At 51.9% G+C, this 57,200-nt stretch carries 57 protein-coding genes and 6 tRNA genes (1 of these 63 running past the window's edge); 27 read left to right on the top strand and 36 right to left on the bottom strand.

Annotated features, from left to right (window positions below):
• The 19 genes from TCARDRAFT_RS08970 to TCARDRAFT_RS08875 all read right to left on the bottom strand — a co-directional run.
• Positions 1-351, bottom strand: the start of a protein-coding gene (locus TCARDRAFT_RS08970) for a sensor histidine kinase (protein WP_007289672.1). The gene continues 777 nt to the left of window position 1, outside the view; the window shows 351 of its 1,128 coding nt (coding positions 1-351); its start codon is at positions 349-351; its stop codon lies off the left edge, out of view.
• Positions 344-1,039 (bottom strand): response regulator transcription factor, encoded by a 696-nt coding sequence (locus TCARDRAFT_RS08965; RefSeq protein ID WP_007289671.1) that lies wholly within the window; start codon positions 1,037-1,039, stop codon positions 344-346. The genes TCARDRAFT_RS08970 and TCARDRAFT_RS08965 overlap by 8 nt, the downstream gene beginning before the upstream one ends.
• Before the next feature lie 135 nt (positions 1,040-1,174).
• Positions 1,175-2,527: an HD-GYP domain-containing protein gene (locus TCARDRAFT_RS14650; protein WP_007289670.1), complete on the bottom strand. Its 1,353-nt coding sequence runs from the start codon at positions 2,525-2,527 to the stop codon at positions 1,175-1,177.
• Between the two features lie 278 nt (positions 2,528-2,805).
• A complete protein-coding gene (locus tag TCARDRAFT_RS08955) occupies positions 2,806-3,045 on the bottom strand; it encodes a hypothetical protein (protein ID WP_007289700.1) in 240 nt (79 codons plus the stop codon).
• A 379-nt stretch (positions 3,046-3,424) separates the two neighbouring features.
• Positions 3,425-3,500, bottom strand: a tRNA-Lys gene (locus TCARDRAFT_RS08945).
• Positions 3,501-3,507: 7 nt separating this feature from the next.
• Positions 3,508-3,583, bottom strand: a tRNA-Phe gene (locus TCARDRAFT_RS08940).
• A gap of 4 nt (positions 3,584-3,587) precedes the next feature.
• Positions 3,588-3,663: transfer RNA gene (locus TCARDRAFT_RS08935), tRNA-Asp, on the bottom strand.
• Between the two features lie 41 nt (positions 3,664-3,704).
• A tRNA-Val gene (locus TCARDRAFT_RS08930) sits at positions 3,705-3,780 on the bottom strand.
• A gap of 6 nt (positions 3,781-3,786) precedes the next feature.
• Positions 3,787-3,861 (bottom strand) — tRNA-Glu (locus TCARDRAFT_RS08925).
• 5 nt (positions 3,862-3,866) lie between these two features.
• Positions 3,867-3,942 (bottom strand) — tRNA-Lys (locus TCARDRAFT_RS08920).
• Between the two features lie 60 nt (positions 3,943-4,002).
• Positions 4,003-5,115 (bottom strand): alanine dehydrogenase, encoded by a 1,113-nt coding sequence (ald, locus tag TCARDRAFT_RS08915; protein ID WP_007289669.1) that lies wholly within the window; start codon positions 5,113-5,115, stop codon positions 4,003-4,005.
• A gap of 368 nt (positions 5,116-5,483) precedes the next feature.
• Complete coding sequence (pruA, locus tag TCARDRAFT_RS08910; protein WP_007289668.1) at positions 5,484-7,031, bottom strand: L-glutamate gamma-semialdehyde dehydrogenase; 1,548 nt, start codon at positions 7,029-7,031, stop codon at positions 5,484-5,486.
• 41 nt (positions 7,032-7,072) lie between these two features.
• The gene (locus TCARDRAFT_RS08905; RefSeq protein WP_007289667.1) at positions 7,073-8,224 is read right to left on the bottom strand and encodes an NAD(P)/FAD-dependent oxidoreductase; all 1,152 of its coding nucleotides are present in this window, start codon (positions 8,222-8,224) and stop codon (positions 7,073-7,075) included.
• A complete protein-coding gene (locus tag TCARDRAFT_RS08900; RefSeq protein WP_007289698.1) occupies positions 8,208-8,492 on the bottom strand; it encodes a (2Fe-2S)-binding protein in 285 nt (94 codons plus the stop codon). The genes TCARDRAFT_RS08905 and TCARDRAFT_RS08900 overlap by 17 nt, the downstream gene beginning before the upstream one ends.
• Positions 8,493-8,498: 6 nt before the next feature.
• Complete coding sequence (locus TCARDRAFT_RS08895; RefSeq protein ID WP_007289666.1) at positions 8,499-8,909, bottom strand: hypothetical protein; 411 nt, start codon at positions 8,907-8,909, stop codon at positions 8,499-8,501.
• A gap of 1 nt (position 8,910) precedes the next feature.
• Positions 8,911-9,999 (bottom strand): NAD(P)/FAD-dependent oxidoreductase, encoded by a 1,089-nt coding sequence (locus TCARDRAFT_RS08890; protein ID WP_007289665.1) that lies wholly within the window; start codon positions 9,997-9,999, stop codon positions 8,911-8,913.
• Positions 9,996-10,301 (bottom strand): (2Fe-2S)-binding protein, encoded by a 306-nt coding sequence (locus TCARDRAFT_RS08885; protein ID WP_040683247.1) that lies wholly within the window; start codon positions 10,299-10,301, stop codon positions 9,996-9,998. The genes TCARDRAFT_RS08890 and TCARDRAFT_RS08885 overlap by 4 nt, the downstream gene beginning before the upstream one ends.
• A 149-nt stretch (positions 10,302-10,450) precedes the next feature.
• Entirely contained in the window at positions 10,451-12,178 is a 1,728-nt protein-coding gene (locus TCARDRAFT_RS08880) for a sigma-54 interaction domain-containing protein (protein WP_007289664.1), read from the bottom strand.
• Between the two features lie 78 nt (positions 12,179-12,256).
• Positions 12,257-13,429, bottom strand: a complete 1,173-nt coding sequence (locus tag TCARDRAFT_RS08875; protein WP_007289663.1) for an ABC transporter substrate-binding protein — start codon at positions 13,427-13,429, stop codon at positions 12,257-12,259.
• A gap of 307 nt (positions 13,430-13,736) precedes the next feature.
• Between TCARDRAFT_RS08875 and TCARDRAFT_RS08870 the strand changes: the two genes are divergently transcribed.
• Positions 13,737-14,585, top strand: a complete 849-nt coding sequence (locus TCARDRAFT_RS08870; protein WP_007289662.1) for a DMT family transporter — start codon at positions 13,737-13,739, stop codon at positions 14,583-14,585.
• 33 nt (positions 14,586-14,618) lie between these two features.
• On the opposite strand, the gene TCARDRAFT_RS08865 is transcribed toward TCARDRAFT_RS08870, so the two are convergent.
• From TCARDRAFT_RS08865 to TCARDRAFT_RS08815, 11 genes are all read right to left on the bottom strand, one after another.
• Positions 14,619-15,902 carry an adenylosuccinate synthase gene (locus TCARDRAFT_RS08865; RefSeq protein WP_007289661.1) on the bottom strand — a complete coding sequence of 428 codons (1,284 nt, stop codon included), beginning with the start codon at positions 15,900-15,902 and terminating at the stop codon, positions 14,619-14,621.
• Between the two features lie 29 nt (positions 15,903-15,931).
• The gene (purB, locus tag TCARDRAFT_RS08860) at positions 15,932-17,224 is read right to left on the bottom strand and encodes an adenylosuccinate lyase (protein ID WP_007289660.1); all 1,293 of its coding nucleotides are present in this window, start codon (positions 17,222-17,224) and stop codon (positions 15,932-15,934) included.
• A 33-nt stretch (positions 17,225-17,257) separates the two neighbouring features.
• Positions 17,258-18,649, bottom strand: a complete 1,392-nt coding sequence (locus TCARDRAFT_RS08855; protein ID WP_007289659.1) for an NAD(P)/FAD-dependent oxidoreductase — start codon at positions 18,647-18,649, stop codon at positions 17,258-17,260.
• A 266-nt stretch (positions 18,650-18,915) separates the two neighbouring features.
• The gene (locus TCARDRAFT_RS08850) at positions 18,916-19,494 is read right to left on the bottom strand and encodes a hypothetical protein (protein WP_007289658.1); all 579 of its coding nucleotides are present in this window, start codon (positions 19,492-19,494) and stop codon (positions 18,916-18,918) included.
• A gap of 254 nt (positions 19,495-19,748) precedes the next feature.
• Positions 19,749-21,083 carry a replicative DNA helicase gene (gene dnaB, locus TCARDRAFT_RS08845; protein WP_007289657.1) on the bottom strand — a complete coding sequence of 445 codons (1,335 nt, stop codon included), beginning with the start codon at positions 21,081-21,083 and terminating at the stop codon, positions 19,749-19,751.
• 171 nt (positions 21,084-21,254) lie between these two features.
• Entirely contained in the window at positions 21,255-23,189 is a 1,935-nt protein-coding gene (gene lonC / locus TCARDRAFT_RS08840; RefSeq protein WP_007289656.1) for a Lon family ATP-dependent protease, read from the bottom strand.
• A gap of 35 nt (positions 23,190-23,224) precedes the next feature.
• A complete protein-coding gene (gene rplI, locus TCARDRAFT_RS08835) occupies positions 23,225-23,671 on the bottom strand; it encodes a 50S ribosomal protein L9 (RefSeq protein ID WP_007289655.1) in 447 nt (148 codons plus the stop codon).
• On the bottom strand, positions 23,631-25,658 hold the full coding sequence (locus TCARDRAFT_RS08830; protein ID WP_007289654.1) for a DHH family phosphoesterase: 2,028 nt from the start codon (positions 25,656-25,658) through the stop codon (positions 23,631-23,633). The genes rplI and TCARDRAFT_RS08830 overlap by 41 nt, the downstream gene beginning before the upstream one ends.
• A 15-nt stretch (positions 25,659-25,673) precedes the next feature.
• Positions 25,674-26,633 (bottom strand): YybS family protein, encoded by a 960-nt coding sequence (locus TCARDRAFT_RS08825; protein WP_040683246.1) that lies wholly within the window; start codon positions 26,631-26,633, stop codon positions 25,674-25,676.
• 3 nt (positions 26,634-26,636) lie between these two features.
• Positions 26,637-26,945, bottom strand: a complete 309-nt coding sequence (locus TCARDRAFT_RS08820) for a MazG-like family protein (RefSeq protein WP_007289652.1) — start codon at positions 26,943-26,945, stop codon at positions 26,637-26,639.
• Positions 26,946-27,016: 71 nt separating this feature from the next.
• Positions 27,017-28,375, bottom strand: a complete 1,359-nt coding sequence (locus TCARDRAFT_RS08815) for a DNA recombination protein RmuC (RefSeq protein WP_007289651.1) — start codon at positions 28,373-28,375, stop codon at positions 27,017-27,019.
• A 489-nt stretch (positions 28,376-28,864) separates the two neighbouring features.
• Here TCARDRAFT_RS08815 and TCARDRAFT_RS08810 point away from each other — a divergent pair, with 489 nt between their 5' ends.
• From TCARDRAFT_RS08810 to TCARDRAFT_RS08750, 13 genes are all read left to right on the top strand, one after another.
• Entirely contained in the window at positions 28,865-30,097 is a 1,233-nt protein-coding gene (locus TCARDRAFT_RS08810) for an IS110 family RNA-guided transposase (protein WP_007288521.1), read from the top strand.
• Positions 30,098-30,349: 252 nt separating this feature from the next.
• Positions 30,350-31,318, top strand: a complete 969-nt coding sequence (locus TCARDRAFT_RS08805; RefSeq protein WP_007289650.1) for a KpsF/GutQ family sugar-phosphate isomerase — start codon at positions 30,350-30,352, stop codon at positions 31,316-31,318.
• Positions 31,318-31,863: a KdsC family phosphatase gene (locus tag TCARDRAFT_RS08800; protein WP_007289649.1), complete on the top strand. Its 546-nt coding sequence runs from the start codon at positions 31,318-31,320 to the stop codon at positions 31,861-31,863. The genes TCARDRAFT_RS08805 and TCARDRAFT_RS08800 overlap by 1 nt, the downstream gene beginning before the upstream one ends.
• A 14-nt stretch (positions 31,864-31,877) precedes the next feature.
• Positions 31,878-32,795 carry a lysophospholipid acyltransferase family protein gene (locus TCARDRAFT_RS08795; RefSeq protein ID WP_007289648.1) on the top strand — a complete coding sequence of 306 codons (918 nt, stop codon included), beginning with the start codon at positions 31,878-31,880 and terminating at the stop codon, positions 32,793-32,795.
• The gene (gene lptC, locus TCARDRAFT_RS08790) at positions 32,792-33,349 is read left to right on the top strand and encodes an LPS export ABC transporter periplasmic protein LptC (protein ID WP_007289647.1); all 558 of its coding nucleotides are present in this window, start codon (positions 32,792-32,794) and stop codon (positions 33,347-33,349) included. Before TCARDRAFT_RS08795 ends, lptC begins: the two co-directional genes overlap by 4 nt.
• The gene (locus TCARDRAFT_RS08785; RefSeq protein WP_007289646.1) at positions 33,346-34,083 is read left to right on the top strand and encodes an LptA/OstA family protein; all 738 of its coding nucleotides are present in this window, start codon (positions 33,346-33,348) and stop codon (positions 34,081-34,083) included. The genes lptC and TCARDRAFT_RS08785 overlap by 4 nt, the downstream gene beginning before the upstream one ends.
• A gap of 112 nt (positions 34,084-34,195) precedes the next feature.
• Positions 34,196-34,915: an LPS export ABC transporter ATP-binding protein gene (lptB, locus tag TCARDRAFT_RS08780; RefSeq protein WP_007289645.1), complete on the top strand. Its 720-nt coding sequence runs from the start codon at positions 34,196-34,198 to the stop codon at positions 34,913-34,915.
• 8 nt (positions 34,916-34,923) lie between these two features.
• Positions 34,924-36,009 (top strand): LPS export ABC transporter permease LptG, encoded by a 1,086-nt coding sequence (gene lptG / locus TCARDRAFT_RS08775; protein ID WP_007289644.1) that lies wholly within the window; start codon positions 34,924-34,926, stop codon positions 36,007-36,009.
• Between the two features lie 244 nt (positions 36,010-36,253).
• Positions 36,254-37,507 (top strand): DUF3084 domain-containing protein, encoded by a 1,254-nt coding sequence (locus tag TCARDRAFT_RS08770; RefSeq protein ID WP_007289643.1) that lies wholly within the window; start codon positions 36,254-36,256, stop codon positions 37,505-37,507.
• Between the two features lie 478 nt (positions 37,508-37,985).
• Complete coding sequence (locus tag TCARDRAFT_RS08765; RefSeq protein WP_007289642.1) at positions 37,986-39,125, top strand: S-layer homology domain-containing protein; 1,140 nt, start codon at positions 37,986-37,988, stop codon at positions 39,123-39,125.
• A 233-nt stretch (positions 39,126-39,358) separates the two neighbouring features.
• Complete coding sequence (locus TCARDRAFT_RS08760; protein ID WP_007289641.1) at positions 39,359-39,784, top strand: RuvC family protein; 426 nt, start codon at positions 39,359-39,361, stop codon at positions 39,782-39,784.
• A gap of 318 nt (positions 39,785-40,102) precedes the next feature.
• A complete protein-coding gene (locus tag TCARDRAFT_RS14645) occupies positions 40,103-41,413 on the top strand; it encodes an S-layer homology domain-containing protein (RefSeq protein WP_007289640.1) in 1,311 nt (436 codons plus the stop codon).
• Positions 41,414-41,894: 481 nt separating this feature from the next.
• Positions 41,895-42,878 carry a porin gene (locus TCARDRAFT_RS08750; protein WP_007289639.1) on the top strand — a complete coding sequence of 328 codons (984 nt, stop codon included), beginning with the start codon at positions 41,895-41,897 and terminating at the stop codon, positions 42,876-42,878.
• A gap of 117 nt (positions 42,879-42,995) precedes the next feature.
• Here TCARDRAFT_RS08750 and TCARDRAFT_RS08745 read toward each other — a convergent pair whose 3' ends face one another.
• From TCARDRAFT_RS08745 to TCARDRAFT_RS08730, 4 genes are all read right to left on the bottom strand, one after another.
• Positions 42,996-43,430, bottom strand: a complete 435-nt coding sequence (locus tag TCARDRAFT_RS08745) for a PIN domain-containing protein (protein WP_007289638.1) — start codon at positions 43,428-43,430, stop codon at positions 42,996-42,998.
• Positions 43,387-43,665, bottom strand: coding sequence for an AbrB/MazE/SpoVT family DNA-binding domain-containing protein (locus TCARDRAFT_RS08740; RefSeq protein WP_007289637.1), 279 nt, complete (start codon positions 43,663-43,665; stop codon positions 43,387-43,389). The genes TCARDRAFT_RS08745 and TCARDRAFT_RS08740 overlap by 44 nt, the downstream gene beginning before the upstream one ends.
• A 190-nt stretch (positions 43,666-43,855) precedes the next feature.
• Entirely contained in the window at positions 43,856-44,134 is a 279-nt protein-coding gene (locus TCARDRAFT_RS08735) for a type II toxin-antitoxin system RelE family toxin (protein WP_007289636.1), read from the bottom strand.
• Positions 44,109-44,348, bottom strand: coding sequence for a DUF6290 family protein (locus TCARDRAFT_RS08730; protein WP_007289635.1), 240 nt, complete (start codon positions 44,346-44,348; stop codon positions 44,109-44,111). Before TCARDRAFT_RS08730 ends, TCARDRAFT_RS08735 begins: the two co-directional genes overlap by 26 nt.
• Positions 44,349-44,498: 150 nt before the next feature.
• Between TCARDRAFT_RS08730 and TCARDRAFT_RS14640 the strand changes: the two genes are divergently transcribed.
• Entirely contained in the window at positions 44,499-44,996 is a 498-nt protein-coding gene (locus tag TCARDRAFT_RS14640; RefSeq protein ID WP_156784670.1) for a hypothetical protein, read from the top strand.
• 59 nt (positions 44,997-45,055) lie between these two features.
• A complete protein-coding gene (locus TCARDRAFT_RS08720; protein ID WP_007289633.1) occupies positions 45,056-45,484 on the top strand; it encodes a hypothetical protein in 429 nt (142 codons plus the stop codon).
• Positions 45,485-45,510: 26 nt separating this feature from the next.
• Here the strand turns inward: TCARDRAFT_RS08720 and TCARDRAFT_RS08715 are convergent, their stop codons facing one another.
• Together TCARDRAFT_RS08715 and TCARDRAFT_RS08710 are read right to left on the bottom strand one after the other, a co-directional pair.
• A complete protein-coding gene (locus tag TCARDRAFT_RS08715) occupies positions 45,511-45,900 on the bottom strand; it encodes a HEPN domain-containing protein (RefSeq protein WP_007289632.1) in 390 nt (129 codons plus the stop codon).
• Positions 45,893-46,204 (bottom strand): nucleotidyltransferase domain-containing protein, encoded by a 312-nt coding sequence (locus TCARDRAFT_RS08710; RefSeq protein WP_007289631.1) that lies wholly within the window; start codon positions 46,202-46,204, stop codon positions 45,893-45,895. Before TCARDRAFT_RS08710 ends, TCARDRAFT_RS08715 begins: the two co-directional genes overlap by 8 nt.
• A gap of 156 nt (positions 46,205-46,360) precedes the next feature.
• Here TCARDRAFT_RS08710 and TCARDRAFT_RS08705 point away from each other — a divergent pair, with 156 nt between their 5' ends.
• From TCARDRAFT_RS08705 to TCARDRAFT_RS08655, 11 genes are all read left to right on the top strand, one after another.
• Positions 46,361-47,278, top strand: a complete 918-nt coding sequence (locus tag TCARDRAFT_RS08705; protein ID WP_007289630.1) for a hypothetical protein — start codon at positions 46,361-46,363, stop codon at positions 47,276-47,278.
• Between the two features lie 524 nt (positions 47,279-47,802).
• On the top strand, positions 47,803-49,200 hold the full coding sequence (locus TCARDRAFT_RS08700; RefSeq protein WP_007289629.1) for an LptA/OstA family protein: 1,398 nt from the start codon (positions 47,803-47,805) through the stop codon (positions 49,198-49,200).
• A gap of 29 nt (positions 49,201-49,229) precedes the next feature.
• The gene (locus TCARDRAFT_RS08695) at positions 49,230-50,237 is read left to right on the top strand and encodes a bifunctional heptose 7-phosphate kinase/heptose 1-phosphate adenyltransferase (protein WP_007289628.1); all 1,008 of its coding nucleotides are present in this window, start codon (positions 49,230-49,232) and stop codon (positions 50,235-50,237) included.
• Positions 50,221-50,700: a D-glycero-beta-D-manno-heptose 1-phosphate adenylyltransferase gene (gene rfaE2, locus TCARDRAFT_RS08690; protein WP_040683244.1), complete on the top strand. Its 480-nt coding sequence runs from the start codon at positions 50,221-50,223 to the stop codon at positions 50,698-50,700. Before TCARDRAFT_RS08695 ends, rfaE2 begins: the two co-directional genes overlap by 17 nt.
• A 17-nt stretch (positions 50,701-50,717) precedes the next feature.
• Positions 50,718-51,098, top strand: coding sequence for a four helix bundle protein (locus TCARDRAFT_RS08685; RefSeq protein ID WP_007289627.1), 381 nt, complete (start codon positions 50,718-50,720; stop codon positions 51,096-51,098).
• Between the two features lie 53 nt (positions 51,099-51,151).
• Entirely contained in the window at positions 51,152-52,174 is a 1,023-nt protein-coding gene (gene waaF, locus TCARDRAFT_RS08680) for a lipopolysaccharide heptosyltransferase II (protein WP_007289626.1), read from the top strand.
• Positions 52,175-52,220: 46 nt separating this feature from the next.
• The gene (locus TCARDRAFT_RS08675) at positions 52,221-52,967 is read left to right on the top strand and encodes a glycosyltransferase family 2 protein (protein WP_007289625.1); all 747 of its coding nucleotides are present in this window, start codon (positions 52,221-52,223) and stop codon (positions 52,965-52,967) included.
• Positions 52,897-54,120 carry a glycosyltransferase gene (locus TCARDRAFT_RS08670; RefSeq protein ID WP_156784669.1) on the top strand — a complete coding sequence of 408 codons (1,224 nt, stop codon included), beginning with the start codon at positions 52,897-52,899 and terminating at the stop codon, positions 54,118-54,120. Before TCARDRAFT_RS08675 ends, TCARDRAFT_RS08670 begins: the two co-directional genes overlap by 71 nt.
• Positions 54,107-55,204, top strand: coding sequence for a lipopolysaccharide heptosyltransferase II (waaF, locus tag TCARDRAFT_RS08665; protein ID WP_071934023.1), 1,098 nt, complete (start codon positions 54,107-54,109; stop codon positions 55,202-55,204). Before TCARDRAFT_RS08670 ends, waaF (TCARDRAFT_RS08665) begins: the two co-directional genes overlap by 14 nt.
• Positions 55,205-55,247: 43 nt before the next feature.
• Complete coding sequence (locus tag TCARDRAFT_RS16405; RefSeq protein ID WP_050769614.1) at positions 55,248-55,769, top strand: glycosyltransferase family 2 protein; 522 nt, start codon at positions 55,248-55,250, stop codon at positions 55,767-55,769.
• Between the two features lie 103 nt (positions 55,770-55,872).
• The gene (locus tag TCARDRAFT_RS08655; protein WP_007289294.1) at positions 55,873-57,099 is read left to right on the top strand and encodes an IS256 family transposase; all 1,227 of its coding nucleotides are present in this window, start codon (positions 55,873-55,875) and stop codon (positions 57,097-57,099) included.
• Positions 57,100-57,200: the final 101 nt, after the last annotated feature.

Genomic DNA, 57,200 nt, shown 5'->3' with positions numbered 1-57,200 from the left:
TGCTACATCCAGATTGCCAGCTGCTACGTCATTGACGGCCCGATTCAGGTCAATCACCGGAGCAGCGATACTGCGAGCCAGGTAATAACTCACTACCGCCCCGATTAACAGCATCACTCCGGCCGCCACTGCCAGCGAATACCGGAGCGATATCAGAAACTGTCTTTCCGGCGCCCCCATCATTGCCGCCATATTGCCGTGATTCATCATCATGCCATGCATGCCGCTCATGTATAAATAGGAACTAAAATTCTCCGACACCTGATAGTTGACAACCAGCATCAGCCCTAAAACAACAACCACCGTTGTCGCGAAGACAGTTACGGTCACGCGGAGTTGCAGACTATGCATGTTGCTCACCTACCAGTTTATACCCTACACCATAGATGGTCTTGATATAGTGCGGTTCATCCGGAGAAGCGCCTAATTTTTTACGCAGATTTTTTATATGCGAATCCACCGTACGCTCGTAACCTTCAAAAGCATAGTCCTGTACTTTTTCAATTAACTGGAGCCGGGAAAACACCTGGCCTGGATGGGCGAGAAACAGTTCCAGCAGCTTATATTCAGTAGGCGTTAATTCGACCGGCGTTCCGGCGATGGTTAAACTACGGCTGTTCTGGTCCAAAACAGCGTCTCCGACTTTGAGGATGCGTTCCCCGCCATCCCGGCGACTAGCCGGCTGTAACCGGCGAAAAATCGCCCGCATACGTGCAAGCACTTCTTTCGGGCTAAACGGTTTGATAACATAATCATCGGCACCCAATTCAAGCCCGATAATACGGTCTGCTTCGTCGTCGCGAGCTGTAAGCATAATGATCGGCACATCACTAGTCCGCCGGATTTCCTTACATACCCCCCAGCCATCGAGGCTGGGCAGCATCACGTCTAAAAGAACAATATCCGGCCCAAGTTGCCGCGCTTTGTCTACCGCTTCCCAACCGTCCCTGGCTGTTATTACCGAATAGCCCTCCTTTTCCAAATAGGCCGTCAGCACTTTCAATATTTTTTCATCGTCATCGACTACTAACACTTTCATCCATCTCACCTCAGTTTTATAATAACACACAACCGAGCAAAATAACTGCATCCCCTCTTCACTACTCATGACATTTTTCGCTAGCGTGTAATATAAGGTAACAATTTGAATATTTGGTGAAGAAATTGTGGAGATTTAGTGAAATTTTGGGCACTCCGACCATACCTCGGCAAACGCGGCCACTAGCTTCGGGTCAAACTGACTGCCGGCATAGCGGCGTAGTTCGGCCATGGCAACGTCCGCCGCCATGCCGCTACGGTATGGCCTGTCAGACGTCATCGCCTGATAAGCATCCGCTACAGCAATAATCCGCGCGCCAAGCGGTATTTCTTCACCGGCTAGCGCCTCTGGATACCCTTTACCGTCCCAACGGGCATGATGGTGTTTTACCATATCTGTCACTCTGGCTAGCGCCGGAATACCGGCCAGTATCTTAGCCCCAATAACCGGGTGCTGCTCAATAGTCTGGCGTTCTGTCTCATCTAATCGCCCCGGCTTATTTAGTATTTGGTCGGGAACGCCAATTTTGCCGATATCGTGGAGCAGTGCGGCAATTCGCACATTAAACAGTTCTTGCTCACTTAGTCCGATTTGCCTGCCGATTGCAGACGCTATGGCGCTTACTTGCGACGAGTGGCCGTATGTATATGCATCCTTTGCCTCCAATGCGGCCACCAGCGATTCAATGGCCGAAAGCAGCATTTCCTCTCGCTCGCTCGACAACGTAACCGCCAGCTGATTAAGCCGACTAGCTAAGACCGCTACCTCATCCTGGCCGTTATCCGGTAAAGCAACGTCGATATTGCCGGCCGCTATTTCATCAATAGCCGCATGAAGCCGCGACAAGCGACGAGAAAAGCCTCTGGCTAACCACCAGCTGATTACGCCGACAACCATTATCGCCATAACGGCGACATTGGCAACCTGAATGACAAAATGCCGCACATCCCCCGCTACCGCTGAACCGTTGACGGTTATGCCCACTAAGGCCATTGTCTTGCCGGCAGCATCTTTCAGGGGCGCATAAACTATAATCTCAAAATTGCTATTGGGAACTTCAACCACCATTGGCCGGTTCATGTCGTCCGGCGGCAAGGCTGGAGAGGGGATTGCCGCACTTTGAGCTACTGAGCCCTGCTGTGCAAGTTCGCTATCCGCCAAATACACATACTCCACTGAATTTGAGACTTGCCAAACAGATACCTTATCTATCGCTAAAGTTTCTAACGTTAGTCGCTGCCGCAACTTTTCGGCCGCCTGGCCAATGGCGGCATGATCACCGGCAACTACCATTTCGCTGAGGCGTCTTCCTTCTTCTTGCGTAAGGGCTAAACTGGCAATTACCGCTAGATCACGCTTTAGCGTATTCAAATGGTCAGTCCGCATGTGTACAAACAGTTCAAAAGATATGGCCAATGTTATAAGGGCAGAAAGTAAAAAAAATGCCAAAAACAGTTTGGTTTTAAGGGTAAAAAAGCTTCTTGTCATTCCTATACTCAGTCCCCCTAAGGTACTAACCGGAAAGCCCAAGCGTCAATATTAGTTGGCCACAAGCCAGCGCTGACCTGCTGATGGCGCTAGCTGACAAGACCCGCTACCAAGCTAAAAGCAGCAAAAACCAAGTTATCCAGCTGACGTTTGCCAACTCAGCCTCAACCTGTTCCCATCTGAAATAGCTAACTTCACCTACAGAAAAGCCAGCCCTGTTCAACCGGGCTGGCTTTCTTTTTACCTATTCACGATACCAAAAGCTTACGGTTATAGCGCTATCGTCCGCCCTTAGCTTCCACTATGCTAAAGCGCTTAAAAATGTCCTGCTTTTGCTCTGTTTTATTTTCAGATTTCGTTGATTTCTCTTTTTTATTCTCTTTCTCATATTGGACGATACGTTTTTCAGCTTCCTTACGCATTTTTTCCTGAATGTAGTATCCCTCTCCCGCCAACGCTGTTGAGGCAAATACAGTTGATACAAACACCATAGTAACTACAGCAACTATCTTTTTCATAATCGGCCCCCTCCTTTATTTTCCTGTACAACCGTATTATACAAAGACATTTTGAAAAACTTATGAACGCATTGTGAAGAACTTATGATTTTTAGTCAATTCTGACCTTTGTAGCAAATAAAAGAAAGCTACCAGCCAGCTCTTCTTATGCAGCCATCCTGGGAATTGCCACTTATCACTTTTACTATGCCGATAATACGCAAATAGCGGCAAATACAACACCGGCGGCGTCAGTACAACAACCCATGCCAAAACTGCCAGGAAACCCTCAGGTACGGCTGGTATGCCGCTCTTGCAGGGCCCTCCTTTTGCATTATTGTACGGTTGTTGTAAAATAAAAAAGCCTCCCAGAGCAAACGCCTGGAAGACTTTGAATTTTTGGTGACCCACGATGGACTCGAACCATCGACACCCTGATTAAAAGTCAGGTGCTCTACCAACTGAGCTAGTGGGTCAGAAAGGTGGTGCCTCAGGGCGGAATCGAACCGCCGACACGAGGATTTTCAGTCCTCTGCTCTACCAACTGAGCTACCGAGGCATGATGGCGACCCCGATGGGACTTGAACCCACGATCTCCGCCGTGACAGGGCGGCATGTTAACCACTACACCACGGGGCCATAAATAGATGACTGTCGTCAGGCGACAGTCATGATGAATTTGGTGGGCGATGACAGGATCGAACTGCCGACATCCTGCTTGTAAGGCAGGCGCTCTCCCAGCTGAGCTAATCGCCCACATAATGGTGACCCGTAGGGGATTCGAACCCCTGTTACCGCCGTGAAAGGGCGGTGTCTTAACCGCTTGACCAACGGGCCGCAAATGGTGACCCACGATGGACTCGAACCATCGACACCCTGATTAAAAGTCAGGTGCTCTACCAACTGAGCTAGTGGGTCAGCCTCACAACAAGTGATTATAGAGGATTATGAGCTTATTGTCAACTTATATTTTTCATTTCAACACTTCTTCAGCGGTGTATAGGGCAGGTTAAGAGCATCAGCAACAGCCCGGTAAGTTACTTTCCCAGCAATCACGTTAATACCTTTCGCCAGGCCGGAGTTGTCAAGCGCCGCCTGGCGATAGCCCTTGTCGGCAATCTGCAAGGCGTAGTCTACTGTGACATTGGTAAGCGCCATGGTAGACGTACGGGCCACTGCTCCGGGCATGTTGGCTACGGCGTAATGAACGACGCCGTACTTAATATAGGTAGGATCGCTGTGAGTAGTTACCCGGTCGATGGTTGCAACCGAGCCTCCTTGGTCGATAGCAACGTCAACAATGACCGAGCCCGGTTCCATCGCTCGGACCATTTCCTCTGTCACCAATTTGGGTGCTTTGGCCCCCGGAAGCAGCACGGCGCCGATAAGCAAGTCAGCCTGTTTGACCCAGCGAGCAATATTGTAACTGTTCGACATGACGGTCACAACCCGGCCGCCGAAAAGGTCGTCAAGATAAGCCAGCCGCGCGGGCGATTTATCAAGCACCGTCACCCGCGCCCCCATGCCGACTGCCATCTTGGCTGCATTGGTACCGACCGTGCCGCCGCCGATGATAACGACCTGAGCCGGCTCGACGCCAGGGACGCCGCCTAACAAAATGCCTTTGCCGCCGCCAGGTTTTTCCAAGTATTGGGCACCTACTTGTACCGCCATCCGTCCCGCCACCTCGCTCATGGGCGCGAGCAGGGGCAGGGTGCGGTTGGGGCCTTCAATGGTTTCATAAGCAATGCCAATCACTTTTTTGGTTAACAGTGCCTGCGTCAGCGCTGGCTCGGCCGCTAGGTGCAGATAGGTAAACAGAATTTGTCCTTCATGAAAAAGATCATATTCTGGCGGCAGTGGCTCTTTAACCTTCATAATCATGTCGGCACGATCAAACAGCGCCTGCTTGTCCCCGACAATCTCCGCGCCGGCCTGGCGGTATTCCGCATCGGCAAAACCGCTGCCTACGCCAGCACTGGCTTCAATCAGCACAGTATGGCCATGCGCTTTGAGCGTCTGTACACCGGCCGGCGTAAGCGCTACCCGGTTTTCGTTGTTTTTAATTTCTTTTGCTACGCCGATAATCATTGTACATCCTCCCATTGTTTAACTTGTTTGATTTAAGATTGATCCCCGTAAATATCATTGGCAAAAGCTATCCACTTTAATTAAACTACCTTGTTTACATTCTTCACCGTATTGCACCCTGTATCACCTCCTGGCAAAACAGTAATGGGGCTTATAACTCGATTGTTATAAGCCCCATTGCTTCTCAAAAAAAAAAAAATAAAGCCATGAGCGAATTTCGCTAATGGCAACTTTGCCAAACCCTATATTTGTTACTAAAGTAACATATCTAAATAATTTTCGTCAATACCAAAGTAAGTATTCGGAAAATAGAATTTTTTTCTTGAAAGTTTTCGCGTCGCTGAAAACGGCAATTTTTAAGTCACAGCTTATAACTTTTCCGCTACCGTCTTGGCCTGCATAAACAGCAGCAAATAATCAGCGCCGCCCGCCTTGGAGTCGGTACCCGACATATTGAACCCGCCAAATGGGTGGACACCGACCAACGCACCGGTACATTTCCGGTTAAAATATAAGTTGCCGACATTAAAATCCCGCCGTGCTTGTTCAAGATGAGCCCGGTTATGAGAATAAACTGCCCCGGTCAGACCGTATTCGGTATCGTTAGCAATAGCCAGCGCTTCGGTAAAAGTTTCAGCTTTAATTACCGCCAGCACCGGCCCGAAGATTTCTTCTTGCGCAATCCGGGCATACGGCGAAACCTCGGCAAACACGGTCGGCTTAATGAAATACCCCGCATCATCGCCTTTTTCGCCGCCGACAACCAGCCGCCCTTCCTGTTTGCCCAATTCGATATACCCCAATATTTTTTGGTACGCACTGCTGTCGATCACCGGCCCGACATCGGTTGTTGGATCATTGGCTGGACCAAGACACAGTTTTTGCGTTTTGGCAATAATTTTTTCCAGCACCACGTCATAGACATCTTTTACAATGATCGCCCGCGAACAGGCCGAACACTTTTGCCCCTGGAAACCAAAAGCGGAAGCGACAATGCCCGCGGCCGCCTGGTCAAGGTCGGCTTCGCTATCAACAATAATGGCATCTTTTCCTCCCATTTCCGCAATCACCCGCTTGAGCCATTTTTGTCCTGGCGCAATTTTGGCCGCGAGCTCGTTTATCCGCAGTCCGACCTCTTTCGAGCCAGTAAAATTAATGAACCGGACAGTTGGGTGGGCTACCAGGTAATCACCGATACTTGTGCCGCTACCGGGTAAATAGTTCACTACGCCGGGGGGCAGGCCTGCTTCCTGCAGCAGTCTGATAAAGTGAGCAGCAATTACCGGCGTATTACTGGCAGGCTTAACCACCACGGTATTGCCAGCGACAATGGCGGCAGTCGTCATGCCAGCCAGAATGGCTAAGGGGAAGTTCCAAGGCGAGATTATTACCCCTACCCCAAGCGGTATATAGAAGCATTCGTTCTGCTCACCCGGATAAGCGACTACCGGCATGCCTAGGGCATATTTGAGCGCCTGCCGGCCGTAATATTCCATAAAATCGATGGCCTCGGCGGTATCCGCATCAGCTTCAGCCCAGGTTTTGCCCGCCTCAGCCACCAGCCAGGCGGAAAATTCGAATTTGCGCCGCCGCAATAGTGCCGCGGCTTTAAATAAGTACCGGGCACGAACTTCAGGACTAATATGCCGCCAGGCCGCAAATGCCTGCATGGCCACCTGCACGGCTTTATCGGCGAGCACAACATCAGCTTTGGCGGTTGTTCCGATGACTTCCTCGCATAACGACGGATTTAGCGACACAATTCTTTCTTTAGTATCGATGAGTTCTCCGCCGATAAGCAGCGGATAATGCCCGCCCTTTTGGCTGTGAACCTGTTTTAGGGCTGCTTCCATCGCCGCCCGGTTGGCAGGCAAGGAAAAATCGGTTAACGGCTCGTTTTTGAATTCTGGCAACATGTTCTAACGCCTCCTTGATTTAAATTTTTAAACTTTATTCGCTATACTACTGCCGGCTCGACGAAGAAATTCCCTTCCGCAAACCGCCGGCCCCGAAACATGGCGATCGGCAGCGAAAGGGAACTGCCGGTAATCAGTTCGGCCATCAGCCGGCCGACCATAGGGGCAATCATGAAGCCATGCCCGCTGAAACCAGCAGCAACAAACAGCCCGGCCACTCTTTCATCTTCGTCTAGTATTGGCTGCCGGTCAGGCGTCATATCATATACCCCAGCCCATTGGCGAACAACCGTCAGCTTAGCCAACACCGGCATGAGGGCACTCACTTTCTGCGCGGCTTCCCTCAAAAACTGCCAGCTGGAACGGTGGTTAATCCCCTTCGGCTCATCAGGGTTGCCAATACCGATGAGAAAGCTGCCATGGGGCACTTGCTGGCAGTACAGGTTATGATAAAAGCTCATTACCATCGGCGTCTGCATTGCTTCTACCGGTTCTGTCACCAGTATTTCATGCCGCTCAGGATAAATGGGCAGCTCCGCCCCCCCTGCCAGCTTATTAATTTCGGCAGCGTAACCGCCAGCAGCATTGACGACGATTGGAGTATAGACAAGGCCCGCTTCCGTCTCGACGGCTTTCACGCGGTAATTTTCTACAACAATGCCGGTGACGCTGGTATGAGTATAAATGCTTACGCCAAGCTTCCGCGCGGCAGCAGCATACATATATGTTGCCGCGAAAGGATTGCAGTGGCCGTCTTGGGGGCAGAAAGTGGCGCCAAGCAGACCTTCGGTATTGAGATGGGGCACAATTGCTTTGGCTTCAGCCGGTGTCACCCAGCGGGCAGGTATCCCCAAGGAGTTCTGCAGCGCCAGATTTTTTTGAAACTGCTCGACCATTTTGGTTGTATACGCCAGCAGCAAATAACCTCCCTGTTTAAACTCGATATCGCCTGATATCTCCAACAACTCTGGCAGCTGCTTATACATGCGGATACTTTCCCGCGCGAGAAGGCAGTTAGCCCTTGTCCCCCACTGCATGCGGACCCCAGCACCACAGCGGCCGGTAGCGCCACTGGCCAAATAGTTCTTTTCAAACAAACAGATTTTCTTTAGCCCCAGCCGCGCCAAGTTGTAGGCGATAGAACACCCAACAATCCCACCGCCGATTATGACGGCTTCAGCCCATTTGGTCATGTTCCTCACCTCTGGTTAGTAGTTCTAGTTTGAGCGGAACGGTTGGCGGCCGGAAAGTAGGCAAAGCAATATCGGCCAGCGGTTTTCCGGTCAGCCGGGATATTTCCTGGGCAATAAGCGGCAGGCACGTCCGCCCTTGACACGGCCCCATGCCGCAGCGGCAGGCGCGCTTTATTTCTTCCAACGATGTCAACCCTGCGGCGACCAATTGGCGGATTTGCGCTAAAGTTATATCTTCACAGCGGCAAACAATTATATCGTCAGCCATTACCAGTTACCTCCTCAGCCTTATATTGCGGACTGCGTCGGCAAGCGGCGGCGGTACAGCCAGCCATACGATCATGGTCTTATTCTGATACTCCTGGACTTTTATGACTTCAGCTTCCCCTACCGGCCGCCCCGCACGGTCAAGCGCCGCCACTATTTCGCCCGGCCGCGGCAAAGGCCAGAACTCATAAGGAATTTTCACTAAAGCCTTGTTCGGCGCGAAACTGGTGTCGACGACAAAAATGGCCAACCCCGGGCAATGAGCAATACAATGGCCGCAGCCATTGCAGCAGTCGACGTCAAGTTCAGGGCAATTGTTAATATTGCCGTCGATACGAATAGCGCCGCGCGGACAAGCATCGACACACGGATTGCAAGGAATAGGCTGGTTGCATTCAATTACTGCTCTAGCGGCCAAATCAGCTCACCTCCGCTAATTGCCTTTTCTTTATTCCTGCTCTGATTTTGGCACTGACGGGTCCCGCCCGCAGCATCGCCAGCCTGGCTTTGGCCTCAGCCAGTTCGTCAACCAGCCATTGCGGCTGATAGCCAAGCGCGCAAGCCGCAGCCATCCCGGCAATTTTGCCGGCCACCATCGCGGTAGATGCTTCTTCGACCCCAGCGGCATCACCGGCTACATAAATATCCGGCTCTGATGTACGGAAGTTCTCATCGCAAAGCGGCACATTCCCCCCCAGCTCCGGGATATATTTCATCCGGCAGCCGGCCTGCCACAATAATTCGGTCAGCGGGCTGAGCCCTACCGCTATGCATATTCCGTCCACCGCCACCTCTTTTTCCGTACCGGGTAGCGGCTGACGCCTTTCATCCAGCTGCCAGATGACCGCTCCCGCTACGGCGTCGCTGCCATAGGCATATTTTATGGTATGCGATGTATAAAAGGGAACACCGCAGCGCTGCACTTTAGCCGCATGCACCTGATAGCACCCTGGCGCCGGCGCCGCCTCGACGATTGCGGCTACCTCGGCATTGGCTTGCAGCAGCTGGTACGCCAATATCACCCCGATATTGCCTGCCCCGACAATTAAAAACTGGCGGCCGGGAAGAACTCCATAAAGATTGAGCAGGGTCTGGACGGCGCCAGCTCCATAGATTCCCGGCAGGTCGTTGTTGGGAAAGAGCAGAAATTTCTCGGCCGCACCAGTCGCAATAATCAGCTTGCCGGGTTTTATCACCCGCAGCCGCTGGTTATGCGCCACGGCCAGCGTTTGGTCGGGATAATAGCCAGCCGCAACCGCGTTGGTCCAGATAGTTATTCTCTTAAATGCCGCTGCTTCTGCGGCAAGAATACCAGCTATCTCCGTTCCCCGCCAACCGGCATATTCGGACTTTGCGCCAAAAAATTTATGCGTCTGTTTAACCAGCTGACCACCCACAAAGGGTGACCGTTCAAGCACCAGCACCTCCGCGCCGGCCTTGGCCGCGCTGATCGCAGCCATCAACCCGGCCGGACCAGCGCCGACGACGACAACTTCCCGCTTTATCACACCAATCGCCCCTTCCCTTCCTGCGTCATTACTACCATTCCGGCTCGCAGCGGCTCGACGCAGACCCGGACGTTAGGAACACCGTCAACCGTCATCAGGCAGGAAGAACAGTTGCCGATGGCGCAAAACAAGCCGCGCGGCCGCCCGGACCGTGGACTGTGCCGCAAAATACGAATACCGGCAGCATACAAGGCGGCGGCAATCGGCTCGCCTTCTAATCCTTGCAGCCGCTGACCGTTAAATGTAAACTCTACCGTACGTCGCTGGGGATAACTAATAATGGGATGGCTCGTCAGGCGCATTGACATCACCTCCGCTTAGGATTAATTGCCTAGCCTATTTATTTTGAATTGCAAAATTCATGCCAACTCTTTCACTCGCGCCTGCCCGGTATTTGACGTTACTGACGGCATAAAATCAAAGAAAATACGTCAGAAAACCGACGTTTCTGTCAGGTTTCTGACGTATTCAGACCTAGCCGCTGCATTTTGTAATAGAGCGTACTCCGTGGGATCCCCAGCTTTTTCGCTGCTTGCGCCTTGCGAAAGCCAGCGGCCGCCAGCGCCTGCATGATAATTGTCCGTTCCATGCGCTCAGTAGCTGCCGGCAAATTCTGCGCCGCTGTCAGATTTATTTTTTTCGGCAAAAGTAAGCCAAATTGCTGTAAATCAGCCGGCAGATCGGCAAACTTCAACACCCCGCCATCCGCTAATATCACCAGTCGCTCTAATACGTTGTATAATTCGCGGACATTGCCCGGCCAGTCATATTCTAGAAATACCGCCATAACTTCCGGCTCTACTTTGACAATCTCCCGGCCATGCAGGGAAGCAAACTGTTGAATGCCGCGATGCACCAATTCAGGAATATCATCGCGGCGTTGGCGCAGCGGCGGCAAATACAGCGAAACTACATTAAGCCGGTAATATAAATCATGCCGAAATTCCTGCTGCTCAATCATTGCTTCAAGGTTGCGGTGGGTAGCCGCAATAATCCGCACATCCACCTGCACCGGCCGGTCGCCGCCAACGCGATAAAAGCTTTTGTCCTGCAAGACTCTAAGCAGCTTTACCTGCATCTCTTTCGGCAGTTCGCCAATTTCATCCAAAAACAGCGTGCCGCCATGCGCCAACTCAAATAGGCCCGGCTTGCCCTTTTTATCCGCGCCGGTAAAAGCCCCCGGCTGATAGCCGAAAAACTCGCTTTCAAACAACGTTGGCGGTATGGCGCCGCAATTTACCACCACAAACGGGCCGCGCCGGCGGCTAGCCGTATGAATCGCCCTGGCAAAAACTTCTTTGCCAGTGCCGCTTTCCCCTCGGATTAGCACCGGGACACTGGAGATGGCTATTTTACGCGCCGTCGCTATTTCCTGACGCAATACGGTATTGTGCCCGCAAATAGCGGCAAACGGATCAGGCTGAGCATTAATCTCTTTTATTTCTCGCTTAAGCGACATTACTTTCGCATTTGTAGCACAAAGTTGCTGTGTTAAATTAACTATCTCGGTTATATCGCGTTCAGCGGCAATGCTGCCAATTATGCTGCCGTCACAACAAATTGGCGCAGCGTTGATGAGGACATGCGCACCAGGTTTCGGCTGGTGATATTTATCGCTGATCGCTTGCGACGAGGCTAAAACAGCGGTGATGATCAGGTTGGAAAAAAACTCTTCAATGGGATGGCCTAAAATCATCTCCGGCGCAATGCCGTAAAGCTGTTCGGCGCGTTTATTCCACAGACTCACTTTGCCGGAAGTATCGACAACAGTCAATGCTTCGCCGACAATATCGGCTACCGCTGTCAACACGGCTTGCTGGCGGCGGAATTGTTCCCACAGACCGCAAATTAGGATCTGCGGCGTATATATTCCCACTGGAACGTTATTTTGAGCTAATATCAACACCGGCGCCGCGGCTAGCGTCCCGACGGCCTCTGCCAGCTCCTGCGCCAAAAAGTCGATGCTGCGGGCCACTAGCGGCGCCCAGGACAGCTCAGCGCCGTCGGCGGCCTCGCCGATTTTGCCGGCCAAATAGCACCATTTCCCATCAACATTAGTAACAAGAGCGGCATAGCCGCCTACCGCGATTAGCCGCCGCGCTTCCTCCGGCGCAATATCCCGCGACACGACCATCGCCCTGCCCATGGCAATATCGCCCACTACGCTTTTTACCGCCATTTGGCGTCACTCCCGCTAATTGCAATTTATTTGACAAACAGGCATTAAAGACCGCCGGATAGGCGGTCTTTAATGCCATCAAGGATTGACAGTAGCGCGATATACTTGTTTGCCGTCTTTAAATTCGATGATTACGGCGCTCTTCACGGCATCATGCGTGGCGTTAAGCGTCAGCTTGCCGGTAACCCCGTCAAAGTCCTTCGTTGCAGCAAGCGCTTCCCGGATTTTAGCCGGATCGGTACTACCGGCCCGTTTTATTGCATCAGCAAGCACATAGGCCGCATCATAACCCAATACGGCCATAGCATCCGGTAGTTGGCCGTATTCTTTCTGGTATGCTTCCACAAAGGCCTTCGATTTGGGGCTGGTATCTTCAACGGAATAATGATTAGTAAAATATGTGCCGTTTAAATTAGCCGCGCCGGCAATTTCGGGCAGTTTGGGCGAATCCCAACCGTCGCCGCCGACAAACGGAACGGTAATGCCCAACTCGCGCCCTTGTTTGATGATTTTACCTACTTCTTCGTAATATCCCGGCACATAGATCATTTCCGGGCCGGCGACTTTAATCTTGGTCAGCACGGTCTTAAAGTCCTGATCTTTCTGTAAATACGCCTCTTCGGCTACGATTACGCCGCCACCTTTAACAAAGGCATCCTTAAAAAATTTGGCAAGCCCCTTGCTATAGTCGCTGCTGTTGTCAATAAGAATGGCTACCTTCTTTACTTTAAGGGTGTTTAAAGCAAAGTTGGCGCCGACTGTCCCCTGGAACGGGTCGATAAAACAGACGCGAAAAGTATAATCTTTCACCTTGCCGGTATTTTCGTCCACCGTAACTTTGGGGTTGGTGGTAGCTGCCGCCACAAAGGGAATTTTATACGACTCAGCGACATTAGAGGCGGCAATGCCGTTGGAACTGGTAGTAAAACCAGTCACGGCCACGACTTTATCCTGAGTTATAACTTTGGTCATGGCGTTTGCCGACTCTGACGGCTCGCTTTTGTTGTCAGCTATTACTAGCTGCACTTGTTTACCTAATATTCCGCCTTTGGCATTAATTTCCTTAAAGGCCAGCTTGGCGCCATTAGCAGCGGCCGTGCCAAAAGAAGCGGTATTGCCAGTTAGCTCATAAACCACTCCGATTTTTATTTCCTTAGCAGTGTTGGCCCCATCGCAGCCACCGGCCAGCACGGCCACCAAGGCTACTACCGCCAAGACGCCGAGAATGCGCGCGAACTTGAACTTACCCATAGCCACCCGTCCTTTCTTAATTTTTCATCATTTTATCGGTTATTAGCGGCGACAATTTTTCTGGTTTCCACCTCCTAAAAACAAAAAAAGCTTTTTAAGAATGGGCTCGCGGCTAAGCCATTCTTAAAAAGCCACCCTGCTTGGGGGATATGTGATTATATTTTGATTAATAATTATACTAGTTTTTCCTGTTTTGGCAAGGTATTTTAAAATTTACGCAATATTAGAACAAAAGGGTTATTCCTTTTTCTCCCAAATATTTAATACATTTATATCTAAAAAATTGACTGTAAAGGTTGTGAAAATCATGATCAATACCCGAAATTCGCTGTTTTTTCTCGCCCTTGCCGCGGTATTGTGGAGCAGCGGAGGAGTATTGGTAAAATCGGTCGCCTGGCCCCCGCTGGCTATTGCCGGTCTGCGCAGCCTTATTGCCGCCATTGTCATCTGGTTAGCATTTCGCCGAGAAGCCTTCATCTTTTCCAAACAACAGCTGGCCGGTGCCGCTTTCTATTGCGGCATGGTCAGCAGCTTCGTAGCGGCTACCAAGCTGACAACCGCCGCCAACGCCATCCTGCTGCAGTACACCGCCCCCTTATATGTAGCCCTGCTGAGCGGCTGGCTGCTCCACGAAAAAGTTACCCGCCGGGACCTCTTGACTATTGTTTTGGTTTTGGGCGGAATGGCTTTTTTCTTTCTTGATAAAGTATCGGCCGGCGGCCTGTTGGGCAATATATTGGGCGTAGTCAGCGGCATAAGTTTTGCGTTGTTCGTTATTTTTACGCGGATGCAAAAGGACCGCCCCCCTTTCGGGTCGGTCCTGCTGGGGAACATTCTGACTTTTTTGCTAAGCCTGCCTGCGCTCCCTGGCATCACCGTAACAGTCTTTAATCTTTCGATAATATTGGCGCTCGGCGTCTTCCAGCTTGGCCTAGCGTATGTCATCTACACCCATGCCATCCGCCATGTGCGCGCCCTGGAAGCCACCCTTGTCACATCGATTGAACCGATTTTAAATCCCATCTGGGTGTTTCTTTTTCTTGGCGAAATACCAGGACGCTACTCGTTAATCGGCGGCGCTATCGTACTATTCGCTGTGATTGGCGGCTACTTTTTTGACGCCTGTAAAAGCAAAATAGATACCCCTGCTGGGTGAGCACCGCCCAAGCAGCAGGGGTTGACCAATGACTTAAAACATATCATGCAAAATAATCGTCTGATCGCGGCGCGGGCCTACGGAAACGATCCCAATTTCAATGCCGACGACTTCGCTCAGCCGCTCGATATAGCGGCGGCAGTTGACCGGCAGGTCGTCATAGGCGCGGATAGCGCTGATCGACTCTTCCCAGCCCGGCATTTCCTCGTAGATGGGTTCAACCTGGGCCAGCACTTTGAGGCTGGCGGGAAACTCTTTTAGCACTTCGCCTTTATATTTATAGCCGACGCACAGCTTAAGGGTTTTGATGCCGTCCAGGATGTCAAGACGGGTAATGGCCATATAATCAATGCCGCTTAGGATGCCCGCGTAACGCACGATGGCCGCGTCCAGCCAGCCGCAGCGGCGAGGCCGACCGGTGGTGGTGCCGTATTCGCGGCCGCGTTCGCGGATGAGATCGCCGATTTCGTCTTTGAGCTCGGTCGGGAACGGCCCTTCACCCACCCGGGTGCTATAGGCCTTGACGACGCCGATAACTTTGCTGATCTTTTTCGGGCCAATGCCGGCGCCAATGCAGGCGCCGCCGGCAATGGGATGGGAAGAAGTAACATAGGGATAGGTGCCGTGATCAAGGTCGAGCAGGGTTGCCTGCGCGCCTTCAAACAGCACTTTCTTCCCGGCGCTTATTGCGTCATTGAGGACGACGGCCGTATCAGTGACATAAGGCCGGAGAATTTCGGCATAGCCGAGATATTCTTCCTTTACTTGCTGGTAGTCAAAGCCCTCCACGCCATAGACGGCGCGAAGAAGGTGATTCTTGGCCTCGAGGTTGCGTTCCAGCTTTTCGCTGAATTCCTTTTCATCCAGGAGGTCGACCATGCGGATGCCGCTGCGGGCGTTTTTGTCCATATAGCAGGGGCCGATGCCGCGCTTCGTGGTGCCGATTTTGTGCTCACCGCGATATTCTTCTTCCACTTCGTCCAGCAGCCGGTGATAGGGCATAATGACATGGGCGCGGTTGGACACCCTGAGCCCAGAAGTATCGATACCCTTCTCCTGCATGCCGCGAAGTTCCTTAATCATCACGGCTGGGTCGATGACGACCCCGTTGCCGACGACGCAAAGTTTGCCGGGATAGAGAATGCCGGAAGGCAGCAAATGGAGCTTAAATTCGTTGCCGCCTACCATGACGGTGTGGCCGGCGTTGTTGCCGCCCTGGTAGCGGACAACCACATCGGCTTTTTCGGCCAGAAAATCTACGATTTTGCCTTTCCCCTCGTCACCCCACTGGGTGCCGATAACGACGACTGCTGACACATGTCTCATTCCCTTCAAAAGCATATTCGTTACAGCCCAAACCGGGCCATGATGGTATCCACATGCCGGAGGTGATAGCGGTAATCAAAGCAGTCGGCAATTTCCTCCGCCGTGAGATATTTCTTAATATCCGGGTCGTTGATAATATTGGTTTTGAAGTCTTGGCCCTCTAGCCAGCGGGCCATGGCATTGCGCTGCACCCAGCGGTAGGCCTCTTCCCGGGCAACACCCTTGTTGACAAGGGCAAGCAATACGCGCTGACTGAAAATCAGCCCGCCCGTCTTGTTCATATTGGCCAGCATCGCCTCGGGATAGACTAAGAGTTTATCAACGATGTCGGCGAAAATGCGCAGCATGTAGTCCACTAAAATGGTGCTGTCCGGCAGGATTACGCGCTCTACCGAAGAATGGCTGATATCGCGCTCATGCCACAGGGCGACGTTTTCCAGCGCCGCCATGGCGTTGCTGCGCACCAGCCGCGCCAGACCGCTCACCCGCTCGCAGGTGATGGGGTTGCGTTTGTGCGGCATGGCCGACGAGCCTTTTTGGCCGGGGTGGAAGTATTCCTCCACCTCGCGGATATCGGTACGCTGGAGGTTGCGGATTTCGGTAGCAAATTTATCCAGTGAGCTGGCGACCACCGCCAGGGTGGTTAAAAATTCGGCGTGGCGGTCGCGCTGAATAACCTGGGTTGCCAGTTTGGCCGGCGTTAGACCCATTTTTTCGCACACATAAGCCTCGACGCGGGGGTCGATATTGGCATAGGTGCCGACGGCGCCCGACAGTTTACCGACAGCAACGGCGGACCGAGCCCGTTTCACCCGCTCAATATTGCGCTCCGTCTCATCCAGCCAAAGGGCAAACTTAAGGCCTAATGTAACCGGCTCGGCATGGATGCCATGAGTCCGGCCGATCATGACGGTGTACTTATGCTCGGCGGCGCGGCGGCGCAGTACTTCCCGCAACTGTTCCAGGTCGGCGATGATGATGTCCGCCGCTTGCTTCATCATGTAACCCAGAGCGGTATCCTTGACATCGCTGGAGGTTAAGCCCATGTGAATATATTTGGCCTCATCGCCGACATTTTCGGCCACCGCCTGCAGAAAAGCGAGAATGTCATGGCGCGTTTCTTTCTCGATTTCGCGGATGCGCTCGACGGAAAACTTGGCCCGCTCGCGGATGACCGGTACGACCTCGGCCGGAATCTGGCCCAGCTCGGCCATGGCTTCACACGCGTAAATTTCAATGTCTAACATCGTCTGGAACTCGTTTTCGTCGGTCCAGATGCGTCCCATTTCGGGGAAAGTGTAACGCTTAATCATCAAACCCACTCCTTGTTCATTAGTTGCCGTAGGTTAACCTTGCTTTTTGCCTTCGCGGGCCATAATCTCTCGGGCGACAACTACACCCGCCGCCGACGCCTGAGCCAGGCCGCGCGTCACGCCGGCGCCGTCGCCGATAGCAAAAAAGTTGGGGATTTGGCTTTCCAGGACACTATTTAGTTCCAAGCGGGAAGAATAGAATTTCACTTCCACCCCGTATAGCAAGGTGTGGCGGGAATTGACGCCAGGCGCCACCTTATCGAGCGCCTCAAGCATCTCGGTGATTGCTACCAGGTGACGGTACGGCAGCACCAGGCTGAGGTCGCCAGGCGTAGCATCCTTGAGAGTAGGCTCTACCAGGCCGCGGTTAATCCGCTCAGGGGTGGAGCGGCGGCCGTCGAGGAGGTCGCCCAGACGTTGCACAATGACCCCGCCCCCCAGCATGTTTGCCAGGCGGGCAATGGACTTGCCGTAGGCAATTGGCTCCTTAAACGGTTCGGTAAAGCTCTTGGACACCAGCAAGGCAAAGTTGGTGTTATTGGTTTTCTTGGTGGCGTAGCTGTGGCCATTAACGGTAATCAGGCCGGCGTTATTTTCGGTCACAACCTCGCCGTAGGGGTTCATGCAGAAGGTGCGCACGCGGTCGTCAAAGGACTTGGTATAATACACCAGTTTGGACTCGTAGACGATGTCGGTGATGTGTTCCATCACGACCGCCGGCAGTTCGACGCGCACCCCGATGTCGACCGGATTGGTGACCAGCGACAGGCCCAGTTTTTGCGCCTGGCCGACAAACCACTCGGCGCCTTCGCGTCCTGGTGCGGCCACCAGGTATTTGCTCTTAATAATTTCGCCGCCGGCCAATTCCACACCAACATACTTGCCGCTTTCTACTATGATGGACTCCACCGCCGTGCTGGTGCGGATTTCGCATTTATCGCTCAGGTATTCGCGCATACGGCTGAGGATTTCAAAGTTGTTGTCAGTGCCAAGATGCCGAATGCGGGCCGGCACGAAACTAAGGTCGGCCGCCGCCGCCACGCGCTGGATGCGGCGAATTTCTTCCTTGTTCTCATCGCCGTAGACTTTTTGCGGCCCGCCGAATTTTACATATATTTGGTCCACATAGTGGATTAGCTCGGAAACTTTGCTTTTTTCTATATAGGCATCAAGCATGCCGCCGAATTCGGTCGTCAGGGTCAGCTTGCCATCGCTGAACGCGCCGGCGCCGCCCCAGCCGCAGAGAATATCGCAGGGCTTGCAGTTCACGCAGGTTTTATACATCAAATTTTTGGGGCACCGACGTGAGCTAATGTCACGTCCTTTTTCGATAATCAGCACGTCCAGTCCTGAACCAGCCAGCTCAAGTCCGGTGAAAATCCCGGCTGGACCAGCGCCAATAACGATAACGTCATATTGTTTCATGGTTATCACTCCCCTGGTTAATTATTCTACCCTGACCCACAAAAATAACTCAAACAGCAGCCAGTGGGCTTCTATTTGAGTCGGGGAGATACTGCACAGTTTTTCCCTTGATAATAATAGCATCTACCGGCAGGGGTGTCAATAAAAATTTCGAATGATTATCTTGATTGTCCTAATAATGTTCGGATACTCTCGATAGAGTACGCTTTTTGTGGCGGCAAAAGTTCTGGCAGCAAAAAAAGAGGCCCTTCCGCCTCTCTCCACTGCTATTTCATTATTGGAAATTGCAGCCCTCCAGCCACCGTGTCCTTGTCGCCATATACCCACCAGGACACGTTTTTAAAGAACGGACCATTAAGCTGGGCAGCCGGACCGTTGGAAGACCAGCCGATGCCAAGGTTGAACGACGGCTTCGGGGCCATAATGCTCAGCCTCATTTCCGTTTGCTCAGTAATTACCAACTTCCCTTTTTCGAACTTGGCGTCTTCCTTGACCTCCGCCGGCACTTCAAATTCTTTGCCGTTTACCTTCACATAGATTTTGCCCTGCCGGCGTTCAAACTGCACGTCGGTCTTTTCCTGCTCCCCGGTCTTGGGGTCAACCTCCTTCGGGACATAGACAATTTCTTTGGTGTGCTTATCCTCGCCTTTGATATACACTACCTGCGGCTCGCCTGGCTTGGCTTGCTCCCCCGACGTGTTGATTACGATGTTGGGCTGAGGCATCACCGTCGCCGGCGGCGGCTGCTTATACTGCTTATATTCGTAGTAAACAACGCCAAGGACAATAACCACCACCAGCAAACTGAGGAAATACTTCCACTCCTGTGAGATAAACCGGATCATTCCCCGACACCTCCCGCCTGGATACATTCCGGCTGTGCCCGGAATTAAACCTGGGATGCACTTGTGCCAACTGATGCCTTGCCTGAAATATATGTGCGGACCAAAACGGCTATGCCTTATATGGGCAAAACAGGCGGCTAGAAAAAACTGAAAAATAAAAGACAGCCCTAATATCGAGCTGCCGCAAAACCAGCGGAGTACAAAATTTCGCTGGGGGAGCAATTGACAATTCATGGATAAAACTGGTGCGCACCTTATTCCGTCCTTGTCGTAAGGTCGATGAACTTGGTAAACTGCTTGTGGAAAAAGAGCTGCACCGTGTCGACCGGGCCATTGCGGTGCTTGGCCACAATGACCTCGGTGATGTTCTTTTTGTCGGTGTCAGGGTTATAGTAATCCTCCCGGTAGAGAAAAGCGACGATATCGGCGTCCTGCTCGAGCGACCCGGATTCGCGCAGGTCGCTCAGCATGGGTTTCTTGGACTGGCGGGCTTCGACGCCGCGGCTGAGCTGGGACAGGGCGATGACCGGCACGTTGAGTTCCCGGGCCAGCGCCTTGAGCGAGCGGGATATTTCCGAAATTTCCTGCTGACGGTTTTCGCTGCGGTTGGGACCTGAACTGCCCTGCATGAGCTGCAGGTAATCGATAATAATCAGTTTCAAATCATGCTCAATTTTAAGCCGCCGCGCTTTGGTGCGCATCTCCAGTACCGTAATGCCCGGCGTATCGTCGATAAAAATCGGCGCCGCCGCCAGCTTGTCGGCCGCCAGCACCAGCTTTTTCCAGTCGTGGTCTTCCAGTTCGCCGGTGCGCAGCCGCTGGGCGTCGATAGCGGCCTCGGCGCACAGCATCCGCTGGACAAGCTGCTCCTTGGACATCTCCAGCGAAAAAAAGGCAACCGTCTTTTTCTCGCGGATGGCCACATGCTGGGCAATGTTCAGGGTAAACGCCGTCTTGCCCATACTGGGACGGGCGGCAATGAGAATAAGGTCAGACGGCTGGAGGCCCGAAGTCAGACGGTCAAGGTCCTTAAACCCGGTAGGGATGCCGGTAATGCCGCCGCGGGTCGCATAGAGTTCTTCGATTTTGGCAAAGGCGTCGAAAATAATAGCCTTAATCGGGGTAAAATCGCGGCCCACCTTGCGGTTGGACACTTCCAAAATCATCTTTTCCGCCTGGTCAAGAATGACGGCGACTTCCTCATTGGCCTCATAGCCCATGCCGGCAATTTGGGTCGCCGTATTGATCAGCTGGCGGAGGAGCGCCTTTTCTTCGACAATTTTGGCATGATAAACAACGTTAGCCGCCGTCGGCACGCTGTTGGCCAGGGACGTTATGTAGGAAATGCCGCCGGCCGCTTCGAGTTTTTCTTCCTTGCGCAGCACCTCGGTGACAGTGACGATGTCCACCGCCTCGTTGCGGTTGAAAAGGTTCAAAATCGCCTGATAAATGAGCCGGTGAGCCTCCCGGTAAAAGTCCTCGGGACGCAGAAACTCGGCCACCTTGGAAATGGCCTCACGTTCGATAAGCATCGCGCCGAGAACGGCCTGTTCGGCTTCCACGTTCTGGGGCGGTATACGGTCTAACATTTTAATCCTCTCCCATAAAGGCTCTATAAGTAGGTATGAGGTATGAGGTATGAAGTATGAGGTATGAGGTGAGGGGTGTGGGTAAGGGGTAGAAACAACGGTATAATAGTTTAACGATAAGCCTCGCAGATAGCGAGGCTTATCGTTCTCAGATATTTATCAAGTAGTTTCTTACGCTATGGCCTGGTCAGCTTTGGCCAGGAGGATCTCCAGGGCGGCTTGGGCCGTTTCCACCGGGCGGATATCAAGACCCAGGTGGCCCCGCGGGATGTCATGCTCATTTTCCTTAGGGATAATCAGAATAGTCGCGCCGGCTTGCTTGGCGCCATAGGCCTTTTCGAAGACGCCACCGACCGCTTTGACTTTGCCCTGAATGGAGATCTCGCCGGTCACGGCCACATCCTGCCTGATCGGCCGCCCGGTAATGGCCGAAATGATGGCAGCAGTGATGGCCAGGCCGGCTGATGGGCCATCAATGCGGCCACCGCCGACAATATTCACATGAAGGTCATAGTTGGCCATGTCTTGCCCGGTAAGTTTGCGGACCACGGCCGCCGCATTAAAGACCGAATCTTTCGCCATACTGCCTGCCGTATCGTTAAACCGAATACTGCCTTTGCCCTTATCCGCGGCGGGAAAAGCAACCGCCTCAATCTCTAGGACCGAGCCAAGATAACCGGCCACGCCCAGGCCCAAGACCTTGCCCACCTCGGTCGTAGCCGAGGCCTTGCGACTAACATAGGGCGTCAGGCGGCTGCTCTGTACTACCTGATAAACATCGGCTGTCGTGATGACGACTTTGCCGGTGTCGCCGCCCGCACGGTGTAGCGCGCGGCCGTAAGCATCGGCCAAAATATTGATCGCTTTACGTCCCTCAATGGTATACTCGCTGATAATGCGCGGGATGTCGCCGTCCATGTCCGCCTTCAGCCGCCGGGCGGCGTTATAAACAATTTCTTCAATGTGTTTCGGGGTAAGCGGTTCGAAAAAGATTTCGGCGCAACGCGACCGGATGGCCGGATTAATATCGCCGGGATCGCGGGTAGTAGCGCCGATGAGAATAAAATCAGCCGGCGCACCATCGGCGAACAACTTTTTCACATACTTCGGGACATGCGGGTCGGACGGGTCGTAGTAGGCCGAATCAAAGAAAACCCGTTTGTCTTCCAGCACTTTGAGCAGTTTATTCTGCAGCATGGGATCCATTTCGCCGATTTCATCAATAAAGAGAATACCGCCATGGGCATCGGTCACCAAACCGGGCTTGGGCTCAGGGATACCCGTTTCAGCCAAGTCCTTGCGCGCCCCCTGGTAAATCGGGTCATGGACCGAACCTAGCAGTGGATTGGTCATATCGCGCGGGTCCCAGCGCAGGGTAGTGCCGTCCACCTCGATGAACGGCGCATCGGCCGCAAAGGGGGTAAACTTGAGTTTTTTCGCTTCTTCCAGCACTAGGCGAGCGGCCGTCGTTTTGCCGACGCCCGGCGGGCCGTAGATAATGAGGTGCTGCGGATAAGGCGAGGCCAGTTTGGCCCGCAATGCTTCAATGGCCCGCTCCTGCCCGACAATTTCCGCCAAGCTGGCCGGTCTCACTAGCTCCATGACCGACTTGGTCAAACCTTTTTGCTCCAGTTTTTCCAGCAGGGCGTATTTTTTCAGCGTCTGGGGGTTTTCCACGTTAGGCTCTTCTTCTTTCAGCACCTGGGCCTTGATCTCGCGGATATATTCTTGATGACGCTGGTCCATCTTTTCGGCAATCTTTTTTTCGATCTTCTCTTCGACTGTCCGGCGGGCCATCATATCGGCCAATTCATCCTCTATTTCCTCAAGGATGGCCGGAATCTCCTCATAAGTGGGCAGTCTGTCCACGGTGGGATCCTCGTAGACCAGCTTCTGCAGGGCTAAAACCCGCTCAGACAAGCTATCGGAACGCATCAGCTCCAATGCATCCACTTTACCGGCTTTGAGCACCACCTTTTCCGCCCCTACCAGCCCGGAATAGAGACCATACAGGGCGGAAACCTGGCGCCGGAGAGCGTCATCAGCCCCTTTGGCCGGCCGTGCCGCCTGAGGCGGGCGGACAAATCTGTTGAAAAATCCTTTCATGACCTTCCCTTTCTAATACCGTAGTAGAGAAAGCGTTACTGGGCGGTAACCTGCACCTGAATCTGACAGCTCACTTCGGGATGAACCCTGATCGTGACCGGATATGTTCCCAAGGCTTTAATCGCTTCCTTAAGCTCAATCTTGCGTTTATCGATTTCCAGGCCATGCTGGGCGGCAAGCGCATCGGCAATGTCTTTGCCAGTTACCGAACCGAAAAGCTTGCCGCCTTCGCCGGTTTTCACCGCAACTTTAACGCTCAATTTGGCCAGCTGGCTGGCCAGCAGCCTGGCCTCATCAAGCTGGCGCTGCTGGCGGCGAGCTTCTGCTTCTTTCTGCTGCTTAAAGGCGTTGACATTGGCGTCCGTGGCCGCAACGGCCAGTTTGTGGGGCAGCAGATAATTGCGGGCATAGCCCTCGGAAACCTCTATGATATCGCCTTTTTTACCGAGTTTTTTTACTTCCTGCACTAAGATAACCTTCATGGGACTCACTCTCCTCTAAATAATGGGAAACTATCTCGCAAAGGCGTTGTTTTACCTCTTCGATGGTTTGGTCTTTAATCTGGGCGGCGGCTGCGGTCTGATGTCCACCGCCGCCCAGTTTTTCCATGATAACCTGGACATTAATGTCGCCCTGGGACCGGGCGCTTATCCCGACGCCGCCCTCTTCGAGGCGGAATAAGATGAAGCATACCCGTACTCCCTCAATATTGAGCAGCATATCGGCCGCCTGCGCCGCCGACACCTGGGCCGCTTTGCCCTGGGCCGGACAGGTGGCAATAACAACGCCGCCAGGCAGGATTTCCGTACTGTTAATGATGCTGGCCCGCAACTTAAGACTGGCTAAGTCGACACAGAACAGATGCCGCACCAGGGCGGGATCGGCTCCGGCCCGGCGCAGATAAGCCGCCGCCTCAAAGGTGCGGACGCCGGTCTGGACGACAAAGTTCTTGGTATCCACGATGATCCCGGCGTAGAGCGCCGACGCCTCCAGGCGCGTTAAATCCAGTTTGTCATCATAATACTGCAGCAGCTCGGTAACCAGCTCGCTGGTCGAGGAAGCCGACGGTTCCAGGTAAACCAGCAAGGGACTTTCGATAAACGTTTCGGCCCGGCGGTGGTGGTCAATCACAACGATGCGGTCGATCTTTTCTAACAGGCCCGGCGCCGCCGTCAGTTCCGGCCGGTGGGTATCAACAACAAATAGTACCGTCCGCGCGGCTAAAAGTTCGGCCGCCACGTCAGCCGTGATAATAAGCGCCTCATACTCTTTGTAGTCCGGCAGCAGTTCCTGCAGCTTGGCTACCGCCGAGCCTGGCTCGCTGACCACAATATGGACTTCTTTGCCGGCGTGACGGGCCATTTTGGCCACGCCCATGGCCGCCCCCAGGCTGTCAAAATCTTCCCCGGCATGGCCCATTACCAATACAAGCTCGGCATCGCCCATGATATCCCGAATAGCTTGGGCTACGACCCGTGCCTTAACCCGGGTGTTCTTTTCCACCGCCTTGGCCTTGCCGCCGTAAAATTGCACCTTACCTTCAACGTAAACGGCAGCCTGGTCGCCGCCGCGACCAAGAGCGAGATCTAGTCCGGCCTGCGCCCGTTGACCTAGCGCGGCTACCGATGGCTCATCGGCCGCCACGCCCATGCTCAGGGTAACAGGCAGGCGGCTCGGGCTGCGGATCGCCCGAATCTTATCCAGGATATCGAACTTGTCGGCGAGCAGTTGATCAAGGGCCCGCCGGTTAAATACAGCGATATAAGTATCTTCGCTAAATTTTTTAATAAAGCCGTCAAGACTGGCGGCCCAATCGGCAAGGTGGCTACCTACTTCGCCGAGAATGGCTGTACGCTGGCTTTCCGTCAGCCCTTTAAGAACATCGTCATAGTTATCAATCTGAATTAACGCCAATACCGGCATGGCACCTAACGAGCGCTGGCGAACCAGTTCGGTGCCGGTTACGTCGGTGATGTAGAGCAGCATGAGGTCTTGGCGCAGCATGCCGCCATCCTGCCCGGCCGGGCTGATTGGTTTATGAATAATATGGTAGTACCGGTCACCGGCCTTAAGCGGCAATACCCCTGCCTTTCCCCAAATCTCGGCAAGGTTCAGGGCCGGCCACACCGCGGTGAGCGATTGGCCAGGCTCGACGCCGAGCCAGTCGGCCAATACGCTGTTACGCCAATGCAGGATGCCGTCGGCATCGACCATGGCGATGGCTAGCGGCAGATTTTGCAGGGCATAGTATGATGCTTCGTCAATATTGCCGCTCAAAGTCGCCAGGTATTCGGCCAGTGCCCGCTGCCGCGCCAGGTGCCGCTCCCGGCCGTAAAGATACAGCGCATAGAGCAGCACTGCCCCAATAATTGCGATATAGTGATTATAGAAGGAAATCACGGCCAGCAGAATGGCCGCGACTGCCAAATAGATGCGGGTATCAAACCAAAATGACGGTCCTTGGGGCATATAACAGCCTCCCGATTACACCGAATGCGGCGACCGTAGCCGCCGGTAGTCAAGGGCCATATCAAAAGCGCCCGCGAAAATGACTACCTGCATGAGAAAGCCATTGCTGAATATCAAGAACAGTATAATACCACGGACAAATCTTGACAAATTGTATTTATCGGCAAGGAAGTAAAATACCGCCATACCTTGCACGAGCAGCGCCACCGTGCTAAGCATTTGGAGGTTTACACCGGCATTGTAGAGCAGTTTAATGTCCCGGGACTGTCCCCAATAGAGGGCCAGGATGGCGATGATGAACACATACAAGAAAACGCGCGGCAGCGTCCATTCCTTAAACGGCGGAAAGGGAGCGATGCGGTGGCCGAGCCGACCCAGCACCGCCTTGGCCACAACAAAATTAAGATAGGTATCCACTACCGCTGCCAGCACGAAACCGGCGGGCAAAATGACTTTGAAGAGGTCGAGCATGGTCCGCATCATTTCGCCCATGCGGGCCAAGTCTTCCTCTTTCATGCCAAGCCGGCGGTAAAAATCGATGGCCTGTTCGGCGGCCTGGGCCATAACATCGCCCTGGATGTTAAGCGGATTTATACTGAGAAAGACGGCGCCGATCGCCAGCACGGCCGCCTTGGAAACAAGCGAGGCAACCGCCCCCCACCCGATGGCCCTGGCCGGCGAAAAGCCGGCGCGAAAAGCATGGCCCAGCACGATGCCGATGAGACCGAAGCCAACGACAACCGAGACGGCGTGGAGAGGATGCATAAGGATGGCAATGATGATGCCGGCCACAACTGTCGCCATAATGCTCCATTTATAGCCATGCCGTACTCCCAGAAGGATGATGGGCACCGGCCAGATAAGGTTGACAAACGGGCCAATTACGGGAATATACGCGCTGATAAAGGCGAACATGATGGCTACGGCGGCCAGCACGCCGCCCTCTACCATCGGTCGGATACCACTATTACGCATGACTCACCTCTTATTTTTCAAATGACGCTGAAAATCGCTGTAGTCGCCAAACCACTTTTCCACTTCCGGGTCTTGCTTTATAGTTTGGCCCAAACGGGTCAAAATCACTTCGTCCAGGGCGGCGAAATCGATGCCTAGCCGCCGGCCCAGCACATAACAGGCAATAACGATTGATGCCAGCGCCTCGCGGATGGCTTGCTCGCTTGTTTGAGCAAAGGCCTGGAATAACTTTCCCACCTGGCTGACCAGCTCGGCCTTCAGCCCTTCGATGAGACGCAAGCGGCGCAGAATATCTGGCTCATGGGATAGCACCGGACGACCCCTCCTTGCAACAGTGGATATTATTCGCCGCACCAGTGCCTTTCTTCCTGCCGGCTTTACCTTCATTCTTCTTCCGCCGCGGCGCTGTCAAGGAGGCGGATGGCTTCTTCGGCGGGGAGTTCTTCCACCTTTTTCAGTTTCCGCTCAATCGTCCGCGACTTGCGGGCCGCCGTTTCAATTGAGTTGGACGCCTCCTGCAGTTTACGGCTGGTTTTATCCAGGAGATCGCCAAACTTGCCGAATTCGGTCTTAACGGCGCCGAGCAGCTGCCATACTTCGGCGCTGCGTTTTTCGATAGCCAACGTCCGAAAGCCCATCTGCAGGCTGCTGAGCAGGGCAGCAAGCGTCGTCGGCCCGGTAACAATGACCCGGTATTCCCGGATCAGGCTATCGCACAGACCAGGGCGGCGCAGCACTTCGGCGTAGAGGCCCTCGATGGGCAGAAACAGAATGGCAAACTCGGTCGTATGGGGGACGCTGATATACTTGGCGGCAATATCGCGCGCCTCGGCCCGTATGCGGTTCTCCAGGGCTCTCGCCGCCTCCTCCGCCAACTTGGCATCGGCTTTTTCCTGGGCATCGAGCAGGCGCTGGTAATCTTCCTGGGGAAATTTGGCGTCAATGGGCAGCCAGACCGGGGCTGCTTCCCCGTCGCGCCCCGGCAGTTTGACGGCAAACTCCACCCGTTCTGCCGATCCTGGCTTGGTGGCCACGTTTTGGGCATACTGGTCAGGGGCAAGGATTTGTTCGAGCAGACCGGCAAGGTGGTATTCGCCCCAAATACCGCGGGCTTTAACATTGGTCAGTACCCGCTTGAGGTCGCCCACACCGGCGGCGAGGGCCTGCATCTCACCCAGCCCCTTGTGAACCTGTTCCAGGCGTTCGCTGACCAGGCGAAAACTCTCACCCAGGCGCTTTTCCAGCGTGGCATGCAGCTTTTCGTCAACCGTGCGGCGCATTTCCTCAAGTCGGCGGCCATTGTCATCGCGCAGCTCTTTAAGCTGGCCGTCCACCACCGCGCGCAGCTTGTCCAGGCGCTGCTCATTGCTCTCCCGCATGGCCTGGATTTCCTCCCGCAGCCGGTCGGCCTTCTGGTCGCTCACCCGGGTGAAATTCTGCAAGATATTGGCAAAAGCCTCCAGTTGGGCCATCTGGGCGCCGGTGTTTTCGTGGAGGCGGCGCAAGACGGCCTCTTGAAATCGTCCGACTGATCCGGCCAGTTCTTCCCGCAGCATGCGGGCATTATCGGCCGCTTCACTCCGGCTTTGCGCCGCTTCGGCGCGCAAGGTGCGCTCCAGTCGGTCGAAAGTTTTTTCCCAAGCGGCCAACTCGGCGGTCCGGCCGCTACGAAGGAGCAGCAGGATGAGGAGGGCTAAAGCGGCGACATTAAAGATAAGACTAATTATCGTTAATTCAGACATTGCGCACCTCCGGCAAATAGGCATGTTTCTGTTATTTCCCGTAAATCAAGAAAATCCCTGCTAGCCGTAGTTAAGATGATCATGCCGATAAATCAACACCGCAAAGTATGAAAACTGATGTTCAACCACGGAGGACACAGAGGCGCGATATTCATCGCGCTAAAGTTTAAAAAATATCCCCTCCGCGTCCTCCGCGGTTCCCTATACTTCTCATAATGAAGCCATCAATTTTCATGGTAGACCCCCCATGTCGTTAGCACGACACCAACAAAGAATGAAAACCAGGTGCATATGTAGAATAATTTTTTTGCGGCTGGCGAAGAGAGGTCGATAGCTTGCTAGTGCTTCGAGCCTGAAGGGTAGACTGAACCCCAGTTACCTGGTGCACCACAAATTGTTGCTCCTACATTTAGGAAGCACGCGGAGTAGATTACTCGTACAAGGGTTACTGCACCAGTCGCAAAATAAGGCCGCAGAGGGGATCTTCTCATGAAACAAGTAATCCGCATTGTCCATGAACGCTGTTGTGGTATGGATGTTCACAAGAAGATTATCGTTGCCTGCGTTATCACACCTGACAACAAAGAAATTCGAACATTTGGCACTATGACGGACGACTTGCATGAATTAGTAAGCTGGCTTCAAAGTCACGGCTGTAGTCATGTAGCTATGGAAAGCACGGGAGTTTACTGGAAACCAATTTACAATCTTTTAGAACATACGGGAATTGAGATTTTGGTAGTCAATGCACAACACATAAAAGCAGTTCCGGGACGCAAGACAGATGTTAAAGATGCAGAGTGGATAGCTGAGTTACTACGGCATGGGTTACTGCAGGGCAGTTATATTCCAAGTCGTGAGCAGAGGGAATTACGGGAATTAGTAAGATATCGTCGGAGCCTCATAGAAGAACGCTCGAGAGAAGTAAATCGGCTACAAAAAGTTTTAGAAGGGGCAAATATTAAGTTGGCTTCTGTAGTAACCGACATTACTGGTGTTTCCGCCCGCTCTATGATAGAAGCTATGATAAAAGGAACCGATGATACCAAGCAGTTAGCGCAAATGGCAAAAGGAGCTTTGCGTAATAAACTTGCCGATTTAGAAAAGGCGTTAAAGGGCTCTCTTGGTTACCATCAAAAAATGATGCTATCCATGCAACTAAAACATATTGAAACGCTAGATGAAAGTATTAAAGAATTGGATAAAGAAATAGCAGACCGTATGCGCCCTTTTGAAGAAGCCTTGGAGCTATTAGACACCATACCCGGTGTTAATCGGCGCAATGCAGAAGAAATCATTGCTGAGATTGGAGTAGATATGAGTCGCTTCCCATCCGCGGAGCATCTTTCATCTTGGTCAGGAATGGCTCCAGGGCATAACGAAAGCGCTGATAAGCGAAAATCAGGAAAAACCCGTAAAGGAAACCAACATCTGCGAACAACACTTGTACAATCAGCTCGCTCTGCCGCCCGCCAAAAAGATACTTATCTTGCGTCTCAATACCGTAGAATCTGTTCCCGTCGTGGTTCTAACCGTGCTGCAGTAGCTGTAGGACATAGCATTTTAATAATTGCCTATCATATTCTCAAGAAAAAACAGCCGTACATTGAATTAGGTGCCAACTACTTTGAACAGCGAAGTAAAGATGCTGCAATAAAAAGAGCACTTCAACTTTTACAAAACGCAGGAATTGAAATAAACCTTGAAAATATAGTTGCTTAAGATCAGTTTAAAAGTAAATCCTTCTTTACAAATGCCTACTATAAAAAACCTATAGAGTAGGCCTTGGGATCTCTTTGTCTCTATTCGAAGTAGTTGACATAAATTTTTGAAGTGAGTTTTCGGAGTAGTACGCAAAGTACGCAAAGTTTAAAAAGCGCGACGAATGTCGCGCAAGCGTAACCCTTCGCGTCCTTCGCGCACTTAGCGGTTAAAAAACTTCTCGGTTTAGAAAATTATGGAAGGTGAACGGCCATGATTATCGACCAAGCCCGCCAGGTGCTAGAAGCCGAGGCGGAGGCTATCAGATCCCTCATCCCGCGCATTAACGGCGAGTTTACACAGGCCGTAAACATGATTTTGGCCTGCAAGGGGCGGGTCATCGTGACTGGCATGGGAAAATCAGGCCTAATTGGCAAAAAAATTGCCGCCACGCTGGCCAGTACCGGCACGCCGGCCTTTTTCCTTCACCCGGCGGAAGGCGTCCACGGCGACCTGGGAATGGTGACAAGCGAAGACATTGTGCTGGCCATCTCCAACAGCGGCGAAACCAACGAGATTATCAGCATTCTGCCATCCATCAAGCGGATTGGCGCCCGCATCATCGCCATGACCGGCCGTCCGGCCTCAACGCTGGGAAAAAACAGCGACCTTGTCCTTGACGTGGCAGTAGAAAAGGAGGCTTGCCCGCTAGGGCTGGCGCCGACGGCCAGCACCACCGCGACCTTGGCCATGGGCGATGCGCTGGCGGTAGCGCTTTTATCGGAGCGTAAGTTCACGCCCGAAGACTTTGCCCTCTTCCACCCGGGCGGGTCGCTGGGCCGCAAACTGCTATTGACTGTGGAAAACGTCATGCACAGTGGCGACGACAATCCGGTAGTGACGCCGGACAAAACGGTCAAAGAGGCGCTTTTTGTCATCACCGCCAAGGGGCTAGGCGCTACCTCGGTCGTCGATGCGGACGGCCGCTTGCTCGGCATCATTACCGACGGCGATATCCGGCGCGGTCTGGAAAAAGGCCACGATTTTCTCGACAAGCCGGTGACGGCCCTGATGACGCGCACCCCCCGCACCATCACCAAAGACAAACTGGCTGCCCAAGCACTTAATATGATGGAGAAGAACAAGCCCCGCCCCATCACCGTCCTGCCGGTGGTCGACGAACAATACCGGGCAATTGGCATGATTCACCTTACTGACTTGTTGCGCCAAGGAGTGGTATAATGGATAGGGAGAAGCGCGCGCAAAAAGTCAAACTCCTGATCTTTGATGTTGACGGCGTGCTGACTAACGGCCAGATTATCTTCGGCCCTGACGGCGAAGCGATGAAAGTCTTTCACTCCCAGGACGGCCTCGGCATCGCGGTAGCCCATAAGGTCGGCCTCAAGACGGCGATTATCACCGGCCGGGAGACGGAAATGGTGCGCCGGCGGGGCGCCGAGCTCAATATCACTGACGTCTACCAGGGAGCGATGGACAAAGTGGCCGCCTTAAACGAATTGTTAGCCAAACATGGTCTGGCGGCTGACGAAGCAGGTTATGTCGGCGACGATCTCAATGACCTGCCAGTCATGCTCCGGGTGGGCTTCGCCTGTGCCGTCTCCAACGCCGTAGCCGAAGTAAAGGCCGCCGCCCATTTTGTCGCTACCAGGGAAGGCGGGCGCGGTGCCGCGCGGGAGATCATCGAATTTATCCTCAAGGCCCAGGGTAAGTGGGAGCAGATTGTCGAAATTTATCGCCAGCCGGGCCATATCGAAACCAAACAGTAAGAAGGAGGACGCCGATGTTTTCAAACTGGCAATACCATTTGCTAAAACTGGCCAGCCGGATCGTGTGCCTTTTGCCTTATCCGGCGGTGCTGCGGCTTGGTAGCCTGCTAGGCCGGCTGTACTACCGTATTGCCGGACGCCAGCGTCGGCGTGCCCTTGCCCAAATACAGGAATGTCTGAAACTGTCGCCGCCCAAGGCCGAGCGAATTATTCGCCGTCTGTTCATCAACGTCGGCCGGATGTTTATGGAAGTCATGTATACCCCGGCCCTTAACCGGGAAACCGTCAAACGATATATAACCATTGAAAACCGCCACTACTTGGCCGATGCGCTAGCCGAGGGCAAAGGTGTCGTTTTTCTCACCGCTCACATCGGCAACTGGGAGTGGTTAGGGGCGGCGCTGGCCATGGATGGTTTTCCCATGACCAGTGTCATCAAGCGCCAACCCAATGAGCAGTATACCCGTATTCTTAACGAGTACCGCCGTATGGTCGGCATCGAGATCTTTGCCCGCGGCACCACTGAATTAGTAGGGGCGGCGAAAGCTCTCAAACAGGGAAAGGTCCTCGGTTTTCTCGCCGACCAGGACGGCGGCCATGACGGGGTATTCGCCGAGTTTCTTGGTAAAATGGCTTCGACGCCCAAGGGGGCGGCCGTTTTCGCCAAACGGTTTGGCGCACCGGTCGTACCGGCTTTTATCGTGCGCCGGCCGGAAGGCGGCCACCGCATCATTATTCATGCGCCGCTATATTACCAGGATACTGGCAACGAGCAGGCTGATGTGGCAGAGTTTACCATCCGCTTAAACCGGGTGATTGAGGAAACCATTCGCCAGTATCCTGACCAGTGGCTGTGGTTCCAGAAACGCTGGAACACCAAAGTGGAAAATCTGCGTCGGCCCACATCTTTCATGGCAGGTGAAGCAGTATGAAGAAAACTACATACCTGCTAACTCTCTGCCTAGTACTACTGTTGGCCGGTGGCCTTTACTATTTCAACAAAGACGAGCCGCTGCCGCAGGCGCCGCCGCAGGAAGCTAAGAGCGACCCGGCGTTCAACATGGTTTTTACCGGCAATTCCCTGGTCGAGGAAAAAGACGGCAAACGTCTGTGGGAACTGAGCGCCGAGTCCATCGAGCTCGATCAAAAGACCAACCAAGTTTACCTGAAAAACCTTAAAGGGGTTATTTACCGGGAAAATGGCGACAAGGTTGAAATAACCGCCCGCCAGGCCACGCTGGATACCAAGACGCGCGACATCGTGATGACCGGCGATATCCGGGCCGCCAGTAGCGACGGCGCGGTTTTGACGGCGCCTTCCGTCCGTTACGCCATGGACGACCGCCGGTTCTACGGCTTGGGGGGCGTCACGCTGACGCGGGGCGATACCGTCGTGACCGGCGAACAATTAGAGAGCGACGGCGATTTCGCGAAAGTCAAAGTACAAGGCAATGCCCGTGTACGCAAAGGAGTGAACGCACAATGAGGAGCAAAGGGACACTTTCCCAGGCTATTTTTCGTGTAGTAGCAGGACTTTTTGCCCTTGCCCTTAGTTTTGGCCCCGTCGCGCCCGGCCAGGCCGCCGGCAGTCCTGTGGAACTTGCCGCCGAAGCAATCGAATACGATACGGCCCAAGGCATCGCCATCGCCACAGGCGGCGTCCGCATTACTCGGGACAACGTCGTGATGACCGGGGCCAAGGCTGAATACAATACGAAAACCCAGGAAGCACTGGTCACCGGCAATGTGAAAGTGGTGCAAGACGACGCCACCCTTACCGCCGACCAGGTGCAGGCCTATCAAAATAACCACCTCGTCGCGACCGGCGGCGTGGTCCTCGTCAAGGCCGACAGCCAGCTGACCGGTCCGCGCCTCGACTACTATATTGATCGCGAATACGCCATCGTTGGCGGTGGCGCCCGCCTTACCACCCAAGATGCCGTAATGACGGCCGACAAAATTGAGGCCTTCATTGCCGAAGACCGGGCCGTTGGTACGGGCAATGTCCATGTTGTCAGCGACACGCGCAAGCTGGACGCTACTGCCGACCAGGCTACCTACTACAGCGCCAAGACCGGCCAGGGCCGGGTGGTTCTGACCGGTAACGCCCGGGCCGTCCAGGACGGCAATGTCCTCACCGGCAACACCCTCACCGTATACCTTGACGACAAGGCCATGGACGCCCAGGGCCGCACCCGCCTGGTTATCAAACCACAGTAATTGAATGAACTCCCAATTATATAAACCACAGAGGACGCGGAGGCGCGATATTCATCGCGCCGGAGCGTTTGTCTTCTCCGTGTCCTCCGTGGTTTTCAGCGAGGTACTGCCAATGTATATCGAAACCAAAGAACTGGTCAAAACCTATAAAGGCCGCAATGTCGTCAACGGTGTCAGCCTCCGGGTGGACCGGGGCCAGATCGTCGGCCTTCTTGGCCCCAACGGTGCCGGGAAAACCACGACCTTTTACATGATTGTCGGCCTGGAAAAGCCGAACCGCGGCGCGATCTTCGTAAACGGCGAAGACGTCACCGCCATGCCCATGTATCGCCGCTCCCGGTACGGCATCGGCTATCTGCCGCAAGAAGCCTCCATCTTCCGCAAGCTGACGGTGGAGGAAAACCTGCTCGCCATCCTGGAAACGACTAATCTCACGCCGGTCGAGCGGCGCGACAAGATGGAAAGCCTCTTGGAGGAGTTTCACGTTACTCATGTGCGGCACCGCAAAGGCTCCGAGCTTTCCGGCGGCGAGCGGCGGCGGGTGGAAATCGCCCGGGCGCTGGCCACCGATCCCAGTTTCATCTTGCTGGACGAGCCCTTTGCCGGCGTCGACCCCATTGCCGTGGCCGATATTCAGGAAATTATTGGCTATCTCAAAGAGCGGGGCATCGGCGTTCTCATCACCGACCATAATGTGCGGGAAACGTTGAGCATTGTCGACACTGCCTATATCTTAAACGAGGGCCAAATCCTCATTTCCGGCGATGCAGACACCATTGCCAACAGCGAAATCGCCCGTAAATTTTACCTTGGGGAAAAATTCACCTTATAGGAGACAGCATGCGCATACTTGACAAATATATCCTCAAAGAAATGCTGGGGCCTTTTATTTTTGGTATCGCCGCCTTCTCCAGCGTCTTCATCGGCACCAGCACTCTTTTTCGGCTTGCCCGCTACATCACCGAATACGGCGCTTCCGTATACTCAGTAACCAAGCTGTTTATTTACAGCCTTCCCGGCATCATTGTGCTGACCTTTCCCATGTCCATGCTGTTGGCGTCGCTCCTGGCGTTCGGGCGCTTATCCGCGTCCAGCGAAATCACGGCCATGAAGTCTGGCGGCCTGAGCTTCTTTCGCCTCGCCGCGCCGGTATTCATCGCCGCCTTTGTCGTCAGTATCGTCGCCGTCATCTTAAACGAGGCCGTTGTTCCCCGGGCCAACAATGCCTATCAGAACGTGCTGCGCTACGAGATTGAAAAAAGTAGGCCCAAAACCCAGGAGCATATTGTCATCAAGGATGTAAAAGACGGCGAAATCGAGCGGCTAACCTACGCCCGCAAGTTTGACGAAGCGGCCAACGCCATGTACGCCGTAACCGTCCAGGAGTTTGACAAGGGGCGGCTGGTACGGGTGGAAAACGCCGAAAAGGCCATCTGGGACAACGGCCGCTGGATCATGGAGTCCGGCATCATCTATGACGTCGCGCCGGAAGGGCAGCTGCAGCGCACCCTGCGTTTCGATAAGCAGTTTATGCCGGTGGAAAAATCGCCGCGGGAAATTGCGCGGGAACAGAAAAAACCAGAAGAAATGACTATTAAGGAGCTCAAGCAGCATATCAAAGTGCTGCAGCGCGAGTATGTAAAGACCAGCACCTATGAAGTGGAGCTGCACCAGCGGCTCGCCATCCCGGCGGCCAGTCTGGTTTTTGCCCTCATCGGTACCCCGCTCGGCCTGCAGCCCCATCGCTCCAGCTCGTCCATCGGCCTTGGCATCAGTATTATCATTATCTTCATTTACTACACCATCATGACGGTGTTTACCGCCTTGGGCCAGGGCGGCGCCATCCCCGCCGTACTCGCCGCCTGGATACCAAATATTGTCTTTATCATCATCGGCGCCTTTTTAATCCGCAAGGCCTCGCAGTAAAGTATGAGGTATGAGGTATGAGGTATGAGGTATGAGGTATGAGGTATGAGGTATACCCTTTGCGTCTTTAGCGTCCTACCCTGAAAAGCGTAAAACCGCAAAGGGCGCAAAGAACGCAAAGGGCTACGCGCGCGACAGTTGTCGCGCGAGATTAGTTCAAAAACTTACTTTTCATCGCTTGTGGTGCCAATTATTGGCATGATCATCTTCGCGGTTAATATGTATTAAGAAGGGAGGGGGAGGCATGTACGGCCTGACCCTGATCGCCGTCCTGGCCGTCATGGGCGGGGTCATCGCTTATATCGGCGATAAACTGGGCACCAAAATAGGCAAGAAAAAACTTACCATCTTCGGCCTGCGGCCCAAGCACACGTCCATCCTGGTCACCATCGTCACCGGCATCCTCATTGCCGCGACCACGCTGGGCATTCTGGCCGTCGCGTCGCGGGACGTGCGCACCGCCCTGTTTGGCATGGCGGCGCTCAAGGCCGAACTGGCTTCTCTGTCCCAGGAAGTAGCTTCCAAAAACCTTGAACTGGAAACCAGCCGCCGGGAGCTGGCGGCGAAAACGGCAGAATACACCGCTTTATCGGCCAAGGTTAAAGAAACGGCTAGCGAGCTTGCCCTAATCAGCCGCGAACTTGATGAAGTCATGGCCGAGCGCGACCGCACCGCGGCCGCCCTCAGCCGGGTGCAGGCCGAATATGCCCAGGCGAAAGGCGACCTGAGCCAGGCGCAGCAGGAGATCAAAACCCTTCAGACGACCAAACAGGAACTGGATAAGCGCGTCGCCGAGCTCAGCACGGCCAAAACCAATCTGCAGCAAGACGTAGACCGCCTGAACGAACTGACGGCCAACCTGAAGAAAGGTATCCAGTATGTGCGCGAAGGGGTCGTCGTCTTCCGGGCCGGTGAAGAAATCGCCACCGCCATCGTGAAAGGCGGCCAATCGGTAGAGGCTACGCAGCAGGCCCTTGGGGCGCTTGTATACCGCACCAATCTGGCCATAACCGGCAAGCTGGGCATTGACAATAGTCTGGAAGTGCTGTGGATTTCCCGCCATGACTTTGACGAAGCCGTTTCCCTTATTGCCGCGACGCCGGAAGACGTCGTTGTCCGCATTACTTCGGTGGGCAATACCATCTACGGCGAGCCGGTCATCGGCCGCATCGACCTTTATCCAAACCGGCTGGTGTTTGCAAAAAATACGGTGGTTTATTCCCAGGTGATCAATGCCGGCCAGAGCGCCGAACAAGCCGAGGAAGCCGTGCTGCTCTTTCTGCGCCGGGTCAATGCCGAGGCTGTTAAGCAGGGCATCCTGCCCGACCCGCTCCAGGGCACGGTGGGCAGCATGAGCGGCGCCCAACTCTTTGAGACGGTGAATAAAGTCAAACGCTATGGCGGCAAAGTCGAACTCACCGCCGTCACCAAAACCGACATCTACACCGCCGGACCGCTGCAGATCGAGATCCAGGTACTTCCTTTGCGGCCGCAGTAGAGCTATTAGTTAAAACTATAGAACCACGGAGGACGCGGAGAAGATTTTATTTAGCGCGATGAAATCGCGCCTCCGTGTCCTCCGCGGTTAAATTAACATAATATACCAGCATAGAATCCTGCAGTTTTGGCAGGATTCTTTTTTTCTCCCCCGAATATATATAGCGTCAAAAACATTATGTTAATTACATAATTTTTTTGACACGATGTGACTGTTCAGTCAATGCCTGAGAATACAGATAATATCCAGTATTTACATGTGGCGACCAGGCAGGAAGCTGAAAAGTCTCGTCGAATTATGTAAACTAAACCTGCAAACAGCGGCAGGTGGCTAAAGCCGGTGAAGTACTGGCAGGCGGGAAAGAGCGCTGAGGAAACATGGACACTCATGGCTTGGCCCCCTGACCTGACGTAGCCGGTGCAGCCGGTGCTAGCACCACGCACAAATAACAAACATATTTCAAAGGGGGATTTTTCTCGTGAAGAAAAGACTTCTCAAAGTAGCAGTCACTACTGCGCTGACGGTTGCCTTCGCCGTACCTGCTTTCGCTAATCCGTTCAGCGATGTTCCGGCGAACCACTGGGCCTATGACGCGGTAAACAAACTCGCCCAAGCCGGCATCGTCGACGGCTATGGCGATGGCACTTTCCGCGGCGACAAAACCATGACCCGTTATGAAATGGCGCAAATCGTGGCCAAAGCCATGACCAAGAGCCTAAACGCCGATCAAAAAGCTACCGTTGACGCTCTGTCCAAAGAATTTGCCGCCGAGCTCAACAACCTCGGTGTGAAAGTTGCCGGCCTGGAAAACAAGGTCGACAACATGGTGAAAATCTCCGGTGACGCCCGCGTGCGCTACTTCCAATACGATGATGCCAAAGACTACACTGACTACCGTGCTCGCGTGAACTTCGACGGCAAAATCAGCGACAACCTGAAATTCAATGCCCGTCTCTCCAGCGGCAACGCCAGCATTGAAAGCGGTGCCAACACCATGATCCTGGACACTGCCAACGTGACCTTTGGCGCCCTCGGCCTGACCAACACCGTAGGCCGCCAAGACATCAAACTCGGCAATGGCTACCTGATGGATACCCAGATGAACGGTATTGCGACCCAGGCCGGCAACCTCAAGCTGTTCGCCGGTAATGCCAAGAAAGACAACTACAACCGTCTCTACGGCGCCGAATATAACATGAACCTCCTGGGCGCTAATGTTACCGCCGACTACCTCAAGAGCGTTTCCACCGACGAAGAATTCTTCGGCGCCAACACAGCTTTCAAACTGGCTGACGGCGTAACGGCTAATGTCGAGTACTACAAAAACAACGACAAAGACGCTACTGCGACCGCTTATGGCCTCAAGTTCAATAAACTCGGCCTGTCCGCTACCTACCGCGATGTTGAGCCGGGCGCCTTCCTGAAGTACTCCACCCATTACACCGCTGACGCGTTCACCGACAGCATGGTTGACAGCGGTTTCAAAGGGATGGAATATCAATACGACAAAGCTCTGGACAAAAACGCCACCCTCACGGTTAAGTACCAAGACTTCGACAAACAAGACGGTACTAAACTGGGCGCTCGTACCACTGCTACCGTCAACGTCAAGTTCTAAGACAAGACAAGATAGCAAAAACGCAAGCAGCCCTGCCCGCGCAAGTCGCGCGGCGCCAGGGCTGCTTTTTTATGATTTATGGCTTTAATCTATCCGGCGCAGCCCTTCGCGTTCTTTGCGCCCATTGCGGTTTTGTCATCTACTAATTGTAGGAAACTTTTCTCGTACCAATTTTTTGCCGGGGAAGGAATATATTTCTTCGCGGCGAACATACTACCGCAGGAGGCAGTTCCATGGCAGATTTGGTAATAGCCGTTGACCCGGGACGGGATAAATGCGGGGTTGCCGTAGTCAGCCGCGACCGGGGCGTGCTGTATAAGGCTGTCGTTCCTACCGCGGCCCTGGCAGCGGCAGTGGCCAAACTCGCGCGCGAGTTTGGGGCGGCTACCGTCGTGGTGGGCGACCGCACGACCGGCAGCGCCGCAGTGAAGCAGCTTAGCGTTCAGCCGATAGACGGACGTCGCCTGCATATCGTGACCGTCGACGAACACCGCTCGACTGACGAAGCCCGCCACCGCTACTGGCTGGAAAACCCGCCGCGGGGACTTAGGCGCCTTATCCCGACCACCATGCAGGTTCCGCCGGCGCCGGTCGATGACTATGTGGCCGTCATTTTGGCCGAACGGTATTTTGGTAAGAGTATGAAGTATGAGGTATGAAGTATGAAGTGTTAAGTATGAAGTGTGAGTGGTTTAAAAAATTTAATTAATTTATTACTAGCTAGCAGGAATAATTTTCTCCAGGTAGAATATATTACTCCGTGAGGAAATAGCTTCCACGATCTATCCACCGAAGAGGGCTGACGGGGAAGAAAGGAGGTGCGAAGCCTTAGGTCCCGCATGAGTCCTTGCAGTAGGTGATAGATATGAGCTCTTTGACAAGGGAATATCGTTTGAGGAAACAAGGAAACTCAATGCCGTTCCCTTCCTTAGGGCTCATTATACTCAAAAATCACAAAAACCTAAGGAGGAAAAAGCATGAAAAAGACTTTCGTAGTCACTCTGGCAGTCCTGTTTGTCCTCAGCATCGCTGGTACTGCCTTTGCTGCTGCTAACCCCTTCGTCGACGTTCCGGCGAAACACTGGTCCTATGACGCAGTAGCCAAGCTGGCCAAAGCCGGTATCATTGACGGTTATGGCGACGGCACCTTCCGTGGCGACAAAACCATGACCCGTTACGAAATGGCGCAAATCGTCGCCAAGGCTATGGCTAAGTCCGACAAAGCCGATGCCGAAACCAAAGCTCTCGTTGACAAACTCGCTGTTGAGTTTGCCCAAGAGCTGAACAACCTCGGCGTCCGCGTCGCTAAGCTGGAGAAGAACCAACCCAACATGAAGTTCACTGGTACCTTTGATGTGCGTTATCGCACTGTCGACTATGATGCCGCTAGTACCGCTAGCGATGTCAACGCTTTCTACCGTCTGCGCATGGAAGGCGCGGCTAAGGTTGACGACAAGACCACTTTCGGTATGCGTTTTGTCACCAACGCTCCCGATAAATCTGATTTTGGTAATACTACATGGTTAAAGTTCGGGGATTCGACCAACAACGCTAAGATCGACCGCGTATTTGTTGCTACCAAAGTCGGCGAAGTAAATACCACGATCGGTCGCCAAGCTCTGGTAATCGACCCGCTGAGCATCATCGTTGACAGCGCGGCATTCAGCTATGACGGTGTCAAACTGGGTTGGAACACCGGTAAATTTAACATTACCGCCAACCATGGCCGGTTTGTTAAAGATGTTAAGTATTTAGATAGCAACAAAAATGAGGTTGCAGCTCTCGCTGCTTTCAAAAACGTTGACGTTGATTCCATCCGTGTTGCCTCGAAAGTTGGCAAATTGGCGTATGGTGTAAACTATGCTGTCTTCAAAAACAACATTGATGACATTGACCTGGCCACTTATTACTTCGGCGATGTCGTGTACAACTTTGACAAGAAATTCAGCCTCGCCGGCGAATATGCGAAAAACGATGAAGCCAACGACAACGACAACTTCTGGAGCGTAAAAGCCACTTATGGCGACCAAGTGCTCGCCGCGAAAGGGCAAAAGAACTTTGTTGTCCAATACACTGACGTTAAAGCCAACTCGCTGTTCAACCGCTTCACTACTCTTGATACCCCTAACGGCAACGTGTTCGACGACTACAAAGTGCTTGACCTCAACTACAACTACGCGTTCAGCGCCAATATGAAAGGGCAGCTGCAATACGTTAAAGTCGACGACAAAACTCAAGACAAATTCGACTACGACTACTACAAAGTCACGCTGAGCGTCAAGTTCTAAACCTACAAAAAAACCGCTGGCATATTGCCAGCGGTTTTTCTTATGTGCGCCCGGCATGGGCGCTGGCTAGGTGGTGAAAGTCCACGGCAGGCGAGGCAGGCGCAATCACAATCCTTTACAGCATGTTGGATAATTTTATAATAATTGTGTTAATGTTTAGATCGGTTGTTTATGCCTAATATACTAAAGTGTAACCTTCAACTATTTATTGATAGTATACTTAAATAATATTTACATCAATGAGCTTACAAAGCAGGAATTTCATCACTTATGCCGAATAATTCCTGCCATACCAGGTCGTGCTGCGACGCTAAACCCGGCGGGAAAGGTTGGTGACAAACTCAGCAGGCCGACAAGCGGAGAGGACGACCAGGCGGCACGTTAGGCCAGCAAGGAAACATGGACACTTGCCGGATGATATGCTGCCCGAACAACCTGTTTTAACCCATTATCGACCAGACTAAGTTAAGGAGGAACTAGCATGAAAAAACGTTTACTCGCGGCGGCTGTTGCAGCCATGATCACTCTTTCCGCCGCTTCCGTCTTTGCGGCTCCGGCCGTCGAGACCAACGGCGATATAAAGCTCCATTACCGTTGGAATACTTCAGATATTCCTGCTGATGACGACAAAGAAGGCGGCAAGTTTTGGCTGCGCCTTAATGTCAAGGCTCAGCTTGATGACAAAACCGATGCTTATCTGCGGTTTGCTTACCAGAAATTAACTGGCGACTATGTTGGCGCTGACTTTAACCAAGAGTATCCCAACTATGATAAAGACAGCGCCACTTCGCTTGACCGCTTCGGCATTGTTTACAAAGACAAAGGTTGGACCTACAATGTCGGTCGTCAGGGTGCGACCATTGGTGGGGTAGCAACTCTCTTCAGCACCGAAGGCTACATGGGTATTCGTATGGGTGCCGTTGAAGGTGTATCTATTACTGGTAAGTCCGGTTCGACTGACATTAAATTTATCGGCGGCAGACTGTGGGATGACAGATCGGCGAATAAAGACAAAATCTATGCTCTCCAAGCTTCCTACAGCCCGGCGAAAGATTTGACGGTCGGGGCGATTGTCGGTAAGTACAACTACGCCGACGCGTCCAAAGACGATACTAACCACTGGGCGGTCAACACTGCCTACACCGTAGGCAAAGCTACCTACCTGGCTGAGTATGCCAAATCCGATGCGGACAAAAATGACACCGCTTATGTCTTTGGTGCCACTTACGCCTTCGACAAGAAAAACTCCGCTTATGCTTTCTATAGCAGAGTTGAAGCCAACGGTGACATGGGCGGCTGGACCGATTTTGACAATAACCAAAAAGGCCTGTACCTCGGTTACGACCATGCATTGGATAAAGATACCACCTTCAGCCTGTTCTACAAAGACATGACCTATATTTCCGGTGATAAGAAGGATAAAGACAACACATCCTTCCGCACCACCGTCACCTACAAATTCTAAGACTTATTGCATAAAAAAAAAAGCCTCTCCTGTTATTCAGGAGAGGCTTTTACATTGCCGCAAGGGGATTGTCACAGGGACGGTTCTTTTGACAATGGAAAAAATTACCATAATATTCTACGGCGTCAATTTCCTGACGCCGTCAAACTTGTCAAAATGTCCGTCAAACGAATAAATTTCTGGTGCCATTTGTTCCAGGGCGTTCGCGGCAATAAGTGCGTCAGGCCAAGGAACATTTACGCTTGCAAAAAAGTCAAGGCTTCGGGTGAGAACAGGTGCAGGCGTCATGGTTTCAACGCCAGGCAAGCGGATTACTCCGCGTAATGCCTTGGCAATATCGGCGCGATCTACCCGGTAGTAGCTGCGTAGAACGTGGACACATTCCACCAAGACTACTTCAGGAATGACAAGGATGACTTTGCCGTCACTGGCGTCCTGAAACAGCCCGCGCGCTTTTATTGCTTGTTCCCCGCCGTCGCCGACGAGGTAGCGCAGCATAATGTTTGTGTCAATCAGCCTTCGAGGCGTAGCCGAGGGTGCGCATCCGTTCATGCACCAGTGCCTCCCTTATTTCGTAAATATTAGCCGGCTTGACCGGAGACGCTGGTTTGAGGATGCCAAACAAGCTGTCCACCGTTGGCTCTGGTTCAATGACGACGGCTCCGTCGCCGCGCACATGGATGGTAACACGACTGGGTTTGCCGCTTTTTATGCCAAGACGTTCTCTGACCGGCTTAGGCAAGGTAATTTGCCCTTGGCTGCTAACAGGGATGCGAAATTCGGTCATAAACGCACCTCCTTGCAAATAATTTAAAAAACGTTTGCATCTTTATTTTAAAGCAAAATTAAATAATTGTAAATGAAGTGACCTAGTTTCTTTAATTTTAAACATACCAACATACCAACACTCCGCTTTTTATTGCCAGTTTTTCGTCAGGAAAGTGTCAGGGGGACGGTTCTTTTGACAATGGAAAAAGTTACCTATAATAAATTTCTCGCCGATGACCTATGGCTATGACATACACTGTGACTTCATTATCTTCAATATCTTCAATTTCGCATAGCAATCGGTACTGGCCAATCCGGTAGCGCCAATAACCACTCAAATTTCCTTTTAACGGTTCGCCATATCGGCGCGGGTCGGCAGAGCCTTCAATGCGCTGTTCAAGGTAGGTAAGAAGCATTTCTCTGGCGACCGGATCGATTTTTTTGAGTTGCTTGACGACCTGGTCAGACAGTTTCACTTTCCAGCTCAAGTTCCTGCCTCGCTTCCTTCAGCGTATAGTACCGCTCGGTTTTGCGTTTTGCTTCTTCCAGCAGGCGGAAATCCTGGTCGTCTTCAATTAATCGCATTGCCGCTTCACGCAGAACATCGGACTGTTTTTTGCCGTGCAGCTTGGCGTATGCCTCGAGCAGCCGTTTTTCTCTGGGGGTGAAGCGGACGGAAACGATGGTCTTAAGAGCGGCCATAACCTGAAGCCTCCTTATTTTGCAATACATTGTAATACAATAATAGCAAATAAGTGGGTACAATGCAATTACGCCATTTTTCATTGCCAGTTAATTGATAACAGTGGTAAAATAAAGCTAACAAAATGGTGGGGGGTGGCAATGGTGGATATGGAAAAGTTTCAAACTTTGGTTATCGAAAAGCTAACAGGCATTGAGTGTAGATTAGATAATATTGAACAGAGGTTAGACAAAGTTGAACAAAGGCTAGATAGAGTTGAAACACGTCTCGATAGTCTTGAGTGCCGGATGGACAACTTAGAACAGTGCATGGACGGCCTTGAGCAACGCATGGACAGTTTGGAACAGCGCATGGATGGGCTTGAGCAGCGCATGAAAGTTATGGAGGGCCGTCAAGAAGAAAACAGCAGTTTTATTCAGGCGCTATTGCATCGAACGCAAGAATTGGGCGCCCAAGTTCATAATCTGGGTCATAATGTTGAATGTCTGACTGGCCAAATAGCTAATCTGCAAGCTCAGCTTGATAAATTATCGGCCGAAGTCGCGACCCGGGACGACCTTGCCGCCATTGAAGCGAAAATAGGCGCACTTAATATGCGCTTATTGAACCAGGAAGCAGAGGTACTGCGCCTTAAATTTGCGAAATAAACCCTTTGCGGCCTTCGTGGTCTTTGCGGTTAAAAAATATAAAAATAGAGGTGATCATCATGAAAAAACGCGTTGTTGCCAGTCTTCTTGCCGTCTGCCTGGTGCTGACGGCCGCTCCCGCCGTCCAGGCCTTCGGTCTTGGCGACATCCTCAAAGTCGGCGGCATCGGCCTTCTGGTCGACAAATTTGCCACGCCGCTCAACAACTTTATCAATACCCTCATGGCCAAGCACGGCGCCGGCACCGACTACGCTACCAAAGTCGTGCCTATCATCTCCTTTGGCAGCGGCGGCCACATCGGCGCGGCCCAGGTAACCGGCCCGCAGGAGCTGGTCGACCAAACTGAGGCTGTCATCCAGATCGAGGGCAACTTCAACGGCAACCAGTTCCGCGTCAAGGCTCTCATTCCCATCGACAGCAAAAACCCGACCAACTTCTCCCGCGTCCAGGGCGTGGGCGTATCGGCCGTAATTGATGTAAAAATTTAAGGACACCGCCAGGTGTCCTTAAATTTTTACGCATTCAAGCTGTTCTTCACATATTCCAATACACGATTAGCCACGTCAACGGCACTTTCGGCGTTTGCACGGGTAACGATAAGTTCGTCTACTGCCGGATAACGCGTCTCAATGTAGAATGAATTTAAAATATGTAATGAATCTGCGAAACTTAGGAAGGTGTGATCATGCTTGGCGCATCGCTGATTGAGGCGAGGCAGACTATGTGTTTCCATAATAATACCTTCATGATACAGCACATATGCTTTAAGTGCTTTTTCCACGCATTGCTGGCAATGAAAGGCACTAATATCATACAGCTGCTCACCGGCTAAAATAAGTTTGGCGGCTTTAAGATCATTTTCGGCTTTGGCCAGCCATTGCAGATAATCTTTGGTATCAACCATATAAGACAACTCCTTTTTCGCGGATCAGCCCGGCGAACGTACCGGACCGGTAGGCATCGCGCTCCCATTCCTCGGGTGTCATGATAATCAGGTCGACATCGTAGTCGATAAGTTCCATCAGGCCGCGCCCAATTTCCGCCCGGAGCTGGCGCTTGTCGGCTGCCGGCAAGACCAGGCAAAGGTCGATGTCGCTATGCGGCCGGACAGCGCGGCGGGCACATGAACCAAAAACAATTATTTTTTCGGGCGAATAGTTTTTAACAAGATAATCTGTTATCGGGCCTAGTGCCTGATAGTGCGTCATCAAAGTCCACCACCATCAAAAACCGTAATTCTACCTCCATCATATTTTACCGCCGCCCAAATGTCAATAAACGCCAATTGGCAGCAGGATATTGGCGGCTTGGCAACGAAATAAGTTGCCAAACATAGAACGACAAAAACGGTGGGAGGTAAATCTGTGCGCAAACTGCTTATATGCTTGTTAGCGATGCTTACCGTGATTATGCCGGTTGCGACGGCCCAGGAAATGGCGGCCGATACGACCATATTGGCGAAAATGGCGGCGGTCGAAAAAATTATCTATGGCGCCGAGCAGACGGGTGCGCTGGTCGAGCGAATCACCCGTATGGAAAAGGATATTTTCGGGCAAGAACAAAAAGAAGCGCTGATCGCCCGACTAGACAAACTGTATGACTATACTTGCGTCACCTCGGCTACCGCGCCGTCGTTTGTCACCAGCCTGAACGCGGTAGAATGGATGCTTACTCACAATGTTTCGGCCGATGCCGGCAAGGCGCGTATCGAAAGCGTCGAACGACTAATGCTTGGCAACGCCCAAACCGGCACCTTGGACGAACGGCTCAAGCGCCTGTCGCGGCTGGCCTATGGCGATAGTCACCCGACCGTCACCCAGGTCACCGTCCCGAAAGACACCCTGGTCAAAATCAAAATTACCACCCCGCTTGACACCCGCAAAAGCCGTCCTGGGGACGTTGTCACCTTCACCGCCGCCGAAGACGTATATGCCGACGGCATGCTGGTGATTGCCCGCGGCGCGCAGGGGACAGGCAAAGTGACCAAAGTCGAGCCGGCGAAAAACTTCGGCCGCGACGCCAAGCTGGAAGTGTCCTTCGATACCATCCAGGCGGTGGATAGTACCAATGTCGATACGGTTCTGGGCGACAAGGCCAAAGAAGAAACCAAGTCGCTGGCCAAGGCGGCCGGTGCCACCGTAGCCGGGCTGGCTATCCTCGGGCCGGTCGGCGTCGTTGGTGGCGCGTTTGTCCAAGGCAAAGAAGTAACCATTCCGGCTGGCAGTGAACTATACATCCAGACAAAAAACGAAATGGATATTTATGGAATAAAAGTAAAATAAGCGACACAAACTACTTACAGCCGTCAATTGGCGGCTGTTTTCTACATATTACCGGCCTTGCCGGGGCAGGAAAGGGCGGGATTTTGGAGAATAGATAAGAATATTGATAATAAACCGCGGAGAACGCAGAGGCGCGATATTCATCGCGCTAAAACTAAAAAATTGTATCTTTCTCCGCGTCCTACCCTAAAAACCGGTAAATTCATACGGTGAGTATTGGAACCACTGAGGACACAGAGAAAATTTTTAAAATTTAATTGAAAATCCAAAGTGCGATGTATATCGCACTCTCCGTGCGCTACCCTGAAAAATCAGTGACTTCAAGTTGGAAAATATAGGGAACCACAGAGGACGCGGAGAAATTTAAATTATTATATTCTTCGCGTGATAGATATCACGCGCTCTGTGTCCTCTGTGGTTAAACTTCAATGTTTTCATGCTTTGTGATGACAATTTATTAGCATAATCATCTCTGTGGTTCAATCCCGTGTGTTAACATTGAGCACTACCGTAAGGAGTATGTTATGAATAATAAAAATAGACTCCTCTTAGGGATATTGGCGCTATTGCTGGCGTTCGGCGCAGGCAATGGCACTGGGGCGGCCGCGACTAAGGCTGCAGACAAAAAAGCCGCGGCGCAAACCCAAACGAAAGCGCCGATCGTCATCGAAGCCGATAAACTATATTTTAGCGACCTCACCGGCGACCTGTTCGCCCAAGGCAATGTCCAGGTAACGCAGGACCAGGACAAGCTGTTTGCCGCCTTGGTCCAAGGCAATACCAAACAAGGCGAGGTCTGGGTCGACGGTAAGGCGACGCTGGTGCAGCCGGAAGCTAAACTGACCGGTCAAAAAATCCGCTATAATTACCAACAGAAAAACGGCACGATCCAAAACGCCGCTGGGACAATCGGCAACGAGCGGGTGTCTGCTCAAAATATTCAAATATTGCCGAACGAAATGATTTTGCATGACGGGACCATGACCAAATGTCCAGCCCAGGTTCCCGACTACCATATCAGTGCTGATAAGGTAGAAATCTGGCCCGGCGAAAAAATGATTGCCTATAATGCCAAGTTTTGGATTAAAGACAAGGTCATTTTCAGTCTGCCTAAGTATCAAAAATCACTGCGGAAAAAAGACAGTCAGTCGGAATTTCCCCGGGTCGGCTACTACAGTGAGGACGGCTTTTATATAAAGCAATATTTGGAAACGCCAGTGACAGAAAACGTTGCCGCCTTTGCCGATTTGGCATATTATACTAAATCTGGCTTTAAGCCAGCTTTTGGCCTTATTGACCGGGAGAAAAGCTATACTTTTACCGTGGTGGATGGCGACTACCGTGACAGCGATGGCAACTGGATAAAGAAAGAACCGGAGTTTAAGCTGGATCTGGGATCTCGCCGGCTGGGCTCGCTGCCGGTTAGCTATTCTTTTTATGCGCTGTATGGCAAATGGACCGACGACTATAAGAGCAGCTGGCATCAGGATTACAACTTGTATTTTAGCCGCGATCCGATTAAACTGGATCCTTCGCTGAATCTGTACCTAGGTACTGGCATTGAACAGGTCCATGAAAGCTATGACGGGTCGACCCAAAATATTTACAAATTTGACGCTACCCTGGCCAAGACCTGGTCGCCGCGGCTGAGCTTGTGGGTAGGGTACCACTATACCCGCAACAATGCGACCCTGTTCGACTACGAGCGTACCGACCTGGCCAAAGAGTTGGATACCGGTTTTTCGTACCGGATGGACCGTTTGAACGCCATTAGTTTCAACCAGAGTTATGACCTGAATAATAACCGCGTATATGACCAGGACATTACCTGGCATAGGAACTTGCACTGCTGGGAAGCGGCAATTACCTACCGGATTAAGCGCCAGCAAATAGTATTTGATATCAATACAGTTAAGTGGTAGGAATTAATATTGCTTAAAGGAGAATTTTTGTGCCTGATTCCCTCCTCAGCATTATTGACGCTTTGCAAGACCGCAAAATCATGATCATCGGCGATATGGTTGCCGATGTCTACCTTGAAGGGAAAATTGCCCGCATTTCACGGGAGGCGCCGGTACTTATTCTGGAACATGCCGGGGAAACGGTCGTCCCCGGCGGGGCGGCCAATGCGGTGCATAACGCGGCCACGCTGGGCGGGCGCGTCTATGCCGTTGGCGTCGTCGGTAATGACAGTGCCGGCAGCGAACTGGCCCGCATCTTAAGCGAAAAAGGCGTTGTCACCGACGGTCTTATCGTTGACGCGAGCCGGCCAACCATTACCAAAACGCGGGTAATGGCCGGCGGCCAGGCAACCGTCCGCCAGCAGGTCGTCCGCATCGACCGGGAGGCCAAAACGCCGCTGAATTCTGCTATCGAAGCAGCGGTGCTGGACTATATAGATAAACACCTTCCAGCCATGGATGCCGTGGTCATGAGCGACTATGGCAGCGGGACGGTCACAGCGGCGGTAATTGCCCAGGTAGTAGCGGGTTGCCGCCGGGCCAATATCCCCTGCATCGTCGATTCGCGCTACAATATCCTGGCCTTTACCGGTGTGACTGTCGTCAAGCAAAATGAAACCGAAGCGGCGGCGGCGGTTGGACTGAAAGCGCTGGATGATCATACCCTTATTGCTGCCGGCGAGAAGATCCGCGACCATTTAGCCGCCCAAGCCGTCCTGATTACCCGCGGCCCGGACGGCATGACCTTGTTTGACGCGCAAGGTCAAATCACGAATATTCCGGTGACCAACAAAAGCGAAGTATACGACGTAACCGGCGCCGGGGACACGGTGGTGGCCGCCATGACGCTGGCGCTGGCAGCCGGCGCGTCATATCTTGATGCAGCCCGGCTGGCCAACTTTGCCGCCGGGATTGTCGTGCGCAAACCGGGAACAGCCACAACCACGCCGGAGGAACTGCGAGAGGCGGTTGCGAGTTTCTATGAAAATCGTCACTAGAGAGCAATTAACTGAAATAGTAGAGAAATTAAAAGCCGCTGGTAAAACGGTTGTGTTTACCAACGGCTGTTTTGACGTCCTGCATGTAGGGCATGTGCGGTATTTGGCCGCCGCGCGGGCGCTAGGCGACTGCCTCATTGTCGGTCTTAACAGCGATGATTCGGTGCGCGGACTCAAAGGCCCCACCCGCCCAGTCAACGCTGAGTGCGACCGGGCCGAAGTGCTGGCCGCTTTGGCCGCGGTTGACTATGTCGTCATTTTCCCTGAGCGTACCGCCGAAACCCTGGTGGCCGAACTGCGCCCCGACATCTATGTCAAGGGCGGCGACTATCGGGTGGAAGACCTGCCGGAGGCCAAAGTAGTCGCCGCTTACGGCGGCAAAACCGTGCTGATACCGGAGGTGCCGGGAAAATCGACGACGAATGTGGTGGAAAAAATAAAAAGTATGAAGTATGAAGTATGAGGTATGAGGAATAGGAAATGAGGTACGAAGATAAGGCGCGGGGATTTAGAGATTTGCGTGTTTGGCAACAAGCAATAATGCTAGCGGCAGAAGTAATGAAAATTGCAGCGAGCTTACCTCAGCATGAATTGTATGGTTTAGGGAATCAAATGCGGCGAAGCGCTATATCAGTGTCGTCGAATATTGCTGAAGGCTGGGGCCGTCGTGGGGAAAAGGAATTTTCCCGCTTTCTTGATATTGCTAATGGTAGCCTGTGTGAACTGGAAACTCAATTAGAGATTGCCAAAATATGTTATAATATAGATACTTTGCCACTAGTAAATCAATGCGCTGCCATTCGTGCTCAAATCGTTGCTTTTGCCCGCTCTCTCGAAAAGAATCCACGTATTCGCAAATAACAATAACTTCATACTTCATACCTCATACTTCATACCGACAAAGGATGCTTCTAATGTATAAAAATATTCTAATTATAAAAATGAGCGCCATCGGCGACGTGATCCACGCCCTGCCGGTTGCGCATGCCTTAAAACAAAACTGGCCGGACTGCCGCATCACCTGGGTGGTGGAACGGGCGGCCTATGATCTTTTAACGAACAATCCTGATATTGATGAGATCATCCTTCTTGACAAAACCAAGTTTAAATCGTTGTCCGGCATTATAAACCATGCGCCCGAGTTTTCCCGGCTGCTCAAATCCCGCCGGTTTGACCTGGCCCTTGACCTCCAGGGTCTCGCCAAAAGCGCCGCCGTCGCTTATTTAAGCGGCGCGCCCAACCGGCTGGGCTACTGCAATATGCGCGAACTCAGCCAGCTGGTGAGCAAGCCGGTGTGCGGCGCGCACAAGGACGGCCATGTGGTCGAAAGGTACCTGGACGTTGTGCGGGCCTTGGGGTGCAGCGTCGACGAAGTGGTTTTCCCTATTCATATAACCTCGGAGGAACAAGGCCAGGCGGAAGCTATCGCCCGGCAGGCCGGGCTGGACATCGCCCAGCGGTATGTCGTGCTGGCCCCCGGGACCAACTGGCCGACCAAGTGCTGGCCCACCGCGCATTTTGCCAAACTGGCCGACCTGCTGTATGACGTCGGCATCATCCCGGTCATCATCGGCGGCCCCGGCGACCGGCGGCTGGCGGACGAAATTGTAGCCGGCGCTGTTATACCGCCAGTTGACCTCACCGGCCGGACGACGCTGAAAGAGCTCGCCTTTATCACAAAACGCGCTAGCGCCTTCGTCGGCGGCGACACCGGCCCCATGCATCTGGCGGTAGCCGTTGGCACACCGGTAGTCGCGCTGTTTGGCCCGACCGACCCGAGGCGGAACGGGCCGTATGGGGAAGGACATAAGGTACTGACGGCGCCGGTTGACTGCGTCGGGTGCTGGAAACGGAAGTGCGGGGAAAAGGGGCGGTGCATGGAAACGATTGATGTAGAAAAAGTGCATAAAATAGTAACTGGCGTAATTATTAAATGATAACATGTTTTAAATCAATTTTCTGTAAAAAAGGCAGGTTGAAAGCATGACATTGGCTGTCCTAATACTTGCCAAAAATGAAGAGAAAAATATTGGCGATTGCATAACGAGTGCAGACTTTGCTGACGAAGTGATTGTTATTGATGATTTTAGTACGGACAATACGGCGCTGATCGCTGAAAAATTGGGGGCGAAAGTATATAAGCACGCTTTAAACGGCGACTGGGGAGCACAACAGAACTATGCACTGGAAAAGGCGACCGCTGACTGGGTATTTTTTTTAGACGCTGATGAACGGATAACGCCGGGATTAGCCAAAGAAATAAAAGACGCAGTTACTGACGGCCGCCATTATGCTTATCAAGTTCCCCGGTTAAATCACCTAATGGGACAGCCAATTCGTCATGGCGGGTGGTATCCTGATTATGTTTTGCGGCTGTTTCCGCGCGGACACGTCAGGGTAGAAGGCGTTGTTCACCCCCGGATGGTACACGATTTATCAGTGAGGACCTTGAAAAATGACATTGTCCACTATACTTATCCCAGCTGGGAACACTATTTTAACAAGCTAAATCTTTATACCACTCTGGCGGCAGAAAAAAATGCTCAAAAGGGAGTTAAAGTTTCTTTCATTCGAGATATAATATTGCGCCCCATATTCGCGTTTTTCAAAATGTATGTATTGCGGAGTGGCTGGCGGGACGGCAAGGCTGGATTTGTACTTGCAGCGTTTCATTACACATACACTATGGCCAAATATACTAAATTATATTGGCGGCAGCGGGGGGCGTAAAAAATTGAATATTGCTCTGTTTGAACAGATAATTACTCCAGGCGGTCATGAACTGGAGTTTGACCGCATTATTATTGAAGAGCTTAAGAGTTTGGGACATTCGGTGACTTTGTATTTACCAGCGAACGCTGCCCCTTTATATGATTATAAAATACCGGTAAAGCATTTACCCGGTGAAGGTATTTCTTATGCCGGTGTTTCTAAGTTTGCTAAGTTATGGCTTACAGCTAAAAGGGAAATCAACCGTTGCCGTTGGTTTAACACTTTACACCGTCTGGCGCTCGCCGGTGAATTTGATGCTATCATTATTCCTACGGCTACTTATCGTTATCTGCGCAGTTTAAATCTGACTAGGTTAAAACAAAGCCTTGTGCCGGTGATTTTTGTCGTCCACGGCGTAAACCCTGGTGAAGCGCCCATGTTTTTTCGTTATGCAGAAAAAATGGTTAGATATCCTAATATAAAAATCATAGTACTTACCCTTGGGAAAAACTTGTTTGAGCATAGTTTGCCGAATGTATCGTGCATCCACCCCCCAGCTTATACGCCTCGCGATATTCGCTGGCAGCCCTGTGTAGCGCAGGGCAGGCCATTAAAGATAGGTTTTTTTGGGCAGTACCGTAAAGAAAAAAACCTTGAATTTTTTTTAAACGCATTTGTTAGCGCTAAGTTTAAATTTCCCGTCCGTCTTCTTGTCCAGGGGGCGGCTTTTAAGCCGGAAGACGCGGTAGAATTTAACCGTATTATGGAAAAATACAGATCCTATGAGCAAATTGAATTTTGTTCCCGCGGTCTTGTTGGTGCCGAATGGCAACAAGCAGTTGCCGGCGTAGACGCAATTGTAATGCCCTACACTGCTGAGCGCTACCGCTATCATTGGTCTGGCATGTTGTTTACGGCTATAGGCTATTATAAACCGTTTATTGCTGCCGACTGCATCAATCCGGAAATATTAGAAAATTATAATATTGGTTGTTCTTTTGCTGCTGGTAACGCCGACAGTTTGAAGATGGAATTGGAAAAATTTGTAAACACTTATTATGATAAAGCAGAATTTTATCAACACGAATTTTGTCGGGCTAATGAAGTTTTTGCACCGGAGGTCTTTGTCCGCAATTTATTAAAGGCGGGTGGCGTGCTTGCAAAAATTTAATAATATTTTAGTCCATTCTTTAGTAAACATTGGGGATGTGTTATTGTCTACAAGTGCAGTGGCTTTGCTCAGGCAGGCCTATCCCCAAGCCAAAGTAACCATGATGGTCCGGCCCGCGGCTGCCGATATTGTGCGCAATAATCCGGTTATTGATGATATAATTGTTTATGATTATACATCAAAGTATAACACGTTTTGGGATATGCTAAATTTTATTCGAAATATTCGGCAACGCAAATTTGACCTGTCCGTTTCATTTGACAGAAAATTGCGTCCAGCCCTTATCGCGCTATTGGCCGGCATACCTATTAGAGTTGGTCCAGACAGGATTTTTGATGATAAACCTAGCTATGTTACCAGACTGTTTACTCACACTGTACATATTCCGCACGATATAATTAATACACATCAGTCTGAGAATTATCAGGCTATTGTTCGTGGTTTTTTTGGGGTTGAAGGCTTGGCACGTCCAGTAATGGGACGTTATACGGATAAAAACATAAATAATGCTGATAGTCTTATAAATTTGCTTCCACGGAAAAAATACCGTATTGCTCTGTGTGTAAAGGGCACGTTTAAGCTCAAAAACTGGCCTCAGGATTATTTTGCACAGCTTGTCGACGAACTTGCTGCCCGTTATGATGCTGCTTTTTTTATCATTGGTGCTCATGAAGACAGGGAATATGCCGATGAAATAATTAATCGGACTAAGACGTTCGTTGCCAATTTTTGCGGCAGGACAACACTGCTTGATCTTGCAGCCCTGCTGACGAAGGCAGACTTGTTCATCACTGTAGATACAGGAGCAATGCATATTGCATCTGCAATAGGTATTCCGCTTGTTGCCATTTTTGGTTGCACTTCACCTAACCGCTGGCGACCCCTAAATAATAAGAGTGCAATTCATTATGCGAGCCTACCGTGTTCTCCATGCGCCGTTTCGGAAAATGAATGCCAGACCAAAGAATGTTTGACGCGTATTCGGGTTGAAGATGTGTTGCAGAGCGCTGCCAATTTGCTTGAGTCCCGGGCTAACTCTGAAGGGGAAGGGCGGAGCAAGCTTGAACATTGTGATAATGCATGAAAACATTGGTGGCATTACTCTCTTTCGAGTGGGGGTATATTAAATGAAAATATCGGGCTATATCATTACGAAAAATAACGAGCGCTCGCTCGGGTGGGCATTGGAGAGCGTTAGTAAATATTTAGACGAAATAATAATAGTCGACAGCGGGTCAACAGACCGGACGCTAGAAATAGCAGCAAGGTATACTGACAAAATCTATTTTAATGAGTTTAAGAACTTTGCCGAACAAAGAAATTTTGCAATTAAATGCTGTACTGGGGATTGGATCTATACAATGGATGCCGACGAGGTGATGGGAGAAAACCTGCCATATTTGTTTAAATTTATAAGTAAACGTTATAAAGCCATATTAATACCAAGGTATAATCTGGTCAGTTTGGAGCCATTAGCTTTTATTAAGAAGCCCCACTACTCTGATTGGCAAGTTAGGCTGTTTTTAAATGATGATAACATTTATTACGATCCCAACCATCCTGTTCATCATCAGCTAATCAATTGCAAGCCGAGACTAAAATTATATTTTGTAAATATTTTTCACCTACATTGGCTTATGTATGAGTAGAGTCCGTATAATTGTGTAAAAAGGAATTAACAAAAGAAGAGCCAATTCAAAATCCTCAGTTAGAATGAAGCGGCAACAACATTCAACGAGAGGTGATTTTGAAATGGCTCAATACCAGATTAACATTGATTCGAAAATTTTGCATCAACTTTTTTTAAGCAATGCAAAAGATGCGGCAATGGCGTCTTTTTTGGAGGAGGTATTGAACCAGATTTTACAAGCACAAGCCACAGAACAATTGCGTGCTGAGCGCTACGAGCGTACAGACGAGCGTCAAGGTTATCGTAATGGAGTGTACCCTCATCGACTTACCACCCGTGTTGGCACGATCACCCTAAAAGTACCACGGTTTCGTGACGGTAAGTTCTCAACCGAGATGTTTGCCCGCTATCAACGTAGTGAGCAAGCATTAGTGCTGACTTTGATGGAAATGGTCGTAAACGGTGTGTCGACCCGTAAGGTGGCGCAAATCACAGAAGAACTTTGTGGCAGCGAGTTTTCCAAGTCGACCGTATCAGACCTTTGTAAGCGCCTAGATCCAATTGTGCACGCTTGGAATGAACGTCCATTAAAGGATCAAAAATACCCGTTTGTCATGGTAGATGCCATGGTCATTAAAGTCCGTGAAGAAGAACGTGTGCGTTCACGTGGCGTAATGATTGCCGTTGGCATAAATGCTGAGGGCTATCGGGAAGTCCTGGGGATTATGCTGGGCGACAGCGAGTCGGAAGCCAGTTGGAGTGAATTTTTCAGCTGGCTGAAGCGGCGGGGCTTGTGTGGCGTTGATCTGATTATATCGGACCATCACGGTGGGCTAATCCGTGCTATCCGCCAATACTTCCAAGGAGTCACCTGGCAGCGTTGCCAAACGCATTTTATACGCAACATCTTGGATGCGACGCCGAAGTCCTTGCAGCCGGAAATTCTTGCTCGGGTAAGAGCCATTTTGGCTGCGCCGGATAGAGAAACTGCAGTAATGCTTCTTAACGAAACGCTTGCCGCTTATGAAACAAAAGCGCCAAAGGCAATGGCTATACTAGAAGCCGGCTTTGACGATGCCATAGCCGTTTTAGCCTTGCCGGAAAAGTATCGTAAACGCTTGCGTACGACTAATGGGGTTGAACGTCTCAATGAAGAAGTTCGACGTCGCGAAAGGGTCATTCGGATTTTCCCGAACCGGGCTTCTGCTTTACGTTTGATTGGCGCTTTACTCATGGAAATCGATGACAAATGGGCAAGCGGCAAAAAGTACTTGGATATGACCGATTATTGGGATTGGCGTGAACGACAAACTCATATCACGGACAGCAAAATTGTTAAAATATGTTAATTGCTTCAATTTTAACTGGGGATGATTTTACACATAAATTAGGACTTGATCTATGTATGGCTATAATGACAGAAAGAAAAGATTAGAGTATTATAACGACT

The sequence above is a fragment of the Thermosinus carboxydivorans Nor1 genome (assembly GCF_000169155.1).
Classification (GTDB): domain Bacteria; phylum Bacillota; class Negativicutes; order Sporomusales; family Thermosinaceae; genus Thermosinus; species Thermosinus carboxydivorans.
This window is presented reverse-complemented; position numbering and strand designations above follow the sequence as displayed.

Excerpts from the sequence above, each read along its gene's own strand:
- TCARDRAFT_RS08825 (WP_040683246.1), bottom strand. The coding sequence starts at position 26,633 with ATGCGTAATAGTGGTATCCGACCGATGGTAGAGGGCGGCGTGCTGGCC.
- TCARDRAFT_RS08760 (WP_007289641.1), top strand. The coding sequence starts at position 39,359 with ATGGCAGATTTGGTAATAGCCGTTGACCCGGGACGGGATAAATGCGGG.
- dnaB (WP_007289657.1), bottom strand. The coding sequence starts at position 21,083 with ATGTTAGACCGTATACCGCCCCAGAACGTGGAAGCCGAACAGGCCGTT.
- TCARDRAFT_RS08770 (WP_007289643.1), top strand. The coding sequence starts at position 36,254 with ATGTACGGCCTGACCCTGATCGCCGTCCTGGCCGTCATGGGCGGGGTC.
- TCARDRAFT_RS08965 (WP_007289671.1), bottom strand. The coding sequence starts at position 1,039 with ATGAAAGTGTTAGTAGTCGATGACGATGAAAAAATATTGAAAGTGCTG.
- purB (WP_007289660.1), bottom strand. The coding sequence starts at position 17,224 with ATGATTAAGCGTTACACTTTCCCCGAAATGGGACGCATCTGGACCGAC.
- TCARDRAFT_RS08830 (WP_007289654.1), bottom strand. The coding sequence starts at position 25,658 with ATGCCCCAAGGACCGTCATTTTGGTTTGATACCCGCATCTATTTGGCA.
- ald (WP_007289669.1), bottom strand. The coding sequence starts at position 5,115 with ATGATTATCGGCGTAGCAAAAGAAATTAAAAACAACGAAAACCGGGTA.
- TCARDRAFT_RS08655 (WP_007289294.1), top strand. The coding sequence starts at position 55,873 with ATGGCTCAATACCAGATTAACATTGATTCGAAAATTTTGCATCAACTT.
- TCARDRAFT_RS16405 (WP_050769614.1), top strand. The coding sequence starts at position 55,248 with ATGAAAATATCGGGCTATATCATTACGAAAAATAACGAGCGCTCGCTC.
- TCARDRAFT_RS08740 (WP_007289637.1), bottom strand. The coding sequence starts at position 43,665 with ATGACCGAATTTCGCATCCCTGTTAGCAGCCAAGGGCAAATTACCTTG.
- TCARDRAFT_RS08730 (WP_007289635.1), bottom strand. The coding sequence starts at position 44,348 with ATGGCCGCTCTTAAGACCATCGTTTCCGTCCGCTTCACCCCCAGAGAA.
- TCARDRAFT_RS08850 (WP_007289658.1), bottom strand. The coding sequence starts at position 19,494 with ATGATCCGGTTTATCTCACAGGAGTGGAAGTATTTCCTCAGTTTGCTG.
- lonC (WP_007289656.1), bottom strand. The coding sequence starts at position 23,189 with ATGAAAGGATTTTTCAACAGATTTGTCCGCCCGCCTCAGGCGGCACGG.
- TCARDRAFT_RS08720 (WP_007289633.1), top strand. The coding sequence starts at position 45,056 with ATGAAAAAACGCGTTGTTGCCAGTCTTCTTGCCGTCTGCCTGGTGCTG.
- TCARDRAFT_RS08800 (WP_007289649.1), top strand. The coding sequence starts at position 31,318 with ATGGATAGGGAGAAGCGCGCGCAAAAAGTCAAACTCCTGATCTTTGAT.
- TCARDRAFT_RS14650 (WP_007289670.1), bottom strand. The coding sequence starts at position 2,527 with ATGACAAGAAGCTTTTTTACCCTTAAAACCAAACTGTTTTTGGCATTT.
- TCARDRAFT_RS08905 (WP_007289667.1), bottom strand. The coding sequence starts at position 8,224 with ATGACCAAATGGGCTGAAGCCGTCATAATCGGCGGTGGGATTGTTGGG.
- rfaE2 (WP_040683244.1), top strand. The coding sequence starts at position 50,221 with ATGAAAATCGTCACTAGAGAGCAATTAACTGAAATAGTAGAGAAATTA.
- lptB (WP_007289645.1), top strand. The coding sequence starts at position 34,196 with ATGTATATCGAAACCAAAGAACTGGTCAAAACCTATAAAGGCCGCAAT.
- TCARDRAFT_RS08805 (WP_007289650.1), top strand. The coding sequence starts at position 30,350 with ATGATTATCGACCAAGCCCGCCAGGTGCTAGAAGCCGAGGCGGAGGCT.
- TCARDRAFT_RS08810 (WP_007288521.1), top strand. The coding sequence starts at position 28,865 with ATGAAACAAGTAATCCGCATTGTCCATGAACGCTGTTGTGGTATGGAT.
- TCARDRAFT_RS08855 (WP_007289659.1), bottom strand. The coding sequence starts at position 18,649 with ATGAAACAATATGACGTTATCGTTATTGGCGCTGGTCCAGCCGGGATT.
- TCARDRAFT_RS08715 (WP_007289632.1), bottom strand. The coding sequence starts at position 45,900 with ATGGTTGATACCAAAGATTATCTGCAATGGCTGGCCAAAGCCGAAAAT.
- TCARDRAFT_RS08685 (WP_007289627.1), top strand. The coding sequence starts at position 50,718 with ATGAGGTACGAAGATAAGGCGCGGGGATTTAGAGATTTGCGTGTTTGG.
- rplI (WP_007289655.1), bottom strand. The coding sequence starts at position 23,671 with ATGAAGGTTATCTTAGTGCAGGAAGTAAAAAAACTCGGTAAAAAAGGC.
- waaF (WP_007289626.1), top strand. The coding sequence starts at position 51,152 with ATGTATAAAAATATTCTAATTATAAAAATGAGCGCCATCGGCGACGTG.
- TCARDRAFT_RS08870 (WP_007289662.1), top strand. The coding sequence starts at position 13,737 with ATGATCAATACCCGAAATTCGCTGTTTTTTCTCGCCCTTGCCGCGGTA.
- TCARDRAFT_RS08785 (WP_007289646.1), top strand. The coding sequence starts at position 33,346 with ATGAGGAGCAAAGGGACACTTTCCCAGGCTATTTTTCGTGTAGTAGCA.
- lptG (WP_007289644.1), top strand. The coding sequence starts at position 34,924 with ATGCGCATACTTGACAAATATATCCTCAAAGAAATGCTGGGGCCTTTT.
- TCARDRAFT_RS08815 (WP_007289651.1), bottom strand. The coding sequence starts at position 28,375 with ATGTCTGAATTAACGATAATTAGTCTTATCTTTAATGTCGCCGCTTTA.
- TCARDRAFT_RS14645 (WP_007289640.1), top strand. The coding sequence starts at position 40,103 with ATGAAAAAGACTTTCGTAGTCACTCTGGCAGTCCTGTTTGTCCTCAGC.
- TCARDRAFT_RS08745 (WP_007289638.1), bottom strand. The coding sequence starts at position 43,430 with ATGAACGGATGCGCACCCTCGGCTACGCCTCGAAGGCTGATTGACACA.
- lptC (WP_007289647.1), top strand. The coding sequence starts at position 32,792 with ATGAAGAAAACTACATACCTGCTAACTCTCTGCCTAGTACTACTGTTG.
- TCARDRAFT_RS08900 (WP_007289698.1), bottom strand. The coding sequence starts at position 8,492 with ATGGCTGACGATATAATTGTTTGCCGCTGTGAAGATATAACTTTAGCG.
- TCARDRAFT_RS08885 (WP_040683247.1), bottom strand. The coding sequence starts at position 10,301 with ATGCGCCTGACGAGCCATCCCATTATTAGTTATCCCCAGCGACGTACG.
- TCARDRAFT_RS08795 (WP_007289648.1), top strand. The coding sequence starts at position 31,878 with ATGTTTTCAAACTGGCAATACCATTTGCTAAAACTGGCCAGCCGGATC.
- TCARDRAFT_RS14640 (WP_156784670.1), top strand. The coding sequence starts at position 44,499 with ATGGAAAAGTTTCAAACTTTGGTTATCGAAAAGCTAACAGGCATTGAG.
- TCARDRAFT_RS08750 (WP_007289639.1), top strand. The coding sequence starts at position 41,895 with ATGAAAAAACGTTTACTCGCGGCGGCTGTTGCAGCCATGATCACTCTT.
- TCARDRAFT_RS08880 (WP_007289664.1), bottom strand. The coding sequence starts at position 12,178 with ATGGCGGTAAAAAGCGTAGTGGGCGATATTGCCATGGGCAGGGCGATG.
- TCARDRAFT_RS08955 (WP_007289700.1), bottom strand. The coding sequence starts at position 3,045 with ATGAAAAAGATAGTTGCTGTAGTTACTATGGTGTTTGTATCAACTGTA.
- pruA (WP_007289668.1), bottom strand. The coding sequence starts at position 7,031 with ATGTTGCCAGAATTCAAAAACGAGCCGTTAACCGATTTTTCCTTGCCT.
- TCARDRAFT_RS08710 (WP_007289631.1), bottom strand. The coding sequence starts at position 46,204 with ATGACGCACTATCAGGCACTAGGCCCGATAACAGATTATCTTGTTAAA.
- TCARDRAFT_RS08700 (WP_007289629.1), top strand. The coding sequence starts at position 47,803 with ATGAATAATAAAAATAGACTCCTCTTAGGGATATTGGCGCTATTGCTG.
- TCARDRAFT_RS08875 (WP_007289663.1), bottom strand. The coding sequence starts at position 13,429 with ATGGGTAAGTTCAAGTTCGCGCGCATTCTCGGCGTCTTGGCGGTAGTA.
- TCARDRAFT_RS08675 (WP_007289625.1), top strand. The coding sequence starts at position 52,221 with ATGACATTGGCTGTCCTAATACTTGCCAAAAATGAAGAGAAAAATATT.